This is a genomic window from Pseudovibrio sp. W74 (genome assembly GCF_001623085.1).
Taxonomy (GTDB): Bacteria; Pseudomonadota; Alphaproteobacteria; order Rhizobiales; family Stappiaceae; genus Pseudovibrio.
Genome location: NZ_LMCJ01000021.1, coordinates 386,206 through 432,788, shown reverse-complemented (window position 1 = coordinate 432,788; position 46,583 = coordinate 386,206). Strand labels below are relative to the sequence as shown.

The 46,583-nt window shown below is 53.4% G+C and carries 51 protein-coding genes; 21 read left to right on the top strand and 30 right to left on the bottom strand.

Annotated elements, in window-relative coordinates; all coding sequences use genetic code 11:
- Positions 1 to 32: 32 nt before the first annotated feature.
- From sulP to PsW74_RS16505, 4 genes are all read right to left on the bottom strand, one after another.
- Positions 33 to 1,781 (bottom strand): sulfate permease, encoded by a 1,749-nt coding sequence (gene sulP / locus PsW74_RS16520; protein ID WP_063287876.1) that lies wholly within the window; start codon positions 1,779 to 1,781, stop codon positions 33 to 35.
- An 89-nt stretch (positions 1,782 to 1,870) separates the two neighbouring features.
- Positions 1,871 to 3,544, bottom strand: a complete 1,674-nt coding sequence (locus tag PsW74_RS16515) for a bifunctional protein tyrosine phosphatase family protein/NAD(P)/FAD-dependent oxidoreductase (RefSeq protein WP_063287875.1) — start codon at positions 3,542 to 3,544, stop codon at positions 1,871 to 1,873.
- A 27-nt stretch (positions 3,545 to 3,571) separates the two neighbouring features.
- Positions 3,572 to 4,456 carry an MBL fold metallo-hydrolase gene (locus PsW74_RS16510; RefSeq protein ID WP_063287874.1) on the bottom strand — a complete coding sequence of 295 codons (885 nt, stop codon included), beginning with the start codon at positions 4,454 to 4,456 and terminating at the stop codon, positions 3,572 to 3,574.
- Between the two features lie 148 nt (positions 4,457 to 4,604).
- Positions 4,605 to 4,817, bottom strand: coding sequence for a DUF2892 domain-containing protein (locus tag PsW74_RS16505; protein ID WP_057462118.1), 213 nt, complete (start codon positions 4,815 to 4,817; stop codon positions 4,605 to 4,607).
- A 270-nt stretch (positions 4,818 to 5,087) separates the two neighbouring features.
- On the opposite strand from PsW74_RS16505, the gene PsW74_RS16500 reads away from it, so the two are divergent.
- Entirely contained in the window at positions 5,088 to 6,293 is a 1,206-nt protein-coding gene (locus PsW74_RS16500; protein ID WP_208988012.1) for a glycosyltransferase family 29 protein, read from the top strand.
- A 59-nt stretch (positions 6,294 to 6,352) separates the two neighbouring features.
- Here PsW74_RS16500 and PsW74_RS16495 read toward each other — a convergent pair whose 3' ends face one another.
- From PsW74_RS16495 to PsW74_RS16470, 5 genes are all read right to left on the bottom strand, one after another.
- On the bottom strand, positions 6,353 to 7,021 hold the full coding sequence (locus PsW74_RS16495) for a Crp/Fnr family transcriptional regulator (RefSeq protein ID WP_063287872.1): 669 nt from the start codon (positions 7,019 to 7,021) through the stop codon (positions 6,353 to 6,355).
- A 146-nt stretch (positions 7,022 to 7,167) separates the two neighbouring features.
- The gene (locus tag PsW74_RS16490) at positions 7,168 to 8,325 is read right to left on the bottom strand and encodes a protein kinase (RefSeq protein ID WP_063287987.1); all 1,158 of its coding nucleotides are present in this window, start codon (positions 8,323 to 8,325) and stop codon (positions 7,168 to 7,170) included.
- 154 nt (positions 8,326 to 8,479) lie between these two features.
- Positions 8,480 to 10,093: a protein kinase gene (locus tag PsW74_RS16485; RefSeq protein WP_063287871.1), complete on the bottom strand. Its 1,614-nt coding sequence runs from the start codon at positions 10,091 to 10,093 to the stop codon at positions 8,480 to 8,482.
- A 159-nt stretch (positions 10,094 to 10,252) separates the two neighbouring features.
- Positions 10,253 to 11,026, bottom strand: a complete 774-nt coding sequence (locus tag PsW74_RS16480; protein ID WP_063287870.1) for a crotonase/enoyl-CoA hydratase family protein — start codon at positions 11,024 to 11,026, stop codon at positions 10,253 to 10,255.
- Between the two features lie 533 nt (positions 11,027 to 11,559).
- Entirely contained in the window at positions 11,560 to 12,435 is an 876-nt protein-coding gene (locus PsW74_RS16470; RefSeq protein ID WP_063287868.1) for a hypothetical protein, read from the bottom strand.
- 296 nt (positions 12,436 to 12,731) lie between these two features.
- Here PsW74_RS16470 and PsW74_RS16465 point away from each other — a divergent pair, with 296 nt between their 5' ends.
- Positions 12,732 to 13,754, top strand: coding sequence for a GSU2403 family nucleotidyltransferase fold protein (locus PsW74_RS16465; protein ID WP_063287867.1), 1,023 nt, complete (start codon positions 12,732 to 12,734; stop codon positions 13,752 to 13,754).
- Positions 13,755 to 13,769: 15 nt separating this feature from the next.
- On the opposite strand, the gene PsW74_RS16460 is transcribed toward PsW74_RS16465, so the two are convergent.
- The 7 genes from PsW74_RS16460 to PsW74_RS16430 all read right to left on the bottom strand — a co-directional run bounded on the left by PsW74_RS16460 (position 13,770) and on the right by PsW74_RS16430 (position 19,137).
- Positions 13,770 to 14,048, bottom strand: coding sequence for a hypothetical protein (locus tag PsW74_RS16460; protein ID WP_153041686.1), 279 nt, complete (start codon positions 14,046 to 14,048; stop codon positions 13,770 to 13,772).
- A 514-nt stretch (positions 14,049 to 14,562) separates the two neighbouring features.
- Positions 14,563 to 15,639, bottom strand: coding sequence for an alpha/beta hydrolase (locus PsW74_RS16455; RefSeq protein ID WP_063287865.1), 1,077 nt, complete (start codon positions 15,637 to 15,639; stop codon positions 14,563 to 14,565).
- 240 nt (positions 15,640 to 15,879) lie between these two features.
- Positions 15,880 to 16,164, bottom strand: coding sequence for a hypothetical protein (locus tag PsW74_RS16450; protein WP_063287864.1), 285 nt, complete (start codon positions 16,162 to 16,164; stop codon positions 15,880 to 15,882).
- 144 nt (positions 16,165 to 16,308) lie between these two features.
- Entirely contained in the window at positions 16,309 to 16,572 is a 264-nt protein-coding gene (locus PsW74_RS16445; protein ID WP_063287863.1) for a hypothetical protein, read from the bottom strand.
- A 33-nt stretch (positions 16,573 to 16,605) separates the two neighbouring features.
- A complete protein-coding gene (locus PsW74_RS16440; protein ID WP_057462175.1) occupies positions 16,606 to 17,226 on the bottom strand; it encodes an AraC family transcriptional regulator in 621 nt (206 codons plus the stop codon).
- Positions 17,227 to 17,841: 615 nt separating this feature from the next.
- Complete coding sequence (cyaB, locus tag PsW74_RS16435; RefSeq protein WP_063287862.1) at positions 17,842 to 18,435, bottom strand: class IV adenylate cyclase; 594 nt, start codon at positions 18,433 to 18,435, stop codon at positions 17,842 to 17,844.
- Positions 18,436 to 18,555: 120 nt separating this feature from the next.
- Positions 18,556 to 19,137, bottom strand: a complete 582-nt coding sequence (locus PsW74_RS16430) for an alpha/beta hydrolase (RefSeq protein ID WP_244271743.1) — start codon at positions 19,135 to 19,137, stop codon at positions 18,556 to 18,558.
- A 163-nt stretch (positions 19,138 to 19,300) separates the two neighbouring features.
- Between PsW74_RS16430 and PsW74_RS16425 the strand changes: the two genes are divergently transcribed.
- The 4 genes from PsW74_RS16425 to PsW74_RS16410 all read left to right on the top strand — a co-directional run bounded on the left by PsW74_RS16425 (position 19,301) and on the right by PsW74_RS16410 (position 21,523).
- Positions 19,301 to 19,903, top strand: a complete 603-nt coding sequence (locus PsW74_RS16425) for a TetR/AcrR family transcriptional regulator (protein WP_063287860.1) — start codon at positions 19,301 to 19,303, stop codon at positions 19,901 to 19,903.
- Positions 19,900 to 20,337, top strand: coding sequence for a hypothetical protein (locus PsW74_RS16420; protein WP_063287859.1), 438 nt, complete (start codon positions 19,900 to 19,902; stop codon positions 20,335 to 20,337). Before PsW74_RS16425 ends, PsW74_RS16420 begins: the two co-directional genes overlap by 4 nt.
- A 57-nt stretch (positions 20,338 to 20,394) precedes the next feature.
- Positions 20,395 to 20,772 (top strand): GFA family protein, encoded by a 378-nt coding sequence (locus PsW74_RS16415; RefSeq protein ID WP_063287858.1) that lies wholly within the window; start codon positions 20,395 to 20,397, stop codon positions 20,770 to 20,772.
- 190 nt (positions 20,773 to 20,962) lie between these two features.
- Positions 20,963 to 21,523 (top strand): hypothetical protein, encoded by a 561-nt coding sequence (locus tag PsW74_RS16410; protein ID WP_063287857.1) that lies wholly within the window; start codon positions 20,963 to 20,965, stop codon positions 21,521 to 21,523.
- A 5-nt stretch (positions 21,524 to 21,528) separates the two neighbouring features.
- On the opposite strand, the gene PsW74_RS16405 is transcribed toward PsW74_RS16410, so the two are convergent.
- From PsW74_RS16405 to PsW74_RS16400, 3 genes are all read right to left on the bottom strand, one after another.
- Positions 21,529 to 22,050 (bottom strand): hypothetical protein, encoded by a 522-nt coding sequence (locus PsW74_RS16405; protein ID WP_063287856.1) that lies wholly within the window; start codon positions 22,048 to 22,050, stop codon positions 21,529 to 21,531.
- A gap of 86 nt (positions 22,051 to 22,136) precedes the next feature.
- Positions 22,137 to 22,352: a GDCCVxC domain-containing (seleno)protein gene (locus tag PsW74_RS29805; RefSeq protein WP_082596645.1), complete on the bottom strand. Its 216-nt coding sequence runs from the start codon at positions 22,350 to 22,352 to the stop codon at positions 22,137 to 22,139.
- A 4-nt stretch (positions 22,353 to 22,356) separates the two neighbouring features.
- The gene (locus tag PsW74_RS16400) at positions 22,357 to 22,680 is read right to left on the bottom strand and encodes a hypothetical protein (protein ID WP_063287986.1); all 324 of its coding nucleotides are present in this window, start codon (positions 22,678 to 22,680) and stop codon (positions 22,357 to 22,359) included.
- Between the two features lie 91 nt (positions 22,681 to 22,771).
- Here PsW74_RS16400 and PsW74_RS16395 point away from each other — a divergent pair, with 91 nt between their 5' ends.
- Positions 22,772 to 23,161 carry a MerR family transcriptional regulator gene (locus PsW74_RS16395; RefSeq protein WP_063287855.1) on the top strand — a complete coding sequence of 130 codons (390 nt, stop codon included), beginning with the start codon at positions 22,772 to 22,774 and terminating at the stop codon, positions 23,159 to 23,161.
- Positions 23,162 to 23,271: 110 nt separating this feature from the next.
- On the opposite strand, the gene PsW74_RS16390 is transcribed toward PsW74_RS16395, so the two are convergent.
- Complete coding sequence (locus PsW74_RS16390; RefSeq protein ID WP_063287854.1) at positions 23,272 to 23,907, bottom strand: TetR/AcrR family transcriptional regulator; 636 nt, start codon at positions 23,905 to 23,907, stop codon at positions 23,272 to 23,274.
- Between the two features lie 254 nt (positions 23,908 to 24,161).
- Between PsW74_RS16390 and PsW74_RS16380 the strand changes: the two genes are divergently transcribed.
- The 8 genes from PsW74_RS16380 to PsW74_RS16345 all read left to right on the top strand — a co-directional run bounded on the left by PsW74_RS16380 (position 24,162) and on the right by PsW74_RS16345 (position 31,077).
- Positions 24,162 to 24,860, top strand: coding sequence for a putative metalloprotease CJM1_0395 family protein (locus tag PsW74_RS16380; protein ID WP_063287853.1), 699 nt, complete (start codon positions 24,162 to 24,164; stop codon positions 24,858 to 24,860).
- Positions 24,861 to 25,093: 233 nt separating this feature from the next.
- The gene (locus PsW74_RS16375; protein ID WP_063287985.1) at positions 25,094 to 25,456 is read left to right on the top strand and encodes a DUF2946 family protein; all 363 of its coding nucleotides are present in this window, start codon (positions 25,094 to 25,096) and stop codon (positions 25,454 to 25,456) included.
- A gap of 260 nt (positions 25,457 to 25,716) precedes the next feature.
- A complete protein-coding gene (locus PsW74_RS16370) occupies positions 25,717 to 26,088 on the top strand; it encodes a DUF2946 family protein (RefSeq protein ID WP_063287852.1) in 372 nt (123 codons plus the stop codon).
- Positions 26,089 to 26,123: 35 nt separating this feature from the next.
- Positions 26,124 to 27,680 (top strand): ABC transporter substrate-binding protein, encoded by a 1,557-nt coding sequence (locus PsW74_RS16365; protein ID WP_063287984.1) that lies wholly within the window; start codon positions 26,124 to 26,126, stop codon positions 27,678 to 27,680.
- A gap of 65 nt (positions 27,681 to 27,745) precedes the next feature.
- Positions 27,746 to 28,690: an ABC transporter permease gene (locus PsW74_RS16360; RefSeq protein ID WP_063287851.1), complete on the top strand. Its 945-nt coding sequence runs from the start codon at positions 27,746 to 27,748 to the stop codon at positions 28,688 to 28,690.
- Entirely contained in the window at positions 28,677 to 29,546 is an 870-nt protein-coding gene (locus PsW74_RS16355; RefSeq protein ID WP_063287850.1) for an ABC transporter permease subunit, read from the top strand. The genes PsW74_RS16360 and PsW74_RS16355 overlap by 14 nt, the downstream gene beginning before the upstream one ends.
- Entirely contained in the window at positions 29,540 to 30,325 is a 786-nt protein-coding gene (locus PsW74_RS16350; protein ID WP_063287849.1) for an ABC transporter ATP-binding protein, read from the top strand. The genes PsW74_RS16355 and PsW74_RS16350 overlap by 7 nt, the downstream gene beginning before the upstream one ends.
- Positions 30,322 to 31,077, top strand: a complete 756-nt coding sequence (locus PsW74_RS16345; protein ID WP_063287848.1) for a dipeptide/oligopeptide/nickel ABC transporter ATP-binding protein — start codon at positions 30,322 to 30,324, stop codon at positions 31,075 to 31,077. The genes PsW74_RS16350 and PsW74_RS16345 overlap by 4 nt, the downstream gene beginning before the upstream one ends.
- A 70-nt stretch (positions 31,078 to 31,147) precedes the next feature.
- Here PsW74_RS16345 and PsW74_RS16340 read toward each other — a convergent pair whose 3' ends face one another.
- From PsW74_RS16340 to PsW74_RS16320, 5 genes are all read right to left on the bottom strand, one after another.
- Complete coding sequence (locus PsW74_RS16340; protein ID WP_208986525.1) at positions 31,148 to 31,573, bottom strand: GFA family protein; 426 nt, start codon at positions 31,571 to 31,573, stop codon at positions 31,148 to 31,150.
- 5 nt (positions 31,574 to 31,578) lie between these two features.
- The gene (locus PsW74_RS16335; protein WP_063287847.1) at positions 31,579 to 32,616 is read right to left on the bottom strand and encodes a phosphotransferase; all 1,038 of its coding nucleotides are present in this window, start codon (positions 32,614 to 32,616) and stop codon (positions 31,579 to 31,581) included.
- Positions 32,617 to 32,700: 84 nt separating this feature from the next.
- On the bottom strand, positions 32,701 to 33,612 hold the full coding sequence (locus PsW74_RS16330; protein WP_063287846.1) for an SDR family NAD(P)-dependent oxidoreductase: 912 nt from the start codon (positions 33,610 to 33,612) through the stop codon (positions 32,701 to 32,703).
- Positions 33,609 to 34,079, bottom strand: coding sequence for a MaoC family dehydratase (locus tag PsW74_RS16325; RefSeq protein ID WP_057462147.1), 471 nt, complete (start codon positions 34,077 to 34,079; stop codon positions 33,609 to 33,611). The genes PsW74_RS16330 and PsW74_RS16325 overlap by 4 nt, the downstream gene beginning before the upstream one ends.
- A gap of 7 nt (positions 34,080 to 34,086) precedes the next feature.
- Positions 34,087 to 34,920: an SDR family oxidoreductase gene (locus tag PsW74_RS16320; RefSeq protein WP_063287845.1), complete on the bottom strand. Its 834-nt coding sequence runs from the start codon at positions 34,918 to 34,920 to the stop codon at positions 34,087 to 34,089.
- 347 nt (positions 34,921 to 35,267) lie between these two features.
- Between PsW74_RS16320 and PsW74_RS16315 the strand changes: the two genes are divergently transcribed.
- From PsW74_RS16315 to PsW74_RS16305, 3 genes are all read left to right on the top strand, one after another.
- A complete protein-coding gene (locus PsW74_RS16315) occupies positions 35,268 to 36,527 on the top strand; it encodes an acyl-CoA dehydrogenase family protein (RefSeq protein WP_244271740.1) in 1,260 nt (419 codons plus the stop codon).
- A gap of 64 nt (positions 36,528 to 36,591) precedes the next feature.
- On the top strand, positions 36,592 to 37,782 hold the full coding sequence (locus tag PsW74_RS16310) for an acyl-CoA dehydrogenase family protein (RefSeq protein WP_063287844.1): 1,191 nt from the start codon (positions 36,592 to 36,594) through the stop codon (positions 37,780 to 37,782).
- Between the two features lie 11 nt (positions 37,783 to 37,793).
- The gene (locus PsW74_RS16305) at positions 37,794 to 38,909 is read left to right on the top strand and encodes an acyl-CoA dehydrogenase family protein (RefSeq protein ID WP_063287843.1); all 1,116 of its coding nucleotides are present in this window, start codon (positions 37,794 to 37,796) and stop codon (positions 38,907 to 38,909) included.
- A 156-nt stretch (positions 38,910 to 39,065) separates the two neighbouring features.
- On the opposite strand, the gene PsW74_RS16300 is transcribed toward PsW74_RS16305, so the two are convergent.
- Positions 39,066 to 39,857, bottom strand: coding sequence for an SDR family oxidoreductase (locus PsW74_RS16300; protein ID WP_063287842.1), 792 nt, complete (start codon positions 39,855 to 39,857; stop codon positions 39,066 to 39,068).
- Positions 39,858 to 39,859: 2 nt separating this feature from the next.
- Positions 39,860 to 40,846 carry an NADPH:quinone oxidoreductase family protein gene (locus tag PsW74_RS16295; RefSeq protein ID WP_063287841.1) on the bottom strand — a complete coding sequence of 329 codons (987 nt, stop codon included), beginning with the start codon at positions 40,844 to 40,846 and terminating at the stop codon, positions 39,860 to 39,862.
- 232 nt (positions 40,847 to 41,078) lie between these two features.
- On the opposite strand from PsW74_RS16295, the gene PsW74_RS16290 reads away from it, so the two are divergent.
- Together PsW74_RS16290 and PsW74_RS16285 are read left to right on the top strand one after the other, a co-directional pair.
- A complete protein-coding gene (locus tag PsW74_RS16290) occupies positions 41,079 to 43,472 on the top strand; it encodes a plasma-membrane proton-efflux P-type ATPase (protein ID WP_063287840.1) in 2,394 nt (797 codons plus the stop codon).
- A 78-nt stretch (positions 43,473 to 43,550) separates the two neighbouring features.
- On the top strand, positions 43,551 to 44,594 hold the full coding sequence (locus tag PsW74_RS16285; protein WP_063287981.1) for an AraC family transcriptional regulator: 1,044 nt from the start codon (positions 43,551 to 43,553) through the stop codon (positions 44,592 to 44,594).
- Here the strand turns inward: PsW74_RS16285 and PsW74_RS16280 are convergent.
- From PsW74_RS16280 to PsW74_RS16270, 3 genes are all read right to left on the bottom strand, one after another.
- The gene (locus PsW74_RS16280) at positions 44,591 to 45,199 is read right to left on the bottom strand and encodes a hypothetical protein (RefSeq protein WP_063287839.1); all 609 of its coding nucleotides are present in this window, start codon (positions 45,197 to 45,199) and stop codon (positions 44,591 to 44,593) included. The genes PsW74_RS16285 and PsW74_RS16280 overlap by 4 nt on opposite strands.
- Positions 45,200 to 45,307: 108 nt before the next feature.
- Positions 45,308 to 45,724: a thioesterase family protein gene (locus PsW74_RS16275; protein WP_063287838.1), complete on the bottom strand. Its 417-nt coding sequence runs from the start codon at positions 45,722 to 45,724 to the stop codon at positions 45,308 to 45,310.
- A 31-nt stretch (positions 45,725 to 45,755) separates the two neighbouring features.
- Positions 45,756 to 46,121 (bottom strand): STAS/SEC14 domain-containing protein, encoded by a 366-nt coding sequence (locus PsW74_RS16270; protein ID WP_063287837.1) that lies wholly within the window; start codon positions 46,119 to 46,121, stop codon positions 45,756 to 45,758.
- A 251-nt stretch (positions 46,122 to 46,372) separates the two neighbouring features.
- Here PsW74_RS16270 and PsW74_RS28885 point away from each other — a divergent pair.
- On the top strand, positions 46,373 to 46,583 hold a 211-nt coding region (locus PsW74_RS28885), incomplete at its 3' end, for a hypothetical protein (protein ID WP_193777960.1).

The following is a 46,583-nucleotide window of genomic DNA, read 5'->3' as shown; positions in this document are numbered from 1 at the left end:
GGTCTCTTAGGTCTGCCTGATAAGGGGGGTAATCAGGCAGGCGCCTGAGTGGTTTGGCGGGTGCAGACGGAGGCGAGCTCCTCTTGGGCCTGATATTGAGAGAGGAACACTTTGCCCGTCAGCTCATCAAGGAAGTGCGAGCGTTGCAGGCGATCCATCACCGGGCCTTTCACCTCTGAAAGGTGCAGCGTGATGCCTGCGTCTTGTAACCGGTGGTTGATGGCTTCCAGAGATTCCAGAGCACTCAGATCTACCTCATTCACCGCAGAACATTGCAGCACCACATGCTTGAGGCACTCATCATCTACCGCCCGGTCATAGATGTAATCTTCCAGAAAACGTGCGTTGGCGAAGTAGAGGCTTTCATCAATGCGGATGGTCAGCAGTTCTGGCGTTGTCAGCACTTCATGCCGGTTGATATTGCGAAAATGCTCGGTCCCCGGCACCAGCCCAACCTCTGCAATGTGAGGCCGGGAGGTTTTGTAGAGGTAAAGCCCAATGGAGAGGATCACGCCTGCAGAGACACCTGTCTCAACACCAAAGCCGAGGGTCAGCAAAATGGTGGCAGCCACGGCTGAGAAGTCAGACTTGGAGTAGCTCCAGCTGTGCTTAAGAATGCTGAAGTCCACCAATGACAACACAGCCACAATGATGGTCGCAGCCAATGTGGCCTTGGGCAGGAAGAAGATGAGCGGTGTGAGGGAAACAGCAGCAATCGCCAGACCAACCGCCGTATAGGCGCCGGCAGCAGGCGTTTCAGCACCCGCATCAAAGTTGACCACGGAACGGGCAAACCCACCCGTTACAGGATAACCACCTGTGAAGGCTGCACCAAGGTTGGCAGCACCCAGACCAATCAGCTCCTGATCAGGATCAATACGCTGACGCTTCTTCGCAGCCAGCGTTTGCGCCACGGAAACGGACTCTACAAAACCAATGATGGAGATCAGCAGTGCAGGTATAAACAGCGCGCCGATCAACTCACTGGAGAAGCTTGGCATGCTGAGCGGTGGCAGGCTTTGTGGCACAGCACCGACAATCTTAACTCCGGCTTGATCCAAACTGAATATCCACGCCACAGCCGTCGTCGCCACCACGGCGGCGACCGGTCCAGCCTTGGTCAAAACATCCGCAAGGCGTGGCTTCAGGCCCATGTTCAGCAGCATCGGTTTCATGCCCTTGCGCACCCAGAACAGGAACAAGGTGGCCGAGACACCAATCAAGATCGTCGCCAGATTGGCTTCGCCCAGATGCTCCCAGATGGAAGAGATAATCTCCACCAGCGTATGCCCTTTCGCGTCCACACCCAGAATATGTTTGAGCTGGCTGCTGGCGATCAAAACACCTGAGGCCGTGATGAAACCGGCAATCACAGGGTGGGAGAGGAAGTTGGCGAGAAAACCGAGTTTGAACACGCCCATCAGCAGCAAAATACCGCCGGACAGCATGGCAAGGGTCAGCGCAGCAATGGCATAACCTGCTGTGCCACTGTCTGCGATCTGGCCAATCGCGGCTGCAGTCATGAGCGAAACAACAGCAACAGGGCCAACGGCCAGCGCACGGCTGGTGCCGAAGATGGCGTACAAAATAATCGGAAGAATTGACGCATAAAGCCCGGCTTCCGGCGGCAGGCCAGCAAGCAAAGCATAAGCAAGAGACTGCGGGATCAGCATGATCGTCACAATCACCGCTGCAATCATGTCATTAGAAAAACTGTCTTTATTATAGTTTCTGCCCCAAGTTAAAACGGGCAAATATCGCCGAAAGGCCGAGGAGAACATGGGTCTGCCTTCAAAGTGCATAGATTAATCCGGGGAAGCAGCTCCCCCGGACACATGATAGTAATTCAGCAAAGGCCGCAATGCTTATTTTAGCTTGCGCTAACCTTCTCAGGCTTGATCATCCATTCCTTGCCACGCAGCATTGCCCACCAGTAAACCGGAGGCAGGATCTGCTCTTTCAGGATCCACGCCGCGCGAGTTGGTTTGGTACCATCCAGCAGCCATGTGGGGAAGCTTGGCAGCAAGGTTCCGCCATACCCGAACTCAGCCAGTACGATTTTGCCGCGCTCCACGGTGAGCGGGCAGGAGCCATAGCCGTTGTACATCGCTGGTTGTGAGCGACCTTCGATGTCTGCAACAAGGTTTTCAGCAACGATTGGCGCTTGCATGCGAGCTGCAGCAGCTGTTTTTGCATTGGGTGCGTTCATCACATCACCCAATGACCAGATGTTGCTGTGCGTTTTGTGGCGCAGCGTAACTTGATCCACATCCACCCATCCAGCTGCATCCGCCAGTGGCGAGACGCGGATGAAGTCCGGTGCTGATTGCGGTGGGCACACGTGGATCATGTCGAAGTCAACTTCTACCCGCTCAACTGGCGTGTCCGGCTTGGCCACGTCAAACCAGGCCTTCTTCGCAGGACCATCAATGGCGACCAGATTGTTGAAGAAGTTGAGGTCTGCGTTGTACAGGTCGATGTACTTCTCCAGCGCAGGCACATACTCCTTCACACCAAACAGCACGCCGCCCGCATTGTGGAACTGAATGTCGATGTTCTTCAGCACGCCTTGCTTGCGCCAGTAATCACCGGAAAGATAAAGCGCTTTTTGCGGTGCTCCGGCGCATTTAATTGGCATCGGCGGCTGGGTGAAGAGCGCACGGCCCTCTTTCATGTTGCTCACCAGTTGCCACGTGTAGGGTGCCAGATCGTAACGATAGTTGGAGGTGACGCCGTGCTTGCCAAGCGTGGAGACCAGCCCGTCCACCTTGTGCCAGTCCAGCTTCAGACCGGGGCACACCACAAGGCGATCGTATTTAACGACGCGGCAACCATCCAGAATGACCGCGTTGTCTTGCGGTTCAAACGCAGCCACCGCGGATTTGAGCCAGTGCACGCCTCGCGGTATCAGCGAACCCATGGTTTTAGCGGTCTGGGAGGCATTGAAGATGCCACCGCCAACCATTGTCCAACCCGGCTGATAGTAATGAATATCAGCAGGATCAATGACAGCGATCTCAAGATCGCTCTTTCGGGATTTCAAACTCGCGGCCACGGCAATGCCAGCAGCACCGCCACCCACAATCACCACATCAAACGAAGCATCCGCGCGGTCTGTTGGGGTTCTGCCACCATTGGCAATGCGGCGCACGACGCCTGCCATGTCATAGCCAGCGGACTTAGTGGCTGCCAGAATATCGGCCACGGTCAAAGTCTCAGCCTGACTGAGAGACCACAGCGTGGCGCAGCGCGTGCCAGTGCGGCAGTAAGCCAGAACAGGGCGCGGAATTTCGTTCATGGCCTTGCCAAAGGCCTCGGCGTCTTCATCAGACACCTTACCGGAAATAACCGGCAGATAGCGCGTTTCCAGACCCAGCTTTTTCGCAGCCGCTTCAATCTCGTCAAACACCGGTTGGTCTGCACCTTCCCCGTCCGGACGGTTGCAAACAATACTGCGGAAGCCCAGGTCCGCGATCTTCTGAACGTCTTGCGCAGTAATCTGCGGACAGACAGAAAGTGATGAGCTGATACTCTTAATATCCATGATGTTTCCCCTCCTCACATCATCAGATCAAAGTGCGTTGATTGGCACTTTGAGCATTGGAACGCCGTCCTCATCGGTCGGCACTGCACCTGCACGCATGTTCACCTGCAAAGACGGAATGATCAGCTTTGGTACGTCCAGCTGTGCATCACGCTCGGTGCGGAATTTGATGAAATCTTCGCGGGAGTGGCCTTTACCAACGTGGATGTTATGTTCTTTCTCCGCGCCCACTGAGGTTTCCCACTCAATGTCGCGGCCATTCGGGCCGTAGTCGTGGCACATGAACAGGCGCATCTCGTCAGGCAACGACAGTACCTTCTGAATGCTGTCATAAAGCGTTGCAGCATCTCCGCCCGGGAAGTCCGCACGAGCAGAGCCGCCATCCGGCATAAACAGGGTATCGCCCGCAAACGTCGCATTGCCCACAACGTGAACCATGCAAGCGGGAGTATGACCCGGTGTGTGAATGGCAAACGCAGTCATGGTGCCGATCTGATAGCTGTCCCCGTCCTTGAACAGCTTGTCAAACTGGCTTCCGTCGCGCTGGAATTCAGTTCCTTCGTTGAACACCTTGCCGAATGTGTCCTGAACCACGGTGATGTTCTCACCAATGCCGATTTTGCCGCCCAACTTCTCCTGAATATACGGAGCAGCAGAGAGGTGGTCGGCATGAACATGGGTCTCAATCAGCCATTCAACCGCCAGGCCATTGTCCTGCACGTATTTGATGATCTCATCCGCATTGTCATAGGTGATGCGGCCCGCTGCATAGTTGATGTCCATAACGGAATCGACGATGGCAACAGAAGATGAGGCAGGATCCTTCACCACATAGCTAATTGTATTGGTGCCGGGGTCAAAAAAGGCCCTGACTTCAGGCTCGACAGCCATGTTCACGGGGTAGTTCGTCATAACTTCCTCAATAAGTTAACGCGTGCGCAGTGGCGGTCGATGGTACGTGCACTTGTTTGTTTTCGTGTTCGACCGCCTGCACAGCCGCCTAAGCATTTCTTATTATATTTTTTTGTCGGAAATCAGTTTGTGATCTCCGGAAACATGCTTAAACGCGGCAGGTTTTAATTCCAAAAATGGAGTAGAACGGGCAAATCCGCACGGCGGAAACCAGCAGCATTACAATGCCAACAATGATTGCGCCATAAAAGAAAAGTGGCTGCATAAACAAAGAAATGTTGGTAGACAACGGCAGTGCAATCAGCACAACACCGACAATAAAACGAAGAATGCGATCAATAGTTCCAACGTTAGCCATCATAGTCTCGTCCTCCAGGTACGTGGCCTAACGGATAACGAGTCTTCGCAAAGGCTTCAGTGACGAAGTCACCAAACTCCGCTCCAAACCCTTCTTTTCTTCGAAGCGCCTTAAAAATCAATGCGAAATGCCCAAAGGTCATAATGCCAGCTGGCTATCCCAGAACAATCCATAGGTTTCAGAGATCCAATTTCTGGCTAGCATAGCGTTGAAGGGCACAGCCGGAAGATTCGATTGCCCGAGGCGTGCGCCAGAAAGCAGTTGGGGTTCCAGTTGACCGAAGTCTCCGTAGCAAACAAAGATTTTTACACTCAACTCCATAAATCGAACCCGGGATATGGCACCTCTTCATCCTACCTGATGGACGTTATCCTGCCGCTGGCACAAGACGTGAAGCCTGCAAGAATTCTGGACTACGGCTGCGGGAAAAGCTCATTGATTGAGGAGCTTGCGGCGAACCTGCAATGCACTTCACACCGCTATGATCCCTGCATCGCAGAATACAACAATATGCCGGAGGGGCGTTTCGATCTTGTGCTGAACACAGATGTGCTGGAGCACGTACCGGAGGACGAACTGGACGATGTTTTGGCGGACATTCAGGCCAGATCAGACAATGTTATCTTCCATATCCCAACCCTTTACGCGACAGCCTTGTTGGCGGACGGCTCCAACGCGCACTGCACCGTTCGCTCAGCCCCTTGGTGGCAGGAGAAACTCTCGCAGCACTTCCCGTATGTTGAGGTTTTGCGCAGCACCAACAACGACCAGCAATTTTATGTCACGTGGGACGCCTCTGCTGAAGCGCGGCAGAACCTGAGACAGGTTTACCGACAGCGCAGGCGCGCCAACTCGGTGGCAAAGCGCAAACACATTCTGCGCATGCTGCGGATGAAGATGTTGAAGGGGTACGTGCCAAAACACGAGTTGCAGAACGATATTGCTGGCAAGCGCATCGCCGTCGTTGGCAACGCACAATCCCTCAGCAACAAAGAGTATGGACCTGAAATTGACGGCCATGACATCGTGATCCGGCTAAACCGCGGTACAATTCCGCACACCAAAAGCCATGGCCAGAAGCTCTCATGGGTGGCAACAAGCCTCGATATTCCCAAAAGCTTTGTGTATGGCGAGCAGGCGCGGCGGGTTATCTGGACACCGGCTGAACGTAGTTTCTCTCTGCCCTATTGGCTCGCCAGACATAACGATGTTGTCTACCTGATGAAACCCGCAGAGTTGAGGGGTTATCAAGCGCGTACAGAGAAGAAGCCAAGCACCGGTTTCCGCCTATTGGGCCTGCTGGAAGAGTTGGGCGGTTACAAGCACATCAACATCTACGGCTTTGACTTCTTCGCCTCCCCCACAAACACCAACCACATTGAGCCCAGCAAGGCGCGGGCGGATCATGATTATGACCGCGAGCATCATGAAGTTCAAAAATGGATGGCTCGCGACCCGAGGGTTTCTCTTAAACTCTGAATCTGTACTTTTGCGAGTATTCTCATCCTTAAATCAGAACCGCTTTTCGGGAATACGCTCTAGGCTTTTGCCAGAACTTCCAGTCCGGCGCGGTCAACAATCTCGATGGTTCCGCGGGATTGGGTTATCCAGTCACGGCGCTGGAACTCGCGCAGCTGGCGGGAGATGACCTCGCGCGCCGTGCCCAGTTCTGCTGCCATTTGCTGGTGCGTGGTGGCCACTTGCTTGCTGCTACCAGCAAGTTCCAGCAGTTTTTGCGCAAGGCGGATGTCCATGCGTTGGAACGCAATCTCCTCGATCACCAAAAACAGATCCGTGATGCGCTTGGAGTAGGCGGAGAACACAAAGCGGCGGAAGGTTTCGGATTGGGCAATGAGATCATCAAACACCATACGCGGAATAGCGACCGCTTGCGTGTCTGTCTCCGCGATGCCTTCTGCTGAATAATCCTCATAGGCCAGCAGACAGGCCGTCGTCAGCACACAGCTTTCGCCTGCATGCACACGGTAGAGAATGATCTCGCGTCCACCCTCAGAAAGCTGCTGTACACGCACGGAACCTGAAAGCAAAAGCAGGAGGTTTTCCGGGGCTTTACCGGGACCAAAGATGATGGTGTCGGCAGGCACAGAGACAATGGTGCTACGATTAACCAGAATGTCCCTGATGTGATTTTCCAGCTTGGAAAGGCCTTGGAATCGATCGATCCAATTGGCAGCAGCGGTTGTCATGGTTTCCTCCCGAAACGCCCCCAAAAATGCGTATATTCTTGGCATAGTGCATAAAAGCGTTTAGCGCAATCAGGGCCTTTAGCAGAAGAATAATCTAAGGAGCCTGCACTACTAGCTGCATTAAGGAATAAATTTTCACTTCAGCCTTATTCTGCGCGTTCGCCGACAACACCCAAAGCCTCTTCGGCTGACAAGCGTTCTTCCGGAGAAAGTTTCAGCAGGCCTTTAATCGCGCCCTTGATGTTGTCCGGTGTGCCATCCAACCGCGCTTCCAGCTTTTCATCCAGTAAAGATTGATCATTGCTGCTGCCACTGCGGAATTCCTGAAGTTCATCAATCAGCTCCTGCTGCGCATTTTTGCCAGCAGCTGCCGCAACAAGCACAAGACCACCTGCCCAAGAATCCACCTTAGAGGAGAGCTCGGCTCCATCAACAAACCGTTCAGGCGGCTGGTTGTTTGGCGTACCGCCAATCTCCATTTCAAAATGCTGGCCATCCTCACAATCGGCAGCAACACCCTCATGCGCCGTTGCATAGTCAAAGCTGGTAATCACCGGTTCTGTGCTGTCTTCCTCACGAAACTGAATAGTGTCGATGTTCAGATCCTGATGGAAGATGTTCCGCTTTTGCAAAAACGAAACTCCGGCCAAAAGGCCTCCGGCGAAGTCGTTGAGCGGCTCTTCATCCATGCCTTTGTCTTCTGGGAGACGATCATCCAGCGACCCTCCCTTCAGTTTTTCACGGATGGCGAATGGCTCCCCGAACTCCGTCAGGCCTGCGCCTTTCAGCTTCAAAATATTCTCACTGCCGGGCGCCTGATCAAACTCACCAAGTGCGGTGAGGATCTTGGCTTCGTGCACCAGCAGCTCTGCCCCGACAAAAGTTGGCGGGGAATCCGGTCCGGCGGAATAGGCGTTTGGCCGCTTGATCACAGCATCTTCCATGTACGGATAATCCTGCACCACGCCAGACGCATCATAAGACAGCACATTTTCCGCATTGGCCGCACCGCCTGTGACAGGAGGACTGACCTTGCCTGTCACATCCATGGCATGCTCTTCAGAAATACCGAACATGTTGCCATAGGGCTGTTTGCCGCCACTTGTATTGCCATGTTGAAAGGCTGAGGGCACGGAATCCGGCTCAATGACCATGGTTCCGTCTGGTTTGGTTTGCACCTTGATGGGGCTGTTATCCGGAGGCGTTTCACGTGCGTTTGCGGAGCCCGCTGCTGCTTGTGCTGGCGGCAGATCAATGCTCAGGACTTTGGCGACAGCTCTCATCCACGTGTCATAGTCAGCCATTATCACCTCGAAAAACATCACCAGCCTTGCGAACCACTCGAGATCTCCTCGTTTCAGCCTGCAGTATCGGGAAGTATCGTTGTTCGCCTATGCGCTAAAAGCAAACAGCCAAAACAACGTGTAAGCGGCCCTACCAAAATAATGAGAATTGCAGCTACTGCTGCTCATCCTCTGGCTGATCTTCAATCAGCGCTAATGCTTGCTCAGCGGTCATTCGCTCATTCAGATCGATCTTCAGAAGTCCTTTGATCACGGCCTGAATGTTTGGCGGTACATTTGCGATGCGCGGATCAAGAAAGGCATCATAAAGCCCCTGATCTCTGCGCCCGTCTTGTGCACGAAACTCTGCGGTCTCATCGAGGAAAGCTTGTCGCCCCTCATTACCGATTGCCGCTTGTAACATCAGAACTCCGCCATTCCAGGAGTCGATCTTGCCGGTCATCTGGCCATTTTCATCGTATACTTCCGGCGGTTGAATATCGGGAGAACCACCTCTCCTATAGCCAAAGTCCCGACCATTTTCGTGGTCAGAGGCAATGCCCTCATGTGCTGAGGCTGTATCAAAATCACTGATAACCGGCACAGTGCTGTCATTTTCGCGAAACAGAATGTTATCAGCCTTCAGGTCCTGATGAATGATGTTCCGATTTTGCAAAAACGCCATGCCAGAGAGAACGCCCTTTGCAAAATCATTCAGTTGCGGCTCTTCCAGACCGCGATCATCAGGGATACGATTTGCAAGTGTGCCGCCATTCATTTCTTCCATGATCAGGAACGGATCACCAAACTGCGAAATGCCAGAGCCTCGATATTCGATGATATTCTCTGCCCCCTTCGCATCTTTAAAATGAGAGAGAGCGGTCAAGATTTTGGTCTCATGCACAATCTGATCGGCACCAACAAACTGCAATGAACCATTTGCCTCTTCCATCGCATGGCATCGTTTGATAGCGGAATCTTCAATATCCGGGAACTTTTGCAGGTATCCTGTCGCGCCACTCGCGAACACACTTTGCAGCCGCTCGTTGCCAACCTTATTGGGCGGTGTGAGCAGACCTTCTACATTCATCGAATGTTCAGTAGGTTCATAAGTCACCTTATCACGCCGACCTAAACTGCGTTCCCGTTTGGCTTTAATCGTGGCTGGAACAGAGCGTCGATCAATAACCATGGTGCCATCATTTTTCCGGTTCAGGCGGATAGGGCTACCTGCCTGCGGCATCTCGTTGTAAACCCGGCGTTCCGGTGGCTGCTCGCCCTCTCCTGGCTGCGGATCATGCTGGTGCAACTCGCGATGCTCGGGCCGTTCCAGTTCCTCAAATTCCTCGTCATCCATATCCTCCTGTTCGCCCGCTTCATAAGGTGGCGGAGGATCGTAAGGCGGCGGGGCCTCAAACGGGATTTCCGGTTGCCGCAAGTCTACACCGCGCTGCTCAACACCCCGCTCAATGTCGCGTTCGTCCTCATCATCTCCAAGCGCCAAAAACTCGCCTTGCTCTTCGATAATGCGGCCTTGCTGATCGTGCGTGGGCCGTTGCTCAATGCCTTCCTCGATGTTTTCCTGCTCTTCATCCTCAACGATGGCCATAAACTCGCCGCGCTCTTCCTCAGGCCCATCAACAATCATGTCTTCAACGGCATTGTCACCTTGCGGAGGGATCTCACCCAGCCGGACATTCAATGCCCGTTCCACAGCATCCAGCCATTGCTCTTGCTCTGGCGGCAGGTTTTCCTGATTTCCAGCGGGGTTTTGGGGTTGGGCAGGCACGGCATTCCTCCGACAATCGGTCCTGAGAGATACAATATATCATGCGAAGAAAAATGCCTTCCGCTAAGTAATGTTTATTGGAGTTTAGGTGTAGGCAGTCTTAGCGAGGCCCGCAAAATTGTGCAGCCTGCGTTTACCCAGTCGCAATCAATGTGCTCGTCAGCTTTCTACACCTACCCCGTGGCGTCCCTTGCCGTGGCTGAAAGCCGTTGCGCCGGAAACGGTCTCTCCGCTGGAGATTACCGAAAGGCCGCGCCGCATCTCGTTCCTGATCGCTTCTGCTTCTGTCATGTCCCACTGTTCAAACATGGAAAGCCGGTCACTGCGCATGCACATTTGCGGAAATTGCGCCATATGCGCCGCCAATTCCTTCGCCCTGGTGAGAGCCTCCCCGTCTTCCACCAGGCGATTGACGAGGCCAAAAGCCACGGCTTCCTCACCGCTCACACTGCGTCCTGTCAGGATCATATCTGCGGCGCGGGATTGGCCGATCAAACGCGGCAGGCGGATGGTACCCATATCAATCAGTGGCACGCCAAACCGCCGGCAATAGACGCCAAACACCGCAGATTTTCCGGCAACGCGCATATCCGCCCAAAGCGCCAGCTCCAACCCGCCAGCCACTGCATGGCCCTCAATCGCCGCAATCACTGGTTTTGATAGCCGCATTCGAGACGGGCCCATCGGCGCGAATTCGCCTTCCTCTTGCAGGGTATTAAGCTTGCCTTCTGAAATGGCTTTAAGGTCAGCACCCGCGCAGAACGTGCCTTGAGACCCGGTGAACACGGCAACAGAGAGGCTGTCGTCCTCATCAAAGCGGGTAAAGGCATCCACCAGTAGCTGCGCCGTCTCCCCATCCACCGCATTGCGCCGTTCAGGTCTATCCAGCGTAATAACCGCCGTCGTCCCCTCAACCTCAAAACCAACCGCCATAAACCCCTCCCCTGAAATTCAGGAGAAGCCTAACAGAACTTGCCAAGCCCCGTCAGCCATTCAAAGGTGGAGTGTGGGTGTCTATTTGTCAGTGCGTTTATGGGAGATTTATTGCTTGGGCTTTCTTCTGAAGATACGCCCAAGCACGACATCTAAGACCTTTTCGAGGGCAAAGAAGGCTGCACCTGTTCCCAGTATTATGAGGATGGGAATGCGTGTGAGAAAATACAGAAATTCCCAAATGACAAGAAGCCAGCCAAGTAAGCCTGTAACCACAAGTGTTTTACTAGGCCTCTTCTTTCCGCCTTCAATTCCCAAAAGCTTCTTCCCTCTTCCCGACCTAAACAGTATTTGGAGAGAGGAGCCAATATTGCAATTATAGGTTGTTTCAACGCTCTAAGCATTGGGGAGATTTGGGAAGAGTAGCCATGAAGCCGTCGGTATAGACATTCTCAAATCAAAATGTCTATACCGAATCTTAGCATCCAGATCTTCAGAGTTGCGCAAGCAGCAGGCGCAGCTTCTCCAATATTTTACAAGCTGAAGGACGCCAGAGCGCTTGGAGATGTCGCATTGACCAATGAGAAGACCTGTTTGGCGAGCTCAGTCTGAACGTGCTGCGCTTTCTCACGCGCCAGATCTAAATTCATGTCCTTATCAACGTTTGCGGCAGCCTCAGAATCGACTGGTTCCGCTGGCTGAGACAACCCAGCAATCTTCTCATCACGGATCGCACTAATGCTGTCATAAGCCTGATCAAGTGCACCTTGCCAGTTAGCAAAGGCTTCTCCCAGAACACTTACAACGCTCTCGGCATCATCACCCTCAAGCATCTCTGAGAAATCGAATGTAAGTACGTTTATCCCTGCCAAACCTGCATTTTCAGCAGCTTCCCCTTGAAGAGCCCAAGTCTGCAAGCCAGTTAAATCGTTTAGCTCACCATCAGTGCTATCTGGCAGAATATTTACCAGCGCCTCAAGAAGGTCCTCATTCCGGAGGAAGGGATTGGCTGGGTTAAATTCTATGCCATTAGCAAGAATGCCCTGCATGCCTTCCTGGAAATTTCCAAGGCGATCAGCAAGGCCTGAATAGTCTCCGTTGTTTTCCGCAAGTGATGAGTTCATCGCGGTAAATGCAGCGCGAACTGGAGCAAGCTCAAACTGAAGTTCCGCAGCATGATACTTGAGCGTCATCTCTGCCAGCACATTTCTGGTTTCTTCAGAAATCAGGCTGTCCGAAGTTCCTTCACCCATTGCAACAGGCTTAAAGTCAATCCCTGTTTCGCTTGCTCGAAGAATCTTGAGGCCCTCATCCGCATCTTGCTGAACCGCAGGAGAGTTGGGTTGCTGCGTGGGGTTTTGTGTCTCAAAAAGCTGAACACTACTACTATTTAAATCAACAGAATTCATGCTTCTGCCCCTCTCTGGAAATAATGGGACATCTCGGCGAATCCGAGGCTGCAGAATAGCTTCATGCTCTTTCATCGAAAGTCTGCAGTAAACCTGATAACGAAATCTAGTATACGCGAAAAGACGTTATTAAAGGCAGGAGTATTTTATCACATTACATGCATCAATCACATGAATTATTATAAATGAAGCAATCCATTACTTAGGAAAATCGATTCCATTGGTTTCAGCCTCAATACATTTGGAATCAGATCGCAGTATAGACATTTTTACGGTAAACTGTCTATACTGCCCAAATGACAGATTTTCCTCTCGCTTATCAGAACCTCGCTGCGGATTATATTCAGAAAACGCATGATGATAGCAGGGCTCTTCGGGGCTCAGTTTATCAGCAGACGAAGGGGAATGTCGAGAACGTCTTCGTCAAGATGCCCGTGGGGGCTGGACGCAAGAGCTTGTATGTGGGGCCAGCTTTGCAGCCGGAAACACAGGCAAAAGTCGAGCGGATCAAGCATGCCAGCGAGCGGGCGCGAGCGCGGCGTAAGGACCTGAGCGTACTCAACAAAGTTGGCGTGCTGTCGACACACAGTTATGCGGGCCGTGTGCTGGATGCCATGGCCTATCATGGCCTGTTCCGCAATGGCGCCATTCTGGTGGGTACACTGGCTTATCAGTGCTACCCGCTGCTGTTGGGGTGTACGTTGCCATCCACACAGTTAGCGACGGATGACGCAGATCTGGTAGCCGCCTCATTGGCCATCAAGGCAGATGAGGGCATCGATATGCTCTCGATCCTGAAAGACGCCGACCCGAGTTTTGAGCCTATTCCGGAGCTGGATGGACGCGCGAAGCCATCCCGTTTCCGCTCTCGCATCGGGTTTGTGGTGGACTTGCTAACCCCAACCCGCAAGCGCGGCGAAAAGCAACCGCTGGAGCTGCAAGGGTTGGATGCGGGAGCTATGAGCCTGCAATATCTGGCTTGGTTGATTGATGATGCTTCTCCAGCTGCCTTGCCCTTTGGCGCAGGTATTCCAGTTTTCGTGCCACGCCCTGCGCGTTATGCGGTTCATAAGCTCATCCTTTCGCAGAAACGAGCCCATACAACCACAAAAATCGCCAAGGACCTGGCACAGGCCAAAGCCATTATCGAAGTGCTTGAGCGGTCTTGCCCCAGCTTGATCGGCGACGAACTTTTGGATGCCCAATCTCAAGGCAAGCAAGGTTGGAGCGATCCCATCGTAAAAGCTATGAAAGCCCTCTGGCCCGACGGTTCATGGCAGGAACACCCTGAGTTTGAGGAGTTTGTAGAGGGACTGTAGGCCCGCTTTCAAAACTCACGCCATGAACAGATTGCTGATGTTGCAGTCTTGCGAAAGATGCCCCTTCTCCCAAATGGAATAAACAATATTCCCAGCAGTATTGAGGACAGAAGGCCCTAACTCAATTCCGTTCATATCAACGGGCACAAAATGAAACTGCTGAGAAGTGTTTGTACCGCCCCTATCAAAAATCCGATAGCACATATCCGGCTTCAGCTCTCCGTCCATCTGTCCTTTGATAAACGCGGTTTTCAAATACCCGTAGCTATCAAACTCACCGTTTCCAACCCACATAACACTCCCCCCTAATATTGGCCTCACCGGCATCAAAGCTGAGAGTATCGCCTGCATACATACAGAGCATCTCTGCCTTTATAGGGAGCTAAAGTCACGATAGCAGCACACCGACCTCTGAGCATTCAGGGGGCTTACTGCCCCTCAGGTTTCTTGAAGACTTAAGGAAGACGCGTTATATTAGGCAAGTGGAACGGGAAGCGCTAACTCCCCGCTCCGGTTGTCAGGTTATCCTAAAGAGAGCCCGAAAGTAGACTGCCAGTCGTCTTCGGGCTCTTTTTACTTTGAACCTCAATTCAAATCTCACCTAACCACCACCTCCTTTGACCAGGCTTTGCTTCTGTCGGAGTGCCTAACCTCTCCGATTGCACGGACTGGCGCGTGCTGCTGCTTCGCAAAAGAGGTGGTACAGGTGAGCGTATGCCGACCGGAACAAACCGACAACATCATGATTTATCTAGCTTATTATTACCGGTATATATTAAGGGGCGAGATTTACTAGTTTCGAGTGCCCTCAACTTGCCTCAGTCACACTCACATGTTTCATCAGGAAAGCATGGAACACCGCGTCGAACTCCTCCGGCTTTTCGATGTAGGCGGTGTGGCCGCAGTTCCTGACCACGTAACGCTCAACGCTTCCACCATTTGCCTCATAGCGGTCCAGCGCTTGGGAGGTCTGGGTGACCATCGGCTGCGGTGGGAAGACCTCTTCACCGGGCCAGCTAGGAAGGAAGCCGAGTTTACCTAATGAGCCCAGATCGAACATAGAGGCATCAGAGACGACAAGATCATCCGCACCATGCACCCAAAGCACAGGCGGTTTGGCCTCAACATCACAGAACCCCAGAGGGTTTGCCTGACGGGTGGGTACGAGTGCATTGGTGCTGCCATAACGGCCCGGCGCGACACCCGGCCAATTGGGCGAGGGCACCACATCTCCCGGATAGGATTTGTCGCCGGTATGCTGCGCAAACACGGTTGCCATGTAATCGCCTAGCCGCGTGGGTTGGAAGGGCGGCTTCCAGACAAACGTATTGAGGATGTTGAGCGGGGAAAAATCGCTCCCCGTACTGCTGTCTTTGCCCATAAGCAGCTTTACAAACTCAGGATTCACTGCTGCAGCCCCGCTGCCTGCCCCGTCTTCAAAACACGGCGAGCCATCCGCTTTGCAGCACCCAAAGCCAAAGGGAGAGGACGGACTGACTTGCGTAAGCGACAGCACCCGCTGCGGATAATCGGCAAGAAACTGCCAGAGCACACCGCCGCCGAGCGAGTGGCCAACCATATGCGCAGCCTCAATCCCCAACTCGTCCATCAGCGCGGCAAGGTCATCGGAAAAATCCTTGGTGCCACGGGTTGCATCCACCACTGCGGCAGGGTCAGCGCCTGCATACCCGCGCAAATCTGGCGCAATGGCACGGAAAAACTTGGGCAAGCGCTGCATGGTCTCTTCAAACCATGTGGCAGCAGAAAGACTGCCATGAATGAAGAAGATCGGCACACCATCCTCAGGGCCGGAAAACAGCACCCGCGTGGTCAATCGCTTGGATTGAACAGACCGCGCTTCAAGAAGTGTTGGAATCTCAATCATCTTCACCCCAATGCTTTGGTGCACATTACGAGATGCCCCAAGAAAATGCCTGAGACAAACACGCAGGACCAACGACTTAAAGCAGTTTCATTGCCCGCAAATAAAGGCAAACCACCTCAAATAGCTAAAACTTGAAGAATGATGGCGGCGCGAATGCACCAATGTCAAGATTCTGCGCCATGCACGTATGCCAGGCGAAAACGGGAGAGCAGGCGTCAAAGGAAAGGCGTGCGGTTTCCCCTATTGTACCCGCTTGGCAGATATTGCCAGGGCTTTGATCTCCAGCAGGGCTTTTACCGCAATTTTGCGGCTGGTCAGGCTGAGTTGCCGCTGCCAGGCGTCCTCGTGGCGCGACCAGCGGAATGCATTGCTCTTTAAGATCCGGCAGATCTCCTCGCTGGGTTGCTCATCAAACACAAACTGAATGCGGTTGATACGCGGATTTTCTCTCACCGTCAGCCCGGGAACACGAATGCTTCCCGGCTCAACCAGTTGCTGCTGTTGCCGAGGGTTGTCTTGGGGCATAGCCTCGATCCTTTTTCTACATGCTATTCCTGAACAGACAGAGACGGGGTGCCAACGGGCAGGTCTGGTCTGATGCCAGTTAATTGACCCGTTGAACTCCCTCTCCGCATCACCCGGCACAGGGGTGTGGTGCTGTAATCACCCTCAATCTACGTAGGTAGGGTCACCTGAATGTTGAAGCAGGGCAAGAACCCGTAGACTGCGATCCTGCAGGTCCTCATTGTGTCCCATAATTGCGTGATTGATAGTGAGCAGCATGTCGTATTCCCGTGTGTGCTCCAGCCGGCTAGTCAAAACGATGTTCAGAGCTTCCACGAGGTTCTTCAATTGGCAGGATGCAAGTTGAAGGCCTTCTAATTCCTGATGAAAAGAGGTTTCGTCCTCTCTGATAATATTCAATTCCGACATTCCGCCTCACCCCGTATTTTTTAAATTAATGACCTATTCCGTGTTTTTATTATCCCGCGAATGCCTCCGGTATTTTGCAGGAGACACCCCAAACTGCCGCGTGAACGCGCTTATGAAATTGTTGTAGTGGCGATAGCCAATGTGCTGCGCGATTTTAGAGAGCGAGGCATCGCTCTGCTCAATCGTTTTGCGTGCAATCTCCAGCCGCTCATTGCGGTAGACCTCAAAAACCGTCCCTCCGAAAATCTTCTTGAAACCGCTGTTCAGGCGCTTCTCACCAAGGTTCACTTTGTACGCCAGATCACTCAAAGACAGCGGCGTGCTGAGGCTGCCCATCAGCAGCTTGTAGGCTCGCTGCACACTCGCCACTTCGTACTCGTTAAGCATTCCGCCAGCCGACACCTGATTGCTGAGAAAGTTGGCTTTCAGTGCCAGCAATTGCAGCACAGCGCCTTCAATAAACAGGTTCCGCATGGTCCCAACCAGCGGACTGCTGATCACAGACCGCACAAGCCGCCGCATCTCTGGTGTCGGGCGAAACTCCAACAGGTTAAACTCCGGCTCGCTTCGTTTCAGAAACGGAAGGAACGTAGCAGGAATGTCGTCTTCAAGAGCCCGTGCGAGGAACTCCTCTGAAATTGAATAGGAGAGCAACTGCAGGTCGGTGCCGCGCGCAATCTGAAATTTGGTGGTAGAGGGCCCGTATCTGACAAAATTAGCCCGATCCGCACTCAGACTAAATTGCCCAACCCCGGAGACCGTTGCAACCAACGAGCCTTGTAAAAGAAAATTTCCGGATATCGTGCAGGCTTCGTTTCTAAAAGAAGTATAACAGGCGCTAAAATCCCGTTTTGGAAGTATTTTGGCAATCCGAACCTGAAGCTCTTGATTGTATTCAATATTGCTAATTATAGCAGAGACGTTTTCGTTGTTTACGTAGAGTGGAGCAGATGCGTCAAAGTACTTTCTGAAATGACCGTCACGTATATAGGTCCACTCTGATTGCATTAAATATTCCACTCATAACTATTCCAAAAATAAATTCATTATGCATTTATACCTAGTGCATAATTTTAGTATCAACTAAACAGCGAAACTTAACCCCAGTATTACCCTTGCGAATATTTTCGGCCTTCAAGAATAGAAAAACGGGCACAATTACTTACAGGTATGAACACCATAGTTTTCAAATGGATGCGCACAGGCCCACAGTACACACCCCGCAAATGGGTGTGTTTTAAAGCTAAATCAGTAAATCCTGAAATGTGTTCAGGCCTTTTTCAAAGCCTGCTGCATGGCGCGGTAGGATTGGGTTTGCAGGGCGTTTGAGGAGAGGTTGAAGCTGTTGGCCAGTTCGCCGATCTCCTGCTCGTGCTGAGATAGCATGTCAGCGTCATCTGTCATGATAGCCAGTTCAACAAAACGGCCAAGGTCAGGAACCTCATCCAGCGTGACGTGGAACTTGCCGAGAAAGTAGATGTCGCGTTTCTTTTCCAGCCGCTCAACCTCCTCAAACCCCAAAGACAGGATCATGGCGTTCGTCTGATCTGCATCTGCCATATCCATGGAGATACATTTGTCCGGCCCCGGCCCTTTGCTGATCCAGAGTGCACGGCCTGACGGACGCATGACACGCAGCACGTGTTGCTGGTTGTTATTGGCAAGGCGCCTGTCTGCAAGGTCATAAAAGATGTCTTGCTCGGTATTGCCAAGGGTGAAGGGCACGGCTCCACGCGCTTCCAGCTGACTGCGGATCACTTCAAGATCGGCAACAGCGTATTTGCGCTCCACTTCATAGATACCTTTGAAGTGATCACCCGGATCACACAGCATGCCTTTGGTTTGAAGATCTGTCCCAGTCATCACAGGCTCCCTAAGCTCATAAGAGTATCCTTAAAAAGCGTTTGAGAGGGATGCAAGAGCGGAAGCATCACGGACCACTGTTACGTGACCCGTGATGTATGTTTGTGTCGCTAAAAGCCCTTATGGACGGGAGGCGTATTGGGTGCCGACCTTGTAGCGCTTCATCTCGCTGTCGGTCATCCAATGCACATCTTCCGGCGGCGCGGCTTCCAGTGTGTACCAGTAGAACAGCGGATCGATGCCGATGTTTTTGTAGTACTTGAGATACTTCTCGTGCTCCTCATGCGTTTTGGACAAGTCCAGCGCGTTGTAATCCTCAGCACTCCAGGAATGAACACCAATGCGCGCGCCCTTCACTACAACTCGCTTTTTACCAGCAAGGAAGAAGTCCGTCCCACCAGACGCGATAATACCGTTTGACGGAATAACCGTGGTCAGCCCGCGTTCATGAACAATGCGGCCCGCCTCCAGATTGGCGTAATCATCATCGGAACCCGGTACATCCACCATAACGATGCGTTTGATCTTCGGGTTCTCATCCAAAGCCGCCCGCAAATCAATCGGCGTGGACGAGCTGATGACTCCATTCATCACCAGTTCTCCATCCACGGCCTCAAACCGTGCAATCTCGTAGTCATCTTCAATCGAGCCACACCCGGCCAGCACCAGCACCAACAACGCCGCTGCGGGCCAAACTATCATCTTCTTCAAAGCCACCATTCCAAATCCATCAAGTCGTTCTTGTTGGCCTAGTGCTTCTCATAGATGGGATGAAGGCTGGGTGATCGTCTGCTTGCTTATCAGTATCACCGTCTCCTGTGGGATTGATTTGATTTAGAACGATCATTCTGCTATCAACTGAGTCATGCCAAGAAAAGCCAACATAACCACACAGAACCTGACCGACCGCGCACTGGAGCATTTTTGGGAGAACGGCTTCCATGCCTCCTCCCTAGATGACCTTGTGAAATCAACAGGGGCCACCCGTCACGCCATTTACGGCGCATTCGGCGGCAAAAAGCAGATGTTCCTCGCGTGTTTCCAACGCTATCAGGACCTCGTTGTCTCACCGGCGTTCACTCAGGTAGAGCAGCCTGATGCGACGTTGGAGCAAGTCGCAACCTATTTTGAAGCGCAGATCAGCCGGGCGGAGGAAACAGGCCTTCCGGGCCCGGGGTGCTTTGTCGCCAACTCAGCAACCGAAGTTGCCCCGCATGACACGGAGGTTCTGGCCAAGGTGGAAGAACACAATGCCCGCCTCAAGCTGGGTTTTCTCAATGCGTTGCGCAACGAAACGCCTGCACCGCACCAACTGAGCGCTGAAGAGCTGGAATTGCTTGCGGGGGTGCTGGTGGTGTTCACCAACGGCCTCTGGTCCACCTCTCGCCTCACCCAAGACGGCGACTTTCTACGCGCCAGCACCAGACAATTTTTGGAAACCATCAGAACACGGATTTCGGCCCCATGACTGCTATTGCTCCCTCAAATCTCAAAGGAGCCTTTTGGCTCGCCCTGTTGCTAAACCTGCTTTGGATCAATGCTTCCGAGGTCTTTCGCTATTTCGCCTTCGTCATGCCCTTGATGCGCAGCTCACTTCCGCAACTTCAGGACGTAGCCCCCATGAACCTGCCGGTGTTTATGATCTGGGGCGTGTGGGACACAGTGCTGGTGCTCGCTGCAACCGGCCTCAGCTGGGTACTGCTGGAACGGTTCGGCCCAACCATCCGCAACGCGCTTTACGCAGGCAGCGCAATCTGGGCAACAATCTTCGTCATCCTCTGGCTTGGCCTTTGGAACATGAACCTGGCCACCACCCAAGTCGTCCTGACCACCTTGCCACTGGCCTGGCTGGAAATGCTAATAGCCGCCCTCATCGTGAGATGGGCAATGGTGCGGGGGTAGTTGGTTTTAGGCCATTTTCACAGTACCCTGCCCGCCGGATAACGGGGGAGAATCGGGATGGAACGGGTCACGGGTGGATGTTTGTGCGGTGCAGTTCGCCTTGTAGCAACGGGAGAGCCGGACAGGGTTGGAGTGTGCCATTGTCTCGATTGCCGTAAACATCACGGCGCCGTTTTCCATGCCTCGGCGGTCTATCCTGAGGAGAAGGTCAGTGTTGAGGGCGAAGTGAACGCCTATCAAGGCCGCTTCTTCTGCCCAAAATGCGGGTCTTCCGTCTATTCAACCAGCGAGGGCGAAGTCGAGGTCCATCTGGGCGCTCTGGACGAACCCAACCAGATGACCCCAACCTATGAGCTCTGGACAATTCGCCGCGAAACCTGGCTACCTGAGTTCCCGGTTGCAAAAACCTATGAGAAGGATCGTGTTGAAGAGTGAAAAGGTTGCAGTCACGCTTCAGCAAAAGCGCTGTACCCCTCTAATCATTTCTTTCTATAAATCCCTCAAAAAACATCTAATCACGACCTTTAAGCCTAACAGAATTCAATCTCTTGATCGTGCTTCAAAACCCAATGACTATAGCCTTGAGCGTTTCACTTGAGGAATGTCTATAAAGAGGTTGCCGAGGATGCCAACTGCAATAAAAGCACCTGAACTCCCCAAGAAGTGGTCGAATAGCAGTATTCCAAGCGAACATGAAGCAAAGCAAAGTATCAAGATCCTTCAGGCGCGCGCAAAGCTGGCAGGCGATTCACAAGCCCGCAAGCTGGCTGATCTAACGCTGCAGAAACTTGGAAACTTTTTGTTATTTGAAGCGAAAAAAGGGGATCAGAGCAAGCAAAAGCAAGCGGATGAAATCAAGCCAATGGTCATGAAGCTCTTTGAAAAGGCGCATGAACTAAGTGCTCGTTTAAAGTTGCCATCCGGGTCTTTTGTTGTGCGGGTTGCCAAGCAATCCAAGCCAAAATTTTATCACAACGCCTCAAGTGCCGGAAAAAAGGCCGTTTGGACTTTTAGATACGAAGATGTGGGATTACCATCAGTGAATGGGACATTCGATATCACCATGGACCGCAGCTATGCATCCTTAAAAGGGGATGAGAACAAACAGGCCAAGAAGATTGGTGATGAAGCTGTTGCTGAAACAAAGAAGATTACAAAATCAAGAGACGTAAAGCTGGTGAAGTAAAGCGCTCAGCTTGTAGCAGAGCCCCATTCATGAAGCATATCTTCAATGGCAGTCTGGTTTCGGCAATGCCAAATGCACTGGTTTGTGGCGCTTTCCAAACAGGTCCTGATATTGCGGCGAAGTCTTGAACCATTTTTGAGGCTGCGAACTGCGAAGCGGTATTGCTGAAGCGGCCAATCAGAGTTGCCTGCAGGCAGTTCCCGGCGTGTCTTGCCGATGTTGCGCCACGGACGCGCTATCAGGCGCCATGTCCTAACCAGCTCAGGTGGATCAAGCCAGAGAACGGCATCCGCTCGCGGAAGGGCCAGCGGCAAAAGGCTTGGCCCACCCTCAAGGATCCAGGCATTGGTTGCCACGAGTTGCGACAGATCCCTGTCGATCTCTGATCTTGATCGTTGTTGCCAGTTGCTCGTCAATTTGATTGCATCGAAAGATACCAACGGGACTTCAGGACGCACAGCGCTCATACGAGCTGCGACAAAACTTTTGCCTGTTCCGTTTACACCAGTAACAATCAACCTTCGCATCTAAAACCTGCATGGGTTTCGTGAGATCGGTCCAAATCACTACCTGAATCGCAATACCACGACAACAGCCCTTGCTGAGCAATGCCCTAACCGCAACAGCTTTTGTCTTGCTGGATTGGGGGGCATGGGACTGTGCCGTAGGAGCAGTAGACGCAGCAATCGCCGGGGAGAGGCTTCAGCAAGGTTCCGCAGGCTTTGCAGTCATAAAACCACTGGCAGGCGTTTGTTGGCATGGTTTCAGTTTCGCTGTGCCCGCATTCCGGGCAAGTCACTGTGCTTTCAAGGATAACTGTTTCTGTCATGGCATCACATCAGGCTGATCAGGTGGTCGTTGATTGCGGTCTCGTTCAAAACGATTGCCCATGCCAGCGCCGTCACGAGTGTACTCACCAGCAAGTGCCACTGCAGTTGGCCTAGTGCTCCGCGATAGAGAGCAGTGCCCCACGCGGTCAGCAGCAGCAAAGAGGACGCAGTCAGCACAAAATAGCTTGCCGCGGCAATTTTGCCAAAAACGGCTAACCAACCGCCACCAAGGCCCGCAAGCATCAAAGCAATGGGGAGCACGCAGCAGGTGGCTACTCCCAGAGAGGCAAAGGAGCCTGCATGGTTCATTTTTAAAAAGGTCTTCATCGGCAAATCCATTCGTCATCGCAGTTGTGATGGTTTTGCCGCATGCTTATAAATGCTGTAGTAACTACAGGATCAAGGCAGGAGTGATCACATGTTCGCGATTGGCGAAGCGTCTAAGCGCAGTGGCGTTGCTATTGAAACGATCCGTTATTACGAGCGCGAAGGCATAGTTATCAAACCTGCCCGCGGGGATAACGGACGTCGTGCCTACTCCGAAAAGGAGATCGGGCAGTTACGCTTCATCAAACGCTGCCGGGATCTGGGGTTCACCATCAAAGATGCACAAGCGCTTCTCAGCCTCGGTGAGCAGCAAGACGAGAACTGCAAAATCGCCCATGACATGAGCAAGGCGCATTTGGAGTCTGTCCGACAAAAAATCGAAAGCCTTCGACAGTTGGAAAAAGCGCTCGAAGAGCTCATGGGCAACTGCGCCAGCGGCAATTTGCAATGCCCTTTGCTGGATCGTCTGCACGCAGACTGAAACGCCTAACCAGCCCAACCAGCAAAAACATAGCAACGCAGAAAAACGCTAAATCACGCAAAGCAACGCACATTTCAACGCAAGCAAGATGTCCCCTCTGTAAGCGGGGATTAAGTCTCTTCCAGCAGCGCTGGATCAGCCACCACGGCACGCAGTACCAGGTCAGAAACGCTGCGGGCGATTTCTTCCAAATCCTTGTCGGTCTGCTCGGCGCGCGGTGAGTACCAGAAGCATGGGCCGTTCATCAGGATAATGATGGAGTGCAGGGTGATGGAGACTGATTGCTTTGCAAACACACCAGCCTCAATGCCTTCCGTCAGCACACCGCGATACAGATTCTCATAGGCGCGGCGCATTTCGATGATTTGCTCGATCATCTGTGTTTCATGAGGCTTGGCCGCACCACGAAAAAACATGCGGGTGTCTTCGCTGACAACACGGTGATAGCTCAGGAACTTGAGGATGCGCAGCACATGGGCAATGGACATGGCACGCAGCTTCTCGACAGGGGGGATGTGTTGCGCGGCAATGGGGCTTACCCGTTCCATAAGCAGGGAAACAGAGCGCAGGCGGACGGCATAAAGCAGCTCACCCTTGGAGCGGAAATGGTGGTAAACACGCCCCTTTGTAGACCCAAGCAGACCGGCAATATCATCAATGGAAGCCACATCCGGCCCCATCCTCATGAAGCACTCCGCAGCAGCGTCCAATATCTCCTGCTGAGACCGGCTCAAATCTTCGATCATTCCCGTATTCCCCTAAAGGCTCCCGCTGCCTTCCCTTTAACGCAGTTTGCTTGCAATCTGAATCCGACAAACTGCTTTAAAGCATCTTTCTTGCGCCCAGTCCTACCCGAAAACCAGCAGGCACATTTCAGGAATGCGCTGTAAATACACAGGTTTACAGTCTCCACCCGAAGCAAAACCCTAGCATACCTAACGAAATTGTGTATCAGAAATTCCTTTACCTGAAGCACCAGTCCCTAGTATAAGTTCAACCTATGATAGATGGAATTGGATCCTCATTTACCGGACTGGCTCGCTCTGCGTCTTACAACGCAGCTCAGCCCGCACGCGTAAACCAGCAGGAATCCACGTCTTTTTCCGTTGAACATGCGGTTCCAAAAGACTCCGTCACCATCAGAAGCGACCTTTCTGCCAACCCGGTAGCGGCCTCCTCATCCTCTGAAAAGTCCAAGAATGAAAACGGACAGCTTTCTGATGGAGAACAGGAGCAGGTTCAAGAGCTTAAGACACGTGATGCGGAAGTTCGCGCGCACGAGCAAGCCCATGCAGCAACAGGCGGTGCCTACGCCGGAGCACCGAGTTATACCGAGACTCGCGGCCCGGATGGTCACAGTTATGCCATTGGCGGCGAGGTCTCAATCGACTCTGCCCCCGTTTCCGGTGACCCGGAAGCCAGCATTGCCAAGCTAAACACGGTCATCGCAGCAGCCCTTGCACCCGCTCAGCCATCCGGTCAGGATCAGGCCGTTGCAGCGCAAGCCCAGACGAATCTGGCGCAGGCCTATACCGAGCTGCGCGAGAAGAACCTTGGCGGCAGCGAGGAAGAGCAAGAAGCAAGCGAAGTCAGTGGGTTACAATCTCTGTTGCAGGTTCAGGAATATCCTGAAACCGCCTCTGATCCATCTGCACTGCTGCTCAATGCAACTCAGGCTTATCAAGCCGCGGCAGTTTAACGCTCACCTGAGCATTCTTCACCCAGCAGCAATCCTCAGCACCCCACAAGCGTGCAACAACGCCCTGAAATCATGATGTTTTTCGGAGTTTCTAAGTAACTCGACGAGCTAAATACCTGACAGAACTTGTTAAAAAATTTTCATAAAGTCGCGGTGCATATAAGTAAAAGTCATTGACTTGGTTTTTGTAGTGGCCTAAGGCGGAAATGTACTTAGCGTCACTCGAGTTTGCTGTGAAACTGACAAAAGCCAAAGCGACTGTATTTGCTGCACTGTTTGTGTTGATGCAGCTTGTTGCGCCTCCCGGCATGATGGTGTCCGGCGGTGAGGACGGCTTTGAGATTGTCATCTGCACCGCGCAAGGTATGCGAACAGTCCTTCTTGATGAGCAAGGCAACGAACTCCCGCAAGCTGAAGAACAGAAGGCCTACGACAACTGCGCATTTGGCAGTGTTGTTGCAAAGGCCCTCAGCACGTCTCCTCACACAGAGTTTGGCGGGTCCCCCCTTCCTATCGATGTAGTTTCACTGCCAACAAGCGTTGCGCTTGCTGAAACGACAGTGCGCATCGCTGCACCCAGAGCACCTCCCGTCTGAGCATAAATTGGTTTGTCCCAGCCTTTCTTATTGTGGCTAATTTGCTGACATAAAAGGGCTATTTTATCAAAGGACATTCCTGTTCCGTCATGCAACCCATGGCAATTTCAGGTTTTCTGCAGGCTGCTTGCCAGAAAACCCAGTGCCACATTTGCATGCATTCGGACCTGCAGAGCTCAACGCCTGCAACAGCTCATCCTTCAATCTCGGCAATGTCTGAGGTTGGCTCTGATTGCTCATCAAGTGCAAGGTGCATTCACTTGGCTTTGAAACCATCCACCGTACTGGCCTGCTGGCTCGCAACTTGGTTTGTGATCCTGCAGCTTGTTGCACCGCCCGGCATGATGCCGCGTGCGGGTGCGGATGGTTTTGAAATTTCGATCTGTACCGCGCAGGGCCTTCAGCAGATCTTCATTGAAACCTCTGATGAGGATGAGGAGCAAAAAGACAAAAAGAACAATGCGTTCTGCGTTTTTTCGCTTGCCACGCTAAAGTCTCCTTCTTCCGCTCCTTTGGGCGCGTTCATCCTTGAAACCGCTAGGCCAAAGCATGTCTGCGCCCTCAACGAGGTGGGGCATTACGCAATTCCGCGGCGAAGCCATGCTCCGCGGGCACCTCCTGTCTTTGTCTGATTTTGGCTCGATTACAGATAATGATTGGAATTGAAATGAATATATTCAAACAACTACTTGGCGTCAGCGGTGTGCTCGCAGCGTCTCTTCCTGCTCTAATTTCCGGCGTGCCAGCGGCACAGGCGGAAGACATTCAACAGCTGCGCATTGCGGTGAAAAAAGACCGCTACAGCGTAGACCCGAAGAAGTTCAACTTCACCACCCGCCGACCAGCCGGACAGATCGTTGAAACGGCTGTTAAACCAGACGAAAACTTCATTCCGCAAGGCGTGTTGTTTGAGACTTGGGACTACAAAGACGGCATTTACAGCATCAAGCTGCGCGAAGGCATCAAGTTCCACGACGGCCAGACATTTGACGCCAAAGCCGCGATCGACGCGCTGAAACTCTACGATCAGGGTCGCTCTGACTTCCTGCAGATTGATCAGGAAAGCTTTGATCAGACCGGGCCTTACACCTTCACGTTCAAGTCCGAGATCAACTCCTCTCTTGTCATTGAAAACATGACCCACCGTGGGGCATCGCTGTTTTCCATCAACGGTGAACGTGCGGAAAACCCAATTGGAACAGGCCCTTACCTGCTGGACAGCTACAAGCCAAAACAGTCCATCAGCATGAAACGCAATGCGAATTACTGGGGGGATGCGCCGAAGGTTGAGAACATCACCTACCACTTCATCGCGGATGATCAGGTGCGTTTGCTGGCACTGCAGAACAAGGAGGTCGACATCGTTGCTGAAGTCACCCCACAGATGCTGCTAAGCTTGCCAAAAGACGGCTCTGTGGTGGTGCACGAATCCCGCCCGATCCGTTACGTGGCTCTGCTGACCAACCTGCACGGCAAAGCACCGTATGACACGCTGAAGGACAAACGCGTGCGCGAGGCGCTGGCTTATGCCATCAACCGCGAGCAGCTGGCGCAAGTTCTGTTCAACGGCAAAGGTGTTGTTGCAAAAGGCATTTTGCCAGACTGGATGTTTGGCCTTGGCGACAAGCACGTGGACGGCTTTGACTACAACACCCAGAAGGCAGAAGCCCTGCTGGATGAAGCTGGCTGGACCAAAGGCAGCGACGGCATGCGCAGCAAAGACGGCAAGCCGCTGAAGCTTCGCCTTGTAGCCGCTTACCCGAACGTTTCCAGCGTACGCCCAATGCCAGAGCTGCTGGAGCAGATGTTCCGCAGCATCGGCATCGACATTGAGCTGGTTCAGGTTGATGATTCAGGCGTTTATGACGACACCTATCTGGCAACAGGCGAAGCGGATTTGTACATGGAGTTTGCCTCCAATAACAACGCAGACCCAACCTACCTGCTGTACAACCTGTTCCACTCCAAAACCCCGTGGGGCTATCAGTACACCGCACCGGGTGGCAAGCTGGACACCATCCTCGACAATGCCCGTCAGGCGCAAAGCCGCGAAGAAGTCATTGAACTTGTTCGTGAAGCGCACCGCGAAATCGTGCAGACCAAACTGGCTGCTATTCCAATCCTGATGGTGCCAAACTTCAACCTGTCCCGTCCGGGTCTGAACATCCCAATGTTCGAGCACGCTGACTGGATCGATTACGGTCAGGTTACCCAAACCAAATAAGAGATGCGCAGCACAGGTCATTGCAACACCATGATCTGTGCTGCCTTTTCACGAAAGATCAGCACATGAAGCAGTTTGTTTTCAAGCGCACGCTTTCGGGAATTCCAACTCTGTTTGGCATGACCCTGATTGGTTTTTTAATCATCGGCCTCACCCCCGGCGATCCTATTGAGATGGAATTGCGCCGCCTGGGCGTGTCGTTCACCGCTGAGCAGGTGGAGGCATTGCGGGTGGAGTATGGCTTGGATAAGCCACTGATCCAGCGCTACTTTATCTGGCTGCTGGACCTGTTCCGGCTGGATCTGGGCACCTCCATCGCATCGGGCCGTCCTGTGTTGGAGCTGTTTAAAGAGCACTTGCCGATTACGGCGACGCTGTCCGTTCTGGCCTTTGTCAGCTCGCTGGCCCTGTCGCTGGTGCTTGGCACCATAACCGCTGTATCACAGCGCACATCGGTCTCTACCAGCCTCTATGTGCTGACCATGTTTCTGGTCTCCGTGCCCTCCTTCTGGCTGGCGTTGTTTCTGCTGGCGGTGTTCGCGTTGGGTTTAGGGTGGTTCAAACTGCTGCAATTCGGCAATGCGCAGGATCTGATCCTGCCCGTGATCACGTTGACCCTCGGCAACGCGGCGGTGATGAGCCGCCTTGTGAGGGAACGGATTATCGCTGTGATGAGCGAAGATTACATCCGTCTGGCCATCACTAAAGGTCTGTCACGCCGCGCTATATTGGGCCGTCACGTGCTGAAGTCCATTCTGCCGCCACTCATCACCAACTGGGCTATCTCTTTCGGTTCCCTGCTGGGTGGGTCTGTGATTATCGAGAATATCTTCAACCTGCCCGGTCTGGGGCAACTGGCCCTGCAAGCCATTGCGGAGCGGGACTTTGCGATCCTCCAAGCGTATCTGCTGTTTATGGGGCTGGTGTTCTTTCTGGCAAACTTTGCGGCGGACCTGACGAACCATTGGCTCATGCCTCACCTCAAGGAGGATGACCATGGCATACGTTGATAGTGCAAAATCTATCCCTCTCTCGCGGGCAACACAGCTCCTCAGAGGCAGAACCACATTTTTGCTGGGAGGGCTCTTCCTGTGCTTCTTCATCACTCTGGCACTCGGCGGCGAAGCCTTCGCCCCCAACCCGCCCAACCAGATCGACCTGCTGCACCGTCTCAGCGCTCCTAGTTTGACTTACCCGCTCGGAACCGACCATCTGGGCCGGTGTATCCTCTCCCGCCTGATGGCAGGAACCGCACTTTCCCTTGGCACGGCGCTGACAACAGCCGGACTTATCCTCGCCATCGCGCTGCCCGTGGGCCTGCTCTCAGCCCTCTGCAAAGGCTGGGTTGATGCGGTTTTGATGCGGATTGCGGATATCTTCCTCGCGTTTCCCATGCTGGTGTTCGCCCTTGCCATCATCGGTTATCTGGGCGCCTCCCTCACCTCCGCCGTCATCGGCGTCGCCCTAGCCTGGTGGCCAAGCCTCGCCCGTTTGGTCCGCACATTAACGCTGGAAGCCGCTTCCAAAGAGTACGTTTTGGCCTCCCGCCAATGCGGACAAAAGCCGCTCAGCATCATCGGGCGGCACATCCTTCCGCAAATTTTACCCCCGCTGCTGGTGGTTCTTTCCCTTGAAATGGCAGGGCTTTTGCTGGTGTTATCCTCCCTCAGCTTCCTCGGTCTCGGTGCTCAGCCACCTGCTGCGGAATGGGGAGCTATGCTCAACGAGGCACGGCCTTTCTTCGCAGAGCGCCCAAGCGTGGTGCTGGCACCCGGCATCGTTATCATCCTCGCCGTTCTCAGCTTCAACCTGGTAGGTGAAGGCATCCGCTTTCAGCTGGACAAGAGGAAACCCTACAGATGGTAGAAATCCCCCTTCTTCAGGTGCATAACCTCACCATTTCCAACAGTGCGCAGAACAACGAGCCACTGGTTGAAGGCGTCAGTTTTGATCTCACGGTCAACCAGAGGCTGGGTCTGATCGGCAGATCCGGCTGTGGTAAGTCATTGACCTGCCACGCGATTACAGGCGCGTTGCGTGCTCCTCTGGAAGCTTCAAGAGGGTCCATCCGGTTTCAAGGCAACGACCTTCTGGCAATGCCTTTTGCTGAAAAGCAGCGGATCCGAGGCACCGGCATCTTCTGTATCTTCCAAAGCCCCGGCAGCGCCTTGCACCCCAGCCTGACCATTGAAACACAGCTGCTTGAAACAGCTGGAAACGTCTCACTGCACGGTCAAACTGCACACCATGCTCTCCTTCAGGCGCTCGAAGCGGTTTCACTGCCACAGCACTGCCTGAAGCAGTATCCCAACGCTTTGAGCGGCGGTATGAAGCAGCGGGTGATGATGGCTATGGCGTTGATTTTAAAGCCAACTATTCTGATAGCTGATGAGCCGACCACTGGCCTTGATGTCATCACCGAGCATGAAACGCTAGAAGCTCTCAACGTGGTACAGCAGGAAACCGGCTCCGCTCTGCTCTTCGTCAGCCACGACCTTCGCATTGTCCGCCAAACCTGCACCTCTGTGCTGGTGATGGACGCTGGCCAACTCGTTGATGCCTGCGATCTGAACCAACCAATCGCCCCGGATTGCCACCGTGCGACCGCAGAAATTACAGGCGCTATGGAAAGACTTCAGCTATGACCATGCAAGCAAGACACCTCTCCATCGCCTACGGCTCCAATCAGGTGCTTTCACAAGTCAGCCTAACCCTGCATCCCTCCCGCACAACCGGCCTTGTAGGCCGCTCCGGCTGCGGAAAATCAACGCTTGCCAAGGCCATGACAGGCATCATCCCCGCACCGCAAGAAACGCTGTTTCACAACAACCAGATCTTCTTCCCCGACCTCAGCAAAACCGGAGATATCATCCACTACATGTGGCAGGACCCACTGGCAGCTTTGAGCCCCTTCTTGAGTGCGCTGGACCTAATCTGCGAGCCGCTGAAAGCCATCCATAAGCTGCCCAAAGCTGAACGCCAGCAACAGGCACGAGACCTGTTAGATATGGTTGGGCTAGAAGACATTTGCGCAGTCAAACGACCACATCAGCTTTCCGGCGGCCAGTGCCAACGTGTTGCACTGGCACGCACTTTGGCGGTTAAACCGCGGTTTCTTGTGTTGGATGAGCCGCTCTCCGCGCTGGATCTGGTGACGCAGGAGCAGATAACCTCCCTGCTGCGCAAGGTGCGGGCAGAGATGAACATGGGCCTCCTGATCATCTCACACGACCTGCAAACGCTGGCAAAACTGGCCGATGACATCGCGGTGATGGATGGCGGCAGGATCGTAGAACACAAGGAAACACATGAGTTTTTCGCAGCCCCTGAGCATCAGCTCTCTCGCCGTTTTGTCGAGATCTCGAAGTACTCAGCCCCTGCTGCTGCCCTTAACTGAACTTCGCTATCATGCCCGCCTAACCCCATTTAGGCGGGCATTGTTGTTTGTGGAGCACTTCTTTTAGGCTTCACGCCTTCTCAGGCTTCCAGTCTGGCTGGGTTTCGAAGATCGCCGCTGTTTCTGGCAGGGCATCCCAATGCGGTTTGTCGCGGTCAAAGATGACGACCTCAATTTCCAGATCATCCGCGTTGTCCATGGAACCGAGCGGCAACGTCATGTGGTCAGGTGCGTTGGTGTTGCGGCCATAGATCGGACTTCCGCAGCCTGGGCAGAAGGCTTTGGTGACCTTTGAGCCGTTGGCGGAGGTGTAAAGATATTCCCCCAGCTCGCCGGAGATATTCACCTGATCAGCCCGGAACATGGCACCAACCGTATGGCCGGTCCCACTCACCCGGCGACATTCCTCACAATGACATTGAGCTGTAACCACCGGGTCACCCTCAATTTTGTAGGACACCGCCCCGCACATACAACGCCCGGATCGCTTGTTCACTCTCGTTACTCCACCAGTTCGCCAACCACCTCACACGCCATACCGGCGATGAGAGGGACAGCTTTTCGCATCATTTCTGCGGCTTGCGGGTTGGAGGCGTTGCCTGCTTCAGCACGTGCTACAACCCCTTGAAGAATAGCGGCTAATCGGAACATGGAGAACGCGAGATAGAACTCCCAGTTCTCAATCTCGCTGAGCCCGCGACGCATACAGTACTGACGGACGTACTCCTCTTCAAGCGGAATACCGAGCGCCACACGATCCAGCCCTGCCAAACCGCGCAAACCTTTGAAAGACGGCAAACGCCACTGCATGCACTGATAGGCAAGGTCCGCCAGCGGATGGCCAAGCGTGGAAAGCTCCCAGTCCAGCACAGCCACAATCCGTGGCTCTGTGGGATGGAAGATCAGGTTGTCGAGTCGGTAATCCCCGTGCACCAGCGAAGTCGAACCATCATCCTCCACCATGTTCGCTTCCAGCCACTCCATCAGCCGGTTCATGGCTGGAATCGTGACGGTTTCTGAGGCCTTGTACTGTTTGATCCAGCGTCCGGTCTGCCGCTCAAAGTAATTGCCGGGCTTGCCATAGTCCATCAAGCCAACGGCATTGGGAGAAACATCGTGCAGCGCGGCCAACACGCGGTTCATCTCCGCAAAGATCGCCATACGCTCTTCATTAGAGCACTCTGGCAGCGCAGGATCCCAGAAAATTCGCCCTTCAACATACTCCATCACAAAGAACATTGTGCCGATTGGAGAGTCGTCCTCAGACAGATGATAGGTCTTGGGCACAGGCACATCACTGCCCGCCAGAGCCGTCATCACCTGATACTCGCGATCCACCATATGGGCGGATTTCAGCAAGGTTCCCGGAGGTTTAGCTCGCATGACATAGGTCTTATCAGAGGTCACCAGCTTGTAGGTTGGGTTGGATTGGCCGCCCGGAAATTTCTCAATCTCCAGAAGCTCACCAAACTCCGGTATGTGCTGCTTCAGATAAGCCTGTAGCGCTGGTTTCTCTAATGTATGCAAGGCGTTCGTCATGGGCTCCCCTCCTCCATGAAACATCCGGTTGCCTGACGGTTCCCCCGTCCCGTGAACAGTCAGGCTCCTTATCGGCATTTAGGCTCAGGCGTTGGCCATTGCCTTTACCAGCTTGGCAACACCTTCCATGGCGCTGTTCACCGGCTCCGCATCCGTGCGGTCAGCAATCCGGCCCCAATTGGCAGAAATTGCCTCTGGTGTACGGTTGCCCTCAGCCAGATGAATGCCTTGTGTTTCAACCATTTCGGCTAGTGTGTAAGTGCCGGCAGCGGCCACAAGCACCTTACGGGTTGGCGCAGCCTCAGAGCACAGGAACACCACTGCAGGCGTGATGTTCTCTGGCGCAAGCATCTTCAGCGTGCCAGCATCCATAATAGTTTCTGTCATGCGTGTGCCGGCAGAAGGTGCGATGCAGTTGATGTGAATGTTGCTTTTTGCCCCTTCAAGGCCAAGCGTATTCATCATGCCCCAAAGGCCCGCTTTCGCAGCGCCGTAGTTCGCCTGCCCAAAGTTGCCATAGATGCCGGATGGAGATGTAGTCATGATGATGCGGCCATAGCCCTGCTCTTTCATCACGTTCCAGACGGCCTTGGTGCAGAGCGCTGCGCCATTGAGGTGCACGTCTACCACTTTGTTCCAGTTGGACATTTCCATCTTGGCAAAGGATTTATCGCGCAAAATGCCAGCGTTGTTGATGAGAATATCAACGCGCCCGAATGCTGCAACAGTGTCCGCCACCATAGCGTTGACAGCAGTCTCATCCGTCACATCCGCAGCATTGGCGATTGCTTTACCGCCTGCTGCTTTGATCTCCTCAACAACCGTTTCAGCAGCGGTTGCGGACGAACCGGAGCCATCAACAGAACCGCCCAGATCATTCACCACCACCGCAGCGCCGCGCGCAGCAAGGTCCAGCGCGTAAAGACGGCCAAGCCCACCGCCTGCGCCCGTAACAATCGCTACCTGACCAGCAAAATTTATCGTGTCCTGCGTCATGCAGCTACCTCCTCAAAAAACGTCATTGTCAGCCATTGTGCGACCAACGCAGGGCTTTCGACACCCTCAATCTCAATTGAAAGACCAAACTCCTGAAGGATCTGACCATCTCCCTTGCGGGTCAGATTATCCAGAGTGAAACGTCCCCGAATGCGCTTACCACTGGCAACGGGATGTAAAAAGCGGATTTTATTGAAACCATAGTTGATGCCCATGGTCCTCCCCTTCACATCCGGCAAGGTTTCTATGGCGAATTTGCTGGCGAGCGAGAGCGTGAGAAACCCATGGGCGATGGTACCGCCAAACGGAGTTTCAGCCGCGGCGCGCTCAGGATCCATATGGATAAACTGCTCATCAAAGGTCAGTTTGCCAAAGGTGGAGATCATATACTGATCCACCTCCACCCAGTCAGACAAGCCGATCTGCTGGCCAACCCGGGCCTCAAGTTCTTCTATGGTCAGTTCCATAAGCCCCTCACTGTCCAAATAAATTGGTGCCTGTGGCGATATGAATGCCACCATCCAGCGGGATCACTTCCCCCGTGACATAGGACCCGCCTTTGCCACAAAGGAAGAGCGTCGCGCCCGCGATGTCATCAGGGTGCCCGATCCGGCCAAGTGGCACGCCTTTCCCGACATGCGCTGCTTTTTCGTCCGTGCCCGTTGCAAACGCTGTCATGTTGGATTGGAACGGTCCCGGCGCGAAACCATTGAATGTAATGTGTTCTTTCGCCAGTTCTTTGGCCAGAATGCGCGTTAGCTGGTGCACTGCGGCCTTTGAGGCTGAGTAAGAGTAAGCGCCATCCCCAATCGGCGTGGAGCCCATGACCGAGCCCAGATTGATAACGCGGGCCGGATCTTCCGGTCGTCCACTGGCTTTCAACTCCGGCAATAAGGTCTGCGTCAGATGGAACAGGCCTGCCACGTTGACATCCATCACCTTCTTCCATGCAAAATACGGGAAGGTGCCCAATGGCTCACCCCAGGTGATGCCAGCATTGTTGACCAGAATATCGAGCTTTGGACTGCGCTCACGCACAGTTTCAGCAAGAGCCAACACGCCCTCTTCAGAGCCAACATCTCCCTGAAACGCTTCAACAGATCCGGCAGCCGCCGGATTGTTGGCTTTCAGGTTCGCATTGATCTCCTGTGCTGTCTTCTCAACCACATCCAGCTTGCGCGAGCAGATGAAGACGCGGGCGCCACCTTCTGCCAGTGCAGTGGCAACCATGCGGCCAATGCCGGTTCCACCACCTGTTACCAGCGCTGTTTTGCCAGCGACACCAAACAGTTCATCAAGATATCCCATGAAGACACCCTACCTCCCATAGTGTTCTTCGATCTGCCACCGCATCTCACGCGACTTGATTCAGGCGTTTCTTCATTCAGATACCACCGCCCACGTTTTGGGGAGGCCACCTTAAACCAATGGTCAAGCGTGCTCATCTTCGCGCGCAGTTGACAACATACTCAGTAGTATGTTTCCGTATATCAACAGTTGTAAAGCAAAATTTTTAGCTCGTTTCTTTTGTCTCTCCGGCCTGGGATTTTGATTTTGTGTGGGAGCTCATGATCACCTATCCCTCTGATAATAAGTGGAATTTCCCCACGGGTCTGTAAAGACAAAAGAGCTCAGATGTCTTGGGAGGGTCAATCATGAGCGACACTTTATTAGCCGAACGTCCAGCTATGGACCTTGGAGTAAGCCAGCGTGTAGCGCCACTCATGGAACAAGTGCGCAGCATGGTTCGCGATGAAATCATGCCCCTCGAGGATGAATTTCATGATGAAATTCCAGTGGGAGACCGCTGGCAACATACTCCGCGGCAAACAGAAATTCTGGAAAGTCTCAAGGCCAGCGCACGCGCCAAAGGCCTTTGGAATTTCTGGCTGACAGACTCCAAGCGCGGCTACGGCCTCAGCACCGTTGAATACGCCTATCTGGCTGAAGAGATGGGCAAATCTCCGCTCGCACCAGAAGTATTCAACTGCAACGCCCCTGACACCGGCAACATGGAGGTGTTTGAGCGCTATGGCTCCGAGGCGATGAAAGAAACCTGGCTGAAGCGCATGCTGGAAGGCAAGATTCGCTCAGCCTACCTGATGACTGAGCCAGACCACGGCTCATCCGACGCCACCAACATCCGCATGTCCTGCGTGCGAGATGGAGACCATTACGTGCTGAACGGCGAGAAGTGGTGGTCTTCTGGCGCTGGCGACCCGCGCTGTGCGGTCTACATCACCATGGTTCACACCCCGACAGACGGCACCAAGCATCAGCAGCATTCCATGATCGTGGTAGACGCCAACACACCGGGCATCACCAAGCTGCGCCCGATGCAGGTGTTTGGCCATGACCACGCCCCTCACGGACACTTGCACTTGCGGTTTGAGGATGTACGTGTCCCTGTCGAGAATCTGCTTCTGGAAGAAGGGCGCGGTTTTGAAGTGGCACAAGGCCGCCTTGGACCGGGTCGTATCCACCATTGCATGCGAGCAATTGGACAAGCGGAACAAGCGCTTGAGCTGATGTGTAAGCGCTCCATCAACCGCGAAGCCTTTGGTAAGCAGCTTTACAAACTGGGCGCCAACTTCGACATCATCGCAGAATGCCGCATGGAGATTGAGCAGGCCCGCCTCCTCTGCCTGAAAGCTGCATGGATGATGGACAATGCCTCCGCCCGCGAAGCAGCATTCTGGATCAGCCAGATCAAGGTGGTCGCCCCGCGCATGGCGCTCAAGGTGACGGATGAAGCCATGCAGATGTTTGGCGGTCAGGGCATCTCTCAGGATACCCCACTGGCAACCAACTGGATGAACCTGCGCACCTTGCGCTTTGCGGATGGCCCGGATGCCGTGCACCGCAACTTCATTGGCCGCTCTGAGCTGCGCAAACACACTCAGGAAAAGATCTGATAAGGCAGGAGAGCCACCGCTCTCCTTATCCTTTGCATCTGCACTCCAAAACAGGGAGAACGCAATGACATCACTTGATGACTTCCGCATGGAAACAAGGGCTTGGTTGGAAGAGAACTGCCCGCAAGACATGCGCAAGACAGTCACCACAGAGAGCGACATCTGCTGGGGTGGCCGCAACTGGACCTTTAAGTCCGAAGCACAACAGCAATGGCTGGAGCGCATGGCCGAGCGTGGCTGGACCGTGCCAAGCTGGCCGAAAGAGTACGGCGGCGGCGGCCTGAACGGTGACGAAGTCAAGATCCTCAAAGAGGAGATGACGCGTATTAACGCCATGTCTCCACTGGAAAGCTTTGGCATCTGGATGCTCGGTCCCGCTCTGCTGAAATACGGCTCTCACGAGCAAAAGCTGCAGCACCTGCCCCAGATTGCCCGCGGTGAAATTCGCTGGTGTCAGGGCTACTCAGAGCCCGGATCCGGCTCCGATCTGGCATCAGTCCAAACCAAAGGCGTGGATATGGGCGACCACTTCCTCGTCTCCGGCCAGAAGATCTGGACCTCCTATGCGGATCAAGCTGACTGGATCTTTGCTCTGGTGCGCACCGAACCGGATGCGAAGAAACACAAAGGCATCTCGTTCCTGCTGTTTGATATGACCAGTAAGGGCGTTTCCACCAAACCAATCCGCCTGATTTCCGGCAGTTCTCCGTTCTGCGAAACCTTCTTCGATGAAGTGAAAGTGCCTATGGAGAATGTGGTTGATGAGCGCGGCAACGGCTGGACAATCGCCAAATACCTGCTGACCCATGAACGCGAAATGGTCAGCAATCTGGATGCGATTTTTGGCGGTTCCGCAGGCCTTTATGAAACTGCAATTGACTCAATCGGGCTGGATGAGACAGGCCGATTGGATGACCCGCTCCTTCGTGCTGATATCGGGGAGTTCCTGATTGATGAAATGGCACTGACCGCACATCTTGCAGTTGCGAAAGACTTCCATCGTGCTGGCAACCAGCTGGGCGCTCGTTCTGCAGAGCTGAAGTATCTCGGCACCGAACTGAACAAACGCCGCCAGAGCCTCGTTGTACAGGCTGGAGGGCTGGAAGCCTTGTCTGGGCCGGAAGAGAACAACGGCATCGGCAACCAGTCTGCCTCGTGGCTGCGTTCCAAGGGCAACAGCATTGAAGGCGGCACCTCGGAGATCATGCTTTCCATCATTTCAAAGGCAGTGCTGCGCCTGCCATCACTGGGTTAAGGAGAGAAAATATGGAACTTTTCAGCTCTGAAGAAACCCTTCTGAAGGACTCAGCCTCTGGTTTTATGGCAGAAAATGCCTCGGTTCAGGCACTGCGTGATCTGCGCGACCAGAAAGAGGCGCTTGGCTTCAATCAGGAGCTTCACAAAACACTGGCCGACATGGGCTGGTTTGGTATGTTGCTGCCGGAAGACGCTGGCGGATATGACTTTGGCCACCGCGCTGCGGGGCTTGTGGCTGAGGAAATGGGTCGCAACCTGACGGCCTCTCCGTTCCTCTCCACCGCTGTTTTGAGCGCAATTGCACTACGTCAGTCTGGTGGTGAGCATCTAAGCGAGTGGGGACCAAAGATCGCTACTGGCGACGCAGTCATCGCGCTGGCCATAGATGAGGGAGCAAAGCACAACCCATCCCGCATCAAAGCCACGGCAGAACCGGACGGCAACGGCTTCATTCTCAACGCCAGAAAACGCGCGGTGTTTGATGGCTACAACGCCGACCGGCTGATTGTTGTTGCAAAAACCGGCGAAGACATTGGGCTTTTTCTGGTAGATCCAAGCACGGCTGAAGTTGAGGTAGAGCGCAACGCTATGCTGGACAGCCGCAATGCCGCAAACATTCAGATCACCAACTTGCATCTGGATGGCAAGGATTTGCTGTGTCCGCTTGATAAGGGCGCGACCGTTCTGGACGCCACGCTCCGCTCAGGTCGTTCGATTGCAGCTTCAGAACAACTTGGAGTTGCAAGGGAAGTTGCAGAGCGCACAACGGCATACCTGAATGAAAGAAAGCAATTTGGTGTACCAATCGGCATATTTCAGGCACTTCAGCACAGAATGGCCGACCTTTACTGCCAGATTGAACAAACAGCTTCACTCATCTCCTCCGCGTTACGTGCGATAGATACAACTTCAGATAAGGCAGAGGCACTTTCGAGAGCAGCCAAAGCGAAGGTTGCTAAGGTTTCTCGCGTGGCAACAGAAGAAGCAGTGCAGATGCATGGTGGAATCGGTATGACAGACGAAGTTGATGTCGGATTGTTCATGAAACACGACCGCGTGTTAACAGAGATGCTCGGTGACAGCGCTCACCATATAGACTTTCTGCTAAAAAGACGGGGTCTTTAACTGTATAATCCGTAATTCTACTTGTGATTATTTCTAAAGTAACTTCATAATTGAAGCCATCTGGTCCACCCCTTTGGATCAGCGAGAGCCAGTCCGCAACAGCATTGCCCGGTGTTGCAGACTGGCTCTTTCCTTTTTTGGCTAACCAAAACCATCTCAGATCTTCATACCCGGCATGTTGAGGGAGGATGTGTTTCCGCCATCAACGGCAAGGGCCTGTCCGGTAATAAAGCTGGCGTCGCGGCTGGCAAGAAATGCGATTGTTGCTGCAACTTCAGCAGGATCCCCGTGACGACGCAGCTCTGCCCTTGAGCCGAGTCTGTCTTCTTTGCCCATATTGCGGGCATGATCAAACACAGGTTTTGTCATTCCGGTTTCAATAAGCCCCGGACAAACTGCATTCACACGCACGCCGTGCTCGCCAAAATCACAGGCAGATGTCTTCGTAAAATTGATGAGCGCAGCTTTGGAAGCACTGTAGGCATTCCCGCCAGCACCGGCTCTGATTCCAGCAACGGATGCAGTATTCACAATAGAACCGCGGCCTGAAGCCTTGAGTTGCTCGCGGGTGTACTTGGTAAATAGCATTGCGCCGAGTACATTCACCTCATAAACCTTGAGCCAGTCGCTAAAGTCCTCATGGCTGCCGCCCCAGGAACCTTCGCAGATGACCCCGGCATTGTTGCAAAGAACGCTTATGCCGCCAAAGGTGTTCTCAACCGCATCCACACAGCTCTCAACCGCTTCTTCATTCGCAACATCGACGACATAGACCCGTGCACGGCAACCTTCTGGCAACAGCCCTGCGGTTTCATCAAGGCCGTCCTCATTCAAGTCCACCAGAGCAATCGCGGCGCCTTCTTCTGCCAGACGGATTGCGGTTGCGCGACCGATGCCGCTGCCTGCCCCTGTGATCAGGGCTGCCTGACCTGCAAATCTGGGTTGCATCTTCATTCCCTCCCGGTTTCCAGAACAACCTTGCCTATCACACGTCGCTCCATGAGGTCTCGAAGCGCCTGAGGGGCCTCCTCCAGAGAATAGCTCTTACTAACAGTTGGGTTGATTTTGCCTTCCTGGAACCATTTAAACAGCTCTGAGAAGTTCTTCTGGTCCTTATCCGGCTCCCTCATGCGGAACGCACCCCAGAACACGCCCATAACCGCACAGCCTTTCAGCAGAGGCAGGTTGGTGGGAATCGTCGGGATATCGCCTGCCGCAAAGCCTACAACCAATGCGCGACCATTCCAGGCTGTGGAGCGCAACGCTTGCTCAAAGAGCTCCCCACCGACAGGGTCATACACAACATCAACGCCGGTTTTGGCGGTGATCTCCTTGAGACGCTCTCTCAGGTCCTGCGTGGAGTAGTTGATCAGCTCATCCGCACCTGCTTTTCGCGCAGCTTCCAGTTTTTCAGCAGAGCTGGCCGCAGCAATCACCTTGGCACCCATGACCTTGCCTAGTTCAACAGCCGTGAGCCCAACACCACCGCCAGCGCCCAATACCAGCAGTGTTTCTCCCGGTTGCAATTGTGCACGCTGCTTCAAGGCATGCATGGACGTGCCATAGGTCATCGTAAAGCCAGCGGCAACATGAGCAGACATAGCTTCAGGCCGCTTCATGACAGCAGACGCATCAACCACAACTTCTTCGGCATAGCCACCTTGTTGCAGCAGAAGGGCCATCACGGGATCACCCGGTGCAAACTGGGTTACGCCCTCTCCTACGGCCTCAATTCTGCCCGCAACTTCACCGCCTGGAACAAACGGCATTGGCGGCTTGATCTGATACTTACCCGCAATCACCAGCGTATCTGGAAAGTTGACGCCTGCAGCTTCCACCGCAATCCGCACTTGCCCTTTCCTCGGTTCCTTGCGTTCAACATCTTCCACACGCAGAGCTTCTGGTGGTCCGTATTCTGAGCAGACAACAGCACGCATGATTTCCCTCCCAAATCAAAACATACCCATGAGTATGTTACGGAAACACAGTCAGCGCAACCACGACGCTAGGCGCAAGTCCCCTCCCCTCTCGCAAACCTGAAAAATTTGAGCAAGCCGCTTCGCAATCAGGAAACCACGGTTCATGGAAGCTCTCCTCGTTCTCATCATCCGTTTACATGCAACAGCGAAGATATTGCCATGATGAGTGCTCAATCCATGGAAAGACCGGATGGCTGAACAGGATAAGCCCAGCTTAGCTGATGAATTCAAACGCCTGGAAAGCTCACCGGAAGGACTGACGGGGTCAACCGCATCCAACCGGCTGAAGCAATATGGCCCCAATGCGCTGGAAGAAAAGAAGACCAGCAAACTGGCTCAGCTGCTTTTGACATTCTGGGGGCCTATCCCGTGGCTCATCGAAATTGCGGCGATCCTGTCAGCCATCATCGAGCACTGGGCCGACTTCACGATCATCCTGTTTATGCTGATCCTCAACTCTGGCATCGAGTTTGTTCAAAGCAGCAAAGCAGCTGACGCGCTGGCGGCGCTGAAATCATCCATGGCGCTCAAAGCCCGTGTGAAACGAGACGGGAAGTGGGCTGATATTCCTGCTGAGGAAATCGTTCCCGGTGACATCATCAATCTGGAAAACGGAGACATCATTCCGGCTGACTGCATTTTGGAACGCGGACCGTACCTTGCCGTCGATCAAGCAGCTTTGACGGGCGAGTCGCTCCCCGTCGATAAGCAGATCGGTGATGTCGCGTATTCAGGCTCAATCATTAAACAGGGCACCATGCAGGCACTTGTAACTGCGACGGGCGGCAACACATTCTTTGGCAACACGGCAAAGCTGGTTCAGTCCGCGGGCAACATTTCTCATTTCCAGAAAAGCGTTCTGGGTATTGGCAAGTTTCTCATTCTAGGCACAGCCTTGCTTGCTGCGCTCATCATCGTCAAACAGCTTTATCTGCAGCAGAGCATTCTGGGCATCATTGAACTGGTGCTTGTGCTGGTGATCGCCTCAATCCCGGTTGCGATGCCCGCAGTTCTATCTGTCACCATGGCTCTGGGTGCACTCACACTTTCCAGAAAGAAAGCCATCGTTTCGCACCTTCAGGCGATTGAAGAGCTGGCTGGGGTGAATGTGCTGTGCTCGGACAAAACCGGAACGCTCACCAAAAACGAACTCACGCTTGGCGAGCCAGTTCTGTTTGACGCAAAAAGCGAAAAAGAGCTCGTCGTCATGGCGGCCCTCGCATCCAGCACAATAGAAAAAGACGTCATTGATCATCTGATTGTCAGTAAGGCTGAGCGAGGTGTACTGGAGCTTTACAAGCAAAACACATTCACGCCGTTTGATCCCGTGAGCAAGCGAACGGAGGCGGGCGTCTCTGGTCCAAGCGGAGCGTTCAAGGTCATCAAAGGTGCACCGCAAGTGGTCATTGATCATTGCGCAAATGCACCGGAGGAGAAGGCCGCGGCCAGCAAAGCCGTGCACGAGTTTGCAGTCAAAGGCCTGCGCGCGCTTGGCATTGCCAAGACCAACGAGAACCACGAGTTACGCCTGCTTGGGATCCTCTCTCTTTTTGATCCGCCCCGTGATGATTCCAAAGCGGTGATTGAAGAAACACAGAATGCTGGCATCGCGGTAAAGATGGTGACAGGCGACGATGTTGCAATTGGCCGAGAGATCGCCGGACAGCTCGGACTTGGCACCTCTCTTGAAAGCGCCAGTCAAGTGTTTTCAGAAACCAAGGATATGGACAACCTACCAGCCAACATCCGCGAGGAGATCGTCAACGCAGATGGCTTCGCCCGTGTCTTTCCCGAGCACAAATACGGCATCGTCAAAGCGCTTCAACAGTCCGGAGACTACGTCGCCATGACAGGTGACGGCGTGAATGATGCCCCGGCATTGAAGCAGGCAGATGTGGGTATTGCCGTTTCAGGTGCAACAGACGCCGCCCGATCTGCTGCTGATCTGATCCTGACGTTGCCCGGTCTGTCCGTCATCACGGATGCAGTGATAGAGGCTCGAAAAATCTTCGCGCGGATGATCAGTTACGTTGACTACCGCGTGGCTATGACAATCAACCTGATGGTGTTCGTCTCAGCCAGTGTGTTGCTGTTGGAAGAGGTGCCCCTGACCGCCATCATGATTGTGATGCTCGCATTGCTGGACGACATCCCAATCATCACCATCGCCTACGACAACACAGAGGCCGCACCAGCCCCAATGGAATGGCAGCTTGGAAACATGCTGCGCACAGCAACGGTGCTTGGGCTCATTTCAGTTGTCGAGAACTTCGCCCTGATGATGGCCGCCCGGCATTGGCTGGAAGTACCTGCTGCGGAGTTGCAGAGCGTCATGTTCCTGCAGCTGGTTGTCGCCGGGCATTTGCTCTTGTTTGTCTGCCGGCATGATCACTGGTTCTGGCAGGCGCCACGCCCTTCGGCTAAATTGCTGATGGCAATTATCACCCCGCAGTTACTCGCAGTTGTCATCTGTCGATCCGGTTTCCTTGTTCCCGCTATCAGCTGGGACTTGATCGGCATCGTCTGGGCTCAAGCTATCCTCTGGATGTTCGTGCTGAATGTTGCCAGAAAGCTCTGCCGCTAAAAGAAGTGCAACACGCTCTTTTACTCGCCACGCAGACAGACTAGATATAGAGCATTGTCCGCAATTGGAGTTGGCGCGTTGCCGAGCTTACCCCTTCCCTTTTTTACTGCCCTGTTTTTGTGTTTCATCCTGTTACGCCTCATGGTCGGGTATGGACGAAAAATACCGTCGCTGCTCGTGGCGACTATCAGCCTTTATGCAATTCAATCTGTCCTACTCGGTATCAAATGGGGGATGGGTGGGCTCCCCCTCTGGTCGCTCATAGGACTGGCGTTGTTATTGCCGCCCGCGACCTGGCTCTCATTCCTTCAACTCACTGATCGCCTTTCGAAGAAGGCTGTCGGCTGGACGATTGGCGCGACAGCTGCAACTCTTAGCTCTCTCACTCTGGCTCCCGGCTTCAACGCCCCGGTGCTGATTGATCTTACAAGTGTCGTTGTCTATCTCGGTTACGGACTGTTGTTCTTCCGGTCTGCAACGACCAGGCAGTGGGAATGGGCCAGTCATCTGCCCATCGATCAAATGCTCCCGGCACGCCAGACACAGCTGATCGCAGGCGCTATTTTCTCAACCTCCGCACTTGTTGATCTCGTCGTAGCGGCGGACTTTGCCGTGAACAAAGGGACCAATGCAGCAACCATCGTTGGCACTGCAAACCTCTTCATGCTGCTTGCACTGGTCACAATCGCTGTTCTGTTTACTCGCAAACCTGCGGCTACACCGCAGTTGCCAGAACCTGAAACAACGACCGCATCAGCCTCTGAAGAACAGATTGTGCTGGTCGAAGCTCTCGATCAACTCATGCAGAACGAGCATCTGTACCGGGATGAAAACCTCTCCCTCGATAGGTTGGCTCGCAAACTCCGTGTCCCGGCTCGCCAGATTTCGACAGCTGTCAACACAGTGCGTGAGATCAACCTGCCGCAATACACCAATGGGTTCCGAGTGGCTGAAGCCTGTCTGCTGTTAGAGACAACAGACAAGCCCATAACCACGATCATTTACGATGTTGGCTTTACAACGAAGTCCAACTTCAATCGCGAGTTCCAACGTGTCACAGGCAAGAGCCCGAGTGTATGGCGGAAGGAGAGCCGTATCGCGCAGAGTGTGGAGACGGCCTAAAAGATCTCTAGCAGAATGCTCGTGGCGTGCTTCCACCCCTTCGCCAAATTGATGCTGGACACGAGCTTCTCAACATTGATGCGGATGTTTTCCTTTGGAACATCTGCATCAAATTTCAGATAGACCGCAGCCATCTCTCCAACCAAATCGAAGCGCGAAACACTCCCGTCGAAATAGATGACAGACTTCTCTGAGGTGATAGCGAAGTCCTTAAACTGCCCCACAAAGTCGCCCGCTAATCTGTCCATATGTACGCTGATGTTCATCGAATTCGGCAGCCTGAGCGTCGCTGCGGGGTCGCACCACCCAAGCCTCCAGGACCCACGTCTTTCAAACTTAATGGTCATAAGACCATCTTCATTTTTGGATGTTGTAGCGGTTAGAGAGCAGCCTCTTGCATCGCTTGTATCAAGCTTGATGTCGCTTGAACTGCTATTACCTCCGACGATGCGCAGACCCAGATTGCTTCCTGAGATCTCGATTGAATGCACCCCTTCAGGGCTGAGAGTCTCAGAGGTTTCCATGCCTGATGAGAATGTCGCGTAAGCCGCAATCGCTATTACGCCAATCGCGATGAGGGCTTTGATGCCGTGCTTTGTTGCCATTTGATAACTCCATGGTTTGTCTGTTGGACCATGGGAGTTTGGCGGATTGCCTGCGACCTAGAACGCGATTTAGGACCAGAATAGCCTTCCTGAAACACGATGGAGGACTTAGTTACCCTCTATGAGCAGCGCCTTTACCGCCGCCCGCACGTCTGGCGGAAACGGGCACGCATGGCGAGCTTCCCTATCCAGATGCGCGCATACCAGTTCAGTGGTCGCAATCAATTTTTGCGTTTCAGTATTATGCATTTCATGGAGGATATAGAGCGTCTTTTCATGAATGTCCGTCACCCCGGATCGACACACAAGCAAGTCTCCCGCCAGCGCTTCAGCATGGTATTTCGTGGTTTGCTGAACGGCAGCCATACCCCTGTTGTACTCTCGAAAATAGGTGGCGCTTAGCCCGGCTCGTGAGAACAGATGCCAGTTGGCCTCATCGAATTTCTCGGTGTACCACTGAACATTCATGTGTCCCATATGGTCCAACTGATAGGGGTAAACTACACCGCGATAGGTCTCTATCAACGCTCTATCCTCACCGCCCGATGGGCCTAATTTATTCTCTGGCCCACTCCCAGGCCTTGTCGAGATTTGCCATATCGAAGTGCTTTTCACCTATGCCAAGCATGGCTGCAAACGGACTATCAATCGCGACGAGCCACTCCCAAATCTTCCGATCAGAGACGATTGCGATGCGATGAAAGCTCTTGATGTGGGTCATCGCCCACTTCAAATCTTCGTAGCCAGCCTCAATGCCCCACTTCGCTTGATCGTTCAAAATCACCAGCACACTGACATTCGCATGTTTGTCGAGGACGTTCTCAACCTGCGAAATAAGCTCCATTTCTTCGTTAAGATCGACCTTTCCATCCACCTCAAAACCGAGGATGTTCTCCGAACTTTCTGGGAGTTTTTTGATCATTCTGGCACCTCTTTTCCTGTCTGCATGCTACCTGAACCACGCCTTCCATCCTGTTTCATTCCAAGGATAGTTTCGACGTAAATTCGAAATCTCTTGCCAATTCGAAAAGTTGACAGCTGTCCACTTTTATAAAAGTGTAACCGTTATCCGCAGGTGAAGCGGTTGAGACAGTTGATTACAAATGTAATTTGAAAGCTGTGCCGGTACTCCCCATTCTAGTGATGTCTAATAAATATCCCAAGGAGATCACCATGTTTCATCAAACAGGAATGCACGGATTTCACTTTTTCCCATTCCCAATCACTCTAATTCTCTTGCTCATCATCGGCTTTTTAATCGCCCGGTCCTACGGCTATTTCGGAGGTTCAAACAGCGCTCGCAAGGTTGAACCTGAAGAGCCAAAGTCCCAAACCTCAGAAGCTCTGGACATACTCAGCAGACGTTTTGCGACTGGTGAAATCG

Excerpts from the sequence above, each read along its gene's own strand:
- PsW74_RS16505 (WP_057462118.1), bottom strand. The coding sequence starts at position 4,817 with ATGATGGCTAACGTTGGAACTATTGATCGCATTCTTCGTTTTATTGTC.
- PsW74_RS16300 (WP_063287842.1), bottom strand. The coding sequence starts at position 39,857 with ATGCAACCCAGATTTGCAGGTCAGGCAGCCCTGATCACAGGGGCAGGC.
- PsW74_RS16455 (WP_063287865.1), bottom strand. The coding sequence starts at position 15,639 with ATGATTGAGATTCCAACACTTCTTGAAGCGCGGTCTGTTCAATCCAAG.
- PsW74_RS16355 (WP_063287850.1), top strand. The coding sequence starts at position 28,677 with ATGGCATACGTTGATAGTGCAAAATCTATCCCTCTCTCGCGGGCAACA.
- PsW74_RS16465 (WP_063287867.1), top strand. The coding sequence starts at position 12,732 with ATGACAGATTTTCCTCTCGCTTATCAGAACCTCGCTGCGGATTATATT.
- PsW74_RS16410 (WP_063287857.1), top strand. The coding sequence starts at position 20,963 with ATGCCAACTGCAATAAAAGCACCTGAACTCCCCAAGAAGTGGTCGAAT.
- PsW74_RS16405 (WP_063287856.1), bottom strand. The coding sequence starts at position 22,050 with ATGCGAAGGTTGATTGTTACTGGTGTAAACGGAACAGGCAAAAGTTTT.
- PsW74_RS16490 (WP_063287987.1), bottom strand. The coding sequence starts at position 8,325 with ATGGCTGACTATGACACGTGGATGAGAGCTGTCGCCAAAGTCCTGAGC.
- sulP (WP_063287876.1), bottom strand. The coding sequence starts at position 1,781 with ATGTTCTCCTCGGCCTTTCGGCGATATTTGCCCGTTTTAACTTGGGGC.
- PsW74_RS16320 (WP_063287845.1), bottom strand. The coding sequence starts at position 34,920 with ATGGGATATCTTGATGAACTGTTTGGTGTCGCTGGCAAAACAGCGCTG.
- PsW74_RS16470 (WP_063287868.1), bottom strand. The coding sequence starts at position 12,435 with ATGAATTCTGTTGATTTAAATAGTAGTAGTGTTCAGCTTTTTGAGACA.
- PsW74_RS16395 (WP_063287855.1), top strand. The coding sequence starts at position 22,772 with ATGTTCGCGATTGGCGAAGCGTCTAAGCGCAGTGGCGTTGCTATTGAA.
- PsW74_RS16480 (WP_063287870.1), bottom strand. The coding sequence starts at position 11,026 with ATGGCGGTTGGTTTTGAGGTTGAGGGGACGACGGCGGTTATTACGCTG.
- PsW74_RS16305 (WP_063287843.1), top strand. The coding sequence starts at position 37,794 with ATGGAACTTTTCAGCTCTGAAGAAACCCTTCTGAAGGACTCAGCCTCT.
- PsW74_RS16350 (WP_063287849.1), top strand. The coding sequence starts at position 29,540 with ATGGTAGAAATCCCCCTTCTTCAGGTGCATAACCTCACCATTTCCAAC.
- cyaB (WP_063287862.1), bottom strand. The coding sequence starts at position 18,435 with ATGACTGGGACAGATCTTCAAACCAAAGGCATGCTGTGTGATCCGGGT.
- PsW74_RS16400 (WP_063287986.1), bottom strand. The coding sequence starts at position 22,680 with ATGAAGACCTTTTTAAAAATGAACCATGCAGGCTCCTTTGCCTCTCTG.
- PsW74_RS16450 (WP_063287864.1), bottom strand. The coding sequence starts at position 16,164 with ATGCCCCAAGACAACCCTCGGCAACAGCAGCAACTGGTTGAGCCGGGA.
- PsW74_RS16325 (WP_057462147.1), bottom strand. The coding sequence starts at position 34,079 with ATGGAACTGACCATAGAAGAACTTGAGGCCCGGGTTGGCCAGCAGATC.
- PsW74_RS16315 (WP_244271740.1), top strand. The coding sequence starts at position 35,268 with ATGAGCGACACTTTATTAGCCGAACGTCCAGCTATGGACCTTGGAGTA.
- PsW74_RS16345 (WP_063287848.1), top strand. The coding sequence starts at position 30,322 with ATGACCATGCAAGCAAGACACCTCTCCATCGCCTACGGCTCCAATCAG.
- PsW74_RS16510 (WP_063287874.1), bottom strand. The coding sequence starts at position 4,456 with ATGACGAACTACCCCGTGAACATGGCTGTCGAGCCTGAAGTCAGGGCC.
- PsW74_RS16280 (WP_063287839.1), bottom strand. The coding sequence starts at position 45,199 with ATGGCAACAAAGCACGGCATCAAAGCCCTCATCGCGATTGGCGTAATA.
- PsW74_RS16445 (WP_063287863.1), bottom strand. The coding sequence starts at position 16,572 with ATGTCGGAATTGAATATTATCAGAGAGGACGAAACCTCTTTTCATCAG.
- PsW74_RS16420 (WP_063287859.1), top strand. The coding sequence starts at position 19,900 with ATGACTGCTATTGCTCCCTCAAATCTCAAAGGAGCCTTTTGGCTCGCC.
- PsW74_RS16430 (WP_244271743.1), bottom strand. The coding sequence starts at position 19,137 with ATGATAGTTTGGCCCGCAGCGGCGTTGTTGGTGCTGGTGCTGGCCGGG.
- PsW74_RS16495 (WP_063287872.1), bottom strand. The coding sequence starts at position 7,021 with ATGACAACCGCTGCTGCCAATTGGATCGATCGATTCCAAGGCCTTTCC.
- PsW74_RS16365 (WP_063287984.1), top strand. The coding sequence starts at position 26,124 with ATGAATATATTCAAACAACTACTTGGCGTCAGCGGTGTGCTCGCAGCG.
- PsW74_RS16310 (WP_063287844.1), top strand. The coding sequence starts at position 36,592 with ATGACATCACTTGATGACTTCCGCATGGAAACAAGGGCTTGGTTGGAA.
- PsW74_RS16380 (WP_063287853.1), top strand. The coding sequence starts at position 24,162 with ATGATAGATGGAATTGGATCCTCATTTACCGGACTGGCTCGCTCTGCG.
- PsW74_RS29805 (WP_082596645.1), bottom strand. The coding sequence starts at position 22,352 with ATGACAGAAACAGTTATCCTTGAAAGCACAGTGACTTGCCCGGAATGC.
- PsW74_RS16360 (WP_063287851.1), top strand. The coding sequence starts at position 27,746 with ATGAAGCAGTTTGTTTTCAAGCGCACGCTTTCGGGAATTCCAACTCTG.
- PsW74_RS16390 (WP_063287854.1), bottom strand. The coding sequence starts at position 23,907 with ATGATCGAAGATTTGAGCCGGTCTCAGCAGGAGATATTGGACGCTGCT.
- PsW74_RS16290 (WP_063287840.1), top strand. The coding sequence starts at position 41,079 with ATGGCTGAACAGGATAAGCCCAGCTTAGCTGATGAATTCAAACGCCTG.
- PsW74_RS16335 (WP_063287847.1), bottom strand. The coding sequence starts at position 32,616 with ATGACGAACGCCTTGCATACATTAGAGAAACCAGCGCTACAGGCTTAT.
- PsW74_RS16295 (WP_063287841.1), bottom strand. The coding sequence starts at position 40,846 with ATGCGTGCTGTTGTCTGCTCAGAATACGGACCACCAGAAGCTCTGCGT.
- PsW74_RS16415 (WP_063287858.1), top strand. The coding sequence starts at position 20,395 with ATGGAACGGGTCACGGGTGGATGTTTGTGCGGTGCAGTTCGCCTTGTA.
- PsW74_RS16330 (WP_063287846.1), bottom strand. The coding sequence starts at position 33,612 with ATGACGCAGGACACGATAAATTTTGCTGGTCAGGTAGCGATTGTTACG.
- PsW74_RS16515 (WP_063287875.1), bottom strand. The coding sequence starts at position 3,544 with ATGGATATTAAGAGTATCAGCTCATCACTTTCTGTCTGTCCGCAGATT.
- PsW74_RS16460 (WP_153041686.1), bottom strand. The coding sequence starts at position 14,048 with ATGTGGGTTGGAAACGGTGAGTTTGATAGCTACGGGTATTTGAAAACC.
- PsW74_RS16270 (WP_063287837.1), bottom strand. The coding sequence starts at position 46,121 with ATGATCAAAAAACTCCCAGAAAGTTCGGAGAACATCCTCGGTTTTGAG.
- PsW74_RS16425 (WP_063287860.1), top strand. The coding sequence starts at position 19,301 with ATGCCAAGAAAAGCCAACATAACCACACAGAACCTGACCGACCGCGCA.